36 protein-coding genes and 1 pseudogene (1 of these 37 cut by a window edge) are annotated in these 41,202 nt (G+C 38.3%); 34 read left to right on the forward strand and 3 right to left on the reverse strand.

The features are described 5' to 3' along the window. The 6 genes and pseudogenes from EF384_RS02185 to lepA form a co-directional block, all read left to right on the forward strand. Positions 1-616: pseudogene (locus EF384_RS02185) on the forward strand (DUF554 domain-containing protein); it begins 120 nt to the left of the window's first position. Between the two features lie 237 nt (positions 617-853). Next, entirely contained in the window at positions 854-1,906 is a 1,053-nt protein-coding gene (gene hrcA, locus EF384_RS02190; RefSeq protein ID WP_123779353.1) for a heat-inducible transcriptional repressor HrcA, read from the forward strand. 21 nt (positions 1,907-1,927) lie between these two features. After that, on the forward strand, positions 1,928-2,473 hold the full coding sequence (grpE, locus tag EF384_RS02195) for a nucleotide exchange factor GrpE (protein WP_123779389.1): 546 nt from the start codon (positions 1,928-1,930) through the stop codon (positions 2,471-2,473). A 99-nt stretch (positions 2,474-2,572) separates the two neighbouring features. After that, positions 2,573-4,393: a molecular chaperone DnaK gene (gene dnaK / locus EF384_RS02200; protein WP_123779354.1), complete on the forward strand. Its 1,821-nt coding sequence runs from the start codon at positions 2,573-2,575 to the stop codon at positions 4,391-4,393. Between the two features lie 89 nt (positions 4,394-4,482). Continuing rightward, complete coding sequence (gene dnaJ, locus EF384_RS02205) at positions 4,483-5,646, forward strand: molecular chaperone DnaJ (protein WP_123779355.1); 1,164 nt, start codon at positions 4,483-4,485, stop codon at positions 5,644-5,646. A 174-nt stretch (positions 5,647-5,820) separates the two neighbouring features. Further along, positions 5,821-7,644 carry a translation elongation factor 4 gene (lepA, locus tag EF384_RS02210; RefSeq protein WP_123779356.1) on the forward strand — a complete coding sequence of 608 codons (1,824 nt, stop codon included), beginning with the start codon at positions 5,821-5,823 and terminating at the stop codon, positions 7,642-7,644. Positions 7,645-7,901: 257 nt separating this feature from the next. Here the strand turns inward: lepA and EF384_RS02215 are convergent, their stop codons facing one another. Beyond that, complete coding sequence (locus EF384_RS02215) at positions 7,902-8,501, reverse strand: TMEM175 family protein (protein WP_123779357.1); 600 nt, start codon at positions 8,499-8,501, stop codon at positions 7,902-7,904. 158 nt (positions 8,502-8,659) lie between these two features. Here EF384_RS02215 and EF384_RS02220 point away from each other — a divergent pair, with 158 nt between their 5' ends. From EF384_RS02220 to EF384_RS02270, 11 genes are all read left to right on the forward strand, one after another. Next, positions 8,660-9,694 (forward strand): zinc-dependent alcohol dehydrogenase family protein, encoded by a 1,035-nt coding sequence (locus EF384_RS02220; RefSeq protein WP_123779358.1) that lies wholly within the window; start codon positions 8,660-8,662, stop codon positions 9,692-9,694. Positions 9,695-9,867: 173 nt separating this feature from the next. Beyond that, positions 9,868-10,386 carry a dCTP deaminase gene (dcd, locus tag EF384_RS02225; RefSeq protein WP_123779359.1) on the forward strand — a complete coding sequence of 173 codons (519 nt, stop codon included), beginning with the start codon at positions 9,868-9,870 and terminating at the stop codon, positions 10,384-10,386. A gap of 192 nt (positions 10,387-10,578) precedes the next feature. After that, complete coding sequence (ftsH, locus tag EF384_RS02230; protein WP_123779360.1) at positions 10,579-12,456, forward strand: ATP-dependent zinc metalloprotease FtsH; 1,878 nt, start codon at positions 10,579-10,581, stop codon at positions 12,454-12,456. Between the two features lie 425 nt (positions 12,457-12,881). Continuing rightward, on the forward strand, positions 12,882-14,123 hold the full coding sequence (locus EF384_RS02235; protein WP_233570011.1) for an ABC transporter substrate-binding protein: 1,242 nt from the start codon (positions 12,882-12,884) through the stop codon (positions 14,121-14,123). A gap of 164 nt (positions 14,124-14,287) precedes the next feature. Beyond that, positions 14,288-14,707, forward strand: coding sequence for a MerR family transcriptional regulator (locus tag EF384_RS02240; RefSeq protein WP_123779361.1), 420 nt, complete (start codon positions 14,288-14,290; stop codon positions 14,705-14,707). A 99-nt stretch (positions 14,708-14,806) separates the two neighbouring features. Further along, on the forward strand, positions 14,807-15,661 hold the full coding sequence (locus EF384_RS02245; RefSeq protein WP_123779362.1) for an aldo/keto reductase: 855 nt from the start codon (positions 14,807-14,809) through the stop codon (positions 15,659-15,661). Between the two features lie 36 nt (positions 15,662-15,697). Next, complete coding sequence (locus tag EF384_RS02250) at positions 15,698-16,318, forward strand: NAD(P)H-binding protein (protein WP_123779363.1); 621 nt, start codon at positions 15,698-15,700, stop codon at positions 16,316-16,318. An 85-nt stretch (positions 16,319-16,403) separates the two neighbouring features. After that, positions 16,404-16,934 carry a flavodoxin family protein gene (locus EF384_RS02255; protein WP_123779364.1) on the forward strand — a complete coding sequence of 177 codons (531 nt, stop codon included), beginning with the start codon at positions 16,404-16,406 and terminating at the stop codon, positions 16,932-16,934. Positions 16,935-16,946: 12 nt separating this feature from the next. Further along, positions 16,947-18,248 carry an MFS transporter gene (locus EF384_RS02260; RefSeq protein WP_123779365.1) on the forward strand — a complete coding sequence of 434 codons (1,302 nt, stop codon included), beginning with the start codon at positions 16,947-16,949 and terminating at the stop codon, positions 18,246-18,248. A gap of 35 nt (positions 18,249-18,283) precedes the next feature. After that, positions 18,284-18,697 carry a cupin domain-containing protein gene (locus EF384_RS02265; RefSeq protein WP_123779366.1) on the forward strand — a complete coding sequence of 138 codons (414 nt, stop codon included), beginning with the start codon at positions 18,284-18,286 and terminating at the stop codon, positions 18,695-18,697. 16 nt (positions 18,698-18,713) lie between these two features. Continuing rightward, positions 18,714-19,034 carry a carboxymuconolactone decarboxylase family protein gene (locus EF384_RS02270; protein ID WP_123779367.1) on the forward strand — a complete coding sequence of 107 codons (321 nt, stop codon included), beginning with the start codon at positions 18,714-18,716 and terminating at the stop codon, positions 19,032-19,034. A gap of 68 nt (positions 19,035-19,102) precedes the next feature. On the opposite strand, the gene EF384_RS02275 is transcribed toward EF384_RS02270, so the two are convergent. Beyond that, positions 19,103-19,465, reverse strand: coding sequence for a hypothetical protein (locus EF384_RS02275; RefSeq protein WP_123779368.1), 363 nt, complete (start codon positions 19,463-19,465; stop codon positions 19,103-19,105). Positions 19,466-19,624: 159 nt separating this feature from the next. Between EF384_RS02275 and EF384_RS02280 the strand changes: the two genes are divergently transcribed. The 12 genes from EF384_RS02280 to xerC all read left to right on the forward strand — a co-directional run bounded on the left by EF384_RS02280 (position 19,625) and on the right by xerC (position 32,317). After that, positions 19,625-21,538, forward strand: coding sequence for an ABC-F family ATP-binding cassette domain-containing protein (locus tag EF384_RS02280; protein ID WP_123779369.1), 1,914 nt, complete (start codon positions 19,625-19,627; stop codon positions 21,536-21,538). 38 nt (positions 21,539-21,576) lie between these two features. Further along, positions 21,577-22,527 carry a thymidylate synthase gene (locus EF384_RS02285; RefSeq protein WP_199729702.1) on the forward strand — a complete coding sequence of 317 codons (951 nt, stop codon included), beginning with the start codon at positions 21,577-21,579 and terminating at the stop codon, positions 22,525-22,527. A 50-nt stretch (positions 22,528-22,577) separates the two neighbouring features. After that, positions 22,578-23,081 carry a dihydrofolate reductase gene (locus EF384_RS02290; RefSeq protein ID WP_123779371.1) on the forward strand — a complete coding sequence of 168 codons (504 nt, stop codon included), beginning with the start codon at positions 22,578-22,580 and terminating at the stop codon, positions 23,079-23,081. Between the two features lie 5 nt (positions 23,082-23,086). Further along, on the forward strand, positions 23,087-23,728 hold the full coding sequence (locus EF384_RS02295) for a DUF2140 family protein (protein ID WP_123779372.1): 642 nt from the start codon (positions 23,087-23,089) through the stop codon (positions 23,726-23,728). A gap of 30 nt (positions 23,729-23,758) precedes the next feature. Continuing rightward, a complete protein-coding gene (locus tag EF384_RS02300; protein ID WP_123779391.1) occupies positions 23,759-23,992 on the forward strand; it encodes a YozE family protein in 234 nt (77 codons plus the stop codon). A 63-nt stretch (positions 23,993-24,055) separates the two neighbouring features. Then, a complete protein-coding gene (locus EF384_RS02305; RefSeq protein ID WP_123779373.1) occupies positions 24,056-25,570 on the forward strand; it encodes a S41 family peptidase in 1,515 nt (504 codons plus the stop codon). Between the two features lie 125 nt (positions 25,571-25,695). Next, entirely contained in the window at positions 25,696-26,256 is a 561-nt protein-coding gene (lepB, locus tag EF384_RS02310; protein ID WP_123779374.1) for a signal peptidase I, read from the forward strand. Positions 26,257-26,321: 65 nt separating this feature from the next. Further along, positions 26,322-27,221, forward strand: a complete 900-nt coding sequence (gene ylqF / locus EF384_RS02315; RefSeq protein WP_123779375.1) for a ribosome biogenesis GTPase YlqF — start codon at positions 26,322-26,324, stop codon at positions 27,219-27,221. A 13-nt stretch (positions 27,222-27,234) separates the two neighbouring features. After that, positions 27,235-28,047 (forward strand): ribonuclease HII, encoded by an 813-nt coding sequence (rnhB, locus tag EF384_RS02320; RefSeq protein WP_123779376.1) that lies wholly within the window; start codon positions 27,235-27,237, stop codon positions 28,045-28,047. Between the two features lie 55 nt (positions 28,048-28,102). After that, positions 28,103-29,026 (forward strand): DNA-processing protein DprA, encoded by a 924-nt coding sequence (gene dprA, locus EF384_RS02325; protein WP_123779377.1) that lies wholly within the window; start codon positions 28,103-28,105, stop codon positions 29,024-29,026. Between the two features lie 166 nt (positions 29,027-29,192). Beyond that, positions 29,193-31,271, forward strand: a complete 2,079-nt coding sequence (topA, locus tag EF384_RS02330; protein WP_123779378.1) for a type I DNA topoisomerase — start codon at positions 29,193-29,195, stop codon at positions 31,269-31,271. Positions 31,272-31,384: 113 nt separating this feature from the next. Continuing rightward, positions 31,385-32,317 (forward strand): tyrosine recombinase XerC, encoded by a 933-nt coding sequence (gene xerC, locus EF384_RS02335; protein WP_123779379.1) that lies wholly within the window; start codon positions 31,385-31,387, stop codon positions 32,315-32,317. Between the two features lie 27 nt (positions 32,318-32,344). Here xerC and plsY read toward each other — a convergent pair whose 3' ends face one another. Continuing rightward, the gene (plsY, locus tag EF384_RS02340) at positions 32,345-32,947 is read right to left on the reverse strand and encodes a glycerol-3-phosphate 1-O-acyltransferase PlsY (RefSeq protein ID WP_123779380.1); all 603 of its coding nucleotides are present in this window, start codon (positions 32,945-32,947) and stop codon (positions 32,345-32,347) included. 272 nt (positions 32,948-33,219) lie between these two features. On the opposite strand from plsY, the gene parE reads away from it, so the two are divergent. The 5 genes from parE (at position 33,220) to EF384_RS02365 (ending at position 41,132) form a co-directional block, all read left to right on the forward strand. Then, complete coding sequence (parE, locus tag EF384_RS02345; protein WP_439647004.1) at positions 33,220-35,319, forward strand: DNA topoisomerase IV subunit B; 2,100 nt, start codon at positions 33,220-33,222, stop codon at positions 35,317-35,319. Next, the gene (gene parC, locus EF384_RS02350; protein WP_123779382.1) at positions 35,319-37,781 is read left to right on the forward strand and encodes a DNA topoisomerase IV subunit A; all 2,463 of its coding nucleotides are present in this window, start codon (positions 35,319-35,321) and stop codon (positions 37,779-37,781) included. Before parE ends, parC begins: the two co-directional genes overlap by 1 nt. A 205-nt stretch (positions 37,782-37,986) precedes the next feature. Beyond that, on the forward strand, positions 37,987-39,171 hold the full coding sequence (locus EF384_RS02355) for an acetyl-CoA C-acetyltransferase (RefSeq protein WP_123779383.1): 1,185 nt from the start codon (positions 37,987-37,989) through the stop codon (positions 39,169-39,171). Between the two features lie 75 nt (positions 39,172-39,246). Beyond that, positions 39,247-40,098, forward strand: a complete 852-nt coding sequence (locus EF384_RS02360; RefSeq protein WP_123779384.1) for an aldo/keto reductase — start codon at positions 39,247-39,249, stop codon at positions 40,096-40,098. Positions 40,099-40,202: 104 nt separating this feature from the next. Beyond that, positions 40,203-41,132 carry a manganese-dependent inorganic pyrophosphatase gene (locus tag EF384_RS02365; protein ID WP_123779385.1) on the forward strand — a complete coding sequence of 310 codons (930 nt, stop codon included), beginning with the start codon at positions 40,203-40,205 and terminating at the stop codon, positions 41,130-41,132. The last annotated feature ends 70 nt before the right edge of the window (positions 41,133-41,202 follow it).

The raw sequence follows: 41,202 nt of genomic DNA on the forward strand, positions 1-41,202 counted from the left end.
TGTTCTATGGCCATGGGTATTTATGCGATCGTGCCAATGAAATATGAAATACATGCCTGCTGTTATTTTATCAGTGGTATTGGGTACAGGCTTTGGTATGATTATTCATTTGGGTGATAAAATTAATAAGGGTGCAGTGATGATGCAACGTCAAATCACTAAGATTATTCCAAATGAAAAAGTAGATTTACCTGAAGAAGAATTTGTTTCTACATTAGTAACTGTAATTGTTTTGTTCTGTGCGAGTGGGTCAGGTATTTATGGTAGCTTACATTCTGGTATGACTGGTGACCATTCCGTATTAATTGCAAAATCAATTTTAGACTTCTTTACTGCAGCAATCTTTGCTAGTTCGCTAGGCTATGTTGTGTCAGTTATTGCTATTCCGCAATTTATTGTATTTATGTTAATTTTCCTACTAGCAAATGTCATCAGCCCATTCATTCAACCTGATATGATCCTCGATTTACAAGCAGCTGGTGGTATTTTAATGTTAGCAACTGGTTTTAGAATGATTAAAGTAAAAATGTTCCCAACAGCAGATATGATTCCAGCGATGCTGTTCGTGATGCCAATTTCTTGGGCATGGGGCAACTGGATTTTACCATTAATGTAATCTTATGTAATTTAAAAAATGAATGAAATATGTTCTCCTAAGTTTGTGCCACATGTGCATGGATAAGTTAGGGAACATGTTTTTTTTTTTTTCAAAATTTATAGAAAAGCAGCATAAGGTAAAAAAGGTCAAAAATACGTCAAAAAAAGTTTGACTATTATTGACAAAAGGATAATCAAGTGATATATTATAAATATGTTAGCAGTCATAGTTGTTAAGTGCTAATGAGGTGAAAAGATGTTAACAAAAAGACAAAGTTTAATATTACAGGCAGTGATTGATTACTATGCAAAATATCAGTCGCCAGTCGGTTCCAAGCCTTTATCTCAACATCCTGAAATTAATGCAAGCTCCGCGACCATTCGTAACGAGCTAGCAAGACTAGAAGAATTATCTCTGATTACAAAAACCCATGCTTCATCTGGTCGAATGCCAGCAGAGCAAGGTTATCGTTACTATATCAACCACATCATGCCATATTTTGGTGGATTGATTGATTTAGGTTTAGATGAAGAAGAAGAAGCAATGCTTCAAAATATCTTCAATGATCCTTATAACGATTTGAATCAAGTAATTCGTAAGACAGCTGCTACGTTAGCAAACTTGTCGGAGAATGTCGTAATTTCAATTGGACCGGATATTGCTACGCAACGACTAGCTAAGTTTCGTGTGCTTTCTTTAACGAAAGACCAAGCGATGGTTATTTTGGTGACAGATAAAGGCGTCATCCGCAATCAGGTAGTGAACTTTAATTCAGTTCTTACACCAGATTTGATTGAAGGTATTGCTGAAATCATGAACCAAGAACTTGTTGGTCTTGAGCTTTCGAAAGTAATACAAAGGCTGCAAACACACTATTTAAGTGATATTGATCAAATGAATCATTCTGCTGAAGACAGCAACCATTTGATTCATCGATTAATGAGTCAGTTTAATGGTGACGACATGATCGTAGATGGTCAGAACTATTTATTTTCTGCATTGGCAGAGATGTCAGACGGAGCTAGTATCCCACATCTAAGTCAACTGTTAGAAAACCACGCGGTGATTGCATCGCTAATTAATACGTCTGATCATGGTATTCAAGTTCGTGTAGGTAAAGAGCTCAAAGATCCTTCATTGGAAAAAATGAGTTTAATGTCTGCCAACATGGGTACTGAAAATTCAGGTAACATCATTACTTTTGCTGTGTTAGGTCCAGAGAATATGTCTTATATTCGAATGGCTCAGTTATTCCAAAGCATTTCAAAAGGAATGAGTAAATACCTTGACAATAATTATAAATCTTAGGGGGTCTATCAATTGACAAATATGGATGATAATCAACAAGATTTACATGTTGATGAAGAAGTAAATGAGACAGAGGTTCAGGAAGAAACTGAATCAACGACTGAAACAACTGAAACTAGCGAATTAGAAGCTTTGAAAGCAGAATTAGCTAGCAAAGAAGATCAAATCATTCGTTTATCTGCTGAAATTCAAAATATTAATCGTCGTAACCAAACTGAACGTGAAGCATCTGCAAAATATCGTTCACAAAATCTAGCAAAAGCGATTTTACCTGCTGTGGATAATTTGGAACGCGCATTAGACATCGAAGTTGATGATGATGCATCTAATTCAATTCATAAAGGGATTGAAATGGTTCACGCTAGCTTGTTACAAGCCTTTGCTGAAGAGGGCATCGAAGTAATTGATCCAAAAGGTGAAATTTTTGATCCAAACTTCCACCAATCAGTATCAGCTGTACCAGCTGAAGAAGGTCAACAAGCAGACGAAATCGTTCAAGTTTACCAAAAAGGTTACAAATTGAACGACCGCGTTCTACGACCTGCGATGGTTATTATCGCACAATAGCTGCGATATAATGGATTTGGCTAGTAAAACTACCTAATCCCAAACATTCAATTCATAAAAAATTGATAGATTTCAATAAAAAAAGGAGAAATGAATATTATGGCAAAAATTATCGGTATTGACTTAGGTACAACAAACTCTGCAGTTGCTGTTCTAGAAGGTGGCGAACCAAAAATTATCGCTAACCCAGAAGGTAACCGTACAACACCTTCAGTTGTTTCATTCAAAAATGGTGAACGCCAAGTTGGTGAAGTAGCAAAACGTTCTATGGTAACTAACCCTAATGCAATTGCATCAATCAAACGTCACATGGGTGAAGATGGTTATACAGTAGAAGTAGAAGGTAAAAACTACACACCTCAAGAAATTTCAGCAATGATCTTACAATACTTAAAAGGTTACGCTGAAGACTACTTAGGTGAAAAAGTAACAAATGCAGTAATTACTGTACCTGCTTACTTCAATGATGCACAACGTCAAGCCACTAAAGATGCAGGTAAAATTGCTGGTTTAGAAGTTGACCGTATCGTTAACGAACCAACAGCAGCTGCTTTAGCTTACGGTTTAGATAAAACTGAAGAAGACGAAAAAATCTTAGTATTCGACCTTGGTGGTGGTACATTTGACGTATCTATCCTTGAATTAGGTGACGGTGTCTTTGAAGTACTTTCAACTTCAGGTGACAACAACTTAGGTGGGGATGACTTTGACCACGCTATCGTAGACTTCTTAATCGCTGAATTTAAATCAGAAAACGGTATTGACTTATCTTCTGATAAAATGGCTATGCAACGTCTAAAAGATGCTGCTGAAAAAGCTAAAAAAGACTTATCTGGTGTAACATCAACTCAAATCAGCTTACCATTCATTACTGCTGGTGCTGAAGGTCCATTACACTTGGAAGTAACATTAACTCGTGCAAAATTTGACGAATTAACTTACGACTTAGTTCAACGTACAAAACAACCAGTGAAAAATGCTTTATCTGATGCAGGTTTAACTAAAGCTGACATTGACCAAGTAATCTTAGTTGGTGGTTCAACTCGTATTCCAGCGGTTATCGATATGGTGAAATTAGAAACTGGTAAAGAACCAAACCGTTCTGTAAACCCAGATGAGGTTGTTGCTATGGGTGCTGCAATCCAAGGTGGGGTTATCTCTGGTGACGTTACTGACGTTGTATTACTAGACGTAACACCATTATCATTAGGTATCGAAACTATGGGTGGCGTGTTTACGAAATTAATCGACCGTAACACTACAATCCCAACATCTAAATCTCAAGTATTCTCTACAGCAGCTGATAACCAACCAGCAGTAGATGTTCATGTATTACAAGGTGAACGTCCAATGGCTGCAGATAACAAGACTTTAGGTCGTTTCCAATTAACTGATATCCCAGCTGCACCACGTGGTGTACCTCAAATCGAAGTAACATTTGATATTGATAAAAATGGTATCGTAAACGTTAAAGCAACTGACAAAGGTACTGGTAAAGAACAACAAATTACAATCCAATCTAACTCAGGTTTATCTGATGAAGAAATCGATCGTATGATGAAAGATGCAGAAGCTAATGCTGAAGCAGATAAACAACGTAAAGAAGAAGCAGATCTTAAAAACGAAGTTGACCAATTAATCTTCCAAGTTGAAAAAACAACTGGCGAATTAGAAGGTAAAGTTGATCAAGCTGAAATCGACGAAGCAAATGCATTGAAAGATGAATTGAAAGCTGCTCAAGAAGCTAACGATATCGAAACAATGAAGACTAAGAAAGATGAATTAAATGAAAAAATTCAAGCTTTAACAGTTAAATTGTACGAACAAGCTGCTCAAGCGCAAGAAGCTGACGCAAGTGCTTCAAACGATGATGATAACTCTGTAGACGCTGACTTCGAAGAAGTTGACGACGATAAATAATCTATCACTACTGAACCCTGTCTTCTTTGAGGGCAGGGTTCTTTATGTTATGATTATGGACGAGAAAATCATTCAAGGGGGAGTATATCGTGGCTGAAAAGAGAGACTATTATGAAGTCCTTGGCGTTTCTAAAACGGCAACTAAGGACGAAATAAAAAAAGCCTATCGAAAATTATCAAAAAAATACCATCCAGATATTAATAAAGAAGCGGATGCGGAAGAAAAATTCAAAGAAATTAGTGACGCTTATGAAGTACTAAGTGATGACCAAAAACGTGCTGCTTATGACCAATACGGCCATGCTGCAACAGACGGCGGATTTGGTGGCGGTGGCTTCGGTGGCGGCGGTTACCAATCTTATGGTGGCGGTGGCTTTGAAGACATCTTCGAACAATTCTTTGGTGGCGGTGGTGGCGGATTTGGTGGCTTCGGTGGTTCTAGCCGTACCGCAAATCCAAATGCCCCTCAACAAGGTGATGATCTTCAATACAATATGGATCTAGAATTTGAAGAAGCTATTTTTGGGACTTCAGAAACTATTTCATATCGTCGCGAAGTGGACTGTAATGTCTGTGAAGGGTCAGGTGCTGAGCCTGGTACAGCGGTTCATACCTGTGCAACTTGTTCAGGTACTGGTGTAGAAAAAGTTTACCAACAAACACCACTTGGACGTGTTGTATCTCAAACTGTATGTCATACATGTAATGGTAAAGGTAAAACTTTTGACCAAGCATGTCACCACTGTCATGGTGCTGGTCGTGAAACTGAAACACACAAAGTGAAAGTAAACGTTCCTGCTGGTGTTGAAGATGGCCAAAGCATGCGTTTAAACGGACAAGGTAACGAAGGTAAAAACAAGGGACCTGCTGGACACTTATATGTTGTCTTCCGTGTAAAACGTAGCGAAGTATTCGAACGTAACGGTGCTGAAATTAAGTACGAATTACCAATCAACTTTGCCCAAGCGGCTTTAGGTGATGAAGTAGAAGTACCTACAGTTCATGGTAAAGTAAACATGAAAGTGCCTGCTGGTACACAAACAGGTACAAGTTTCCGCCTAAAAGGTAAGGGTGCACCAAAATTAAATGGTAATACGAATGGTGATCAAACGGTTACTGTACGTGTTGTTACACCAAAACACTTAAATGATGAACAAAAAGCTTCTTTACGTGCTTTTGCACGTGCTTCAAATGCAGAAGTAAGTGAAGAAGACAAAGGTTTCTTCGATAAATTGAAAGATGCCTTCTCTTAATATCATTATTTTATGAAAATGACAAAAGAGTCTGAGAAAAGTATTTTTACTTTTAACTCAGACTCTTTTTTATCAATCAGCATGTCACCGTACCACAGAGGCTTTCTAAATATTGTGGTATGAAGCCTTTTTTGCTATAATGATAATTGCTGAAAAACTAGAGGGGGATGGAAAATGAATATCCAAGAAATGAAAGCAAGACAAGAAAAAATTAGAAATTTTTCCATCATCGCGCACATTGACCATGGTAAATCTACGCTAGCTGACCGTATTTTACAGAATACAGGAACAGTTTCTGAACGTGAGATGCATGCTCAAATGTTAGATTCTATGGATCTTGAACAAGAACGAGGCATTACAATCAAATTGAATGCCATTGAATTAGAATATAAAGCTAATGATGGTGAAACCTATATTTTTCATTTAATCGATACACCGGGACACGTCGACTTCACCTATGAAGTTTCACGTTCTCTTGCGGCCTGTGAAGGGGCTGTCTTAGTCGTTGATGCGGCACAAGGGATTGAGGCACAAACACTTGCCAATGTTTACCTTGCTGTTGAAAATGACCTAGAAATCATTCCAGTTATCAATAAAATCGATTTACCTGCTGCAGACCCAGAAAAAGTCCGCCAAGAAATCGAAGATGTGATTGGTATTGATGCTTCTGAAGCAGTATTAACATCTGCGAAAGCAAATATTGGTATCGATGAATTATTAGAAGAAATCGTAGCCAAAGTACCAGCACCAACTGGTGACCTAGATGCACCTGTACAAGCATTGATTTTTGACTCAGTATACGATGCATACCGTGGGGTTGTATTAAGTGTACGTGTGGAAAATGGGGTGATCCGTTCAGGCGATACGATTCAAATTATGTCTAATGGGAAAAAATTTGAAGTTACCGAATTGGGGATCATGTCACCAAAACCAATTCCTCGTGACTATCTAATGGCTGGTGATGTTGGGTACATTACAGCATCAATCAAAACGATTCAAGATACACGTGTAGGGGATACTGTTACTTTAGCAACAAACCCTGCTAGTGAACCACTAGACGAATACAAAGCAATGAATCCAATGGTTTACTGTGGTCTATATCCAGTAGACTCAGCGGACTACGAAGATCTACGTGAAGCCCTAGAGAAATTGCAATTAAACGATGCTTCTTTAGAGTTTGAAGCGGAATCTTCTCAAGCCTTAGGTTTCGGTTACCGTTGTGGTTTCTTAGGTATGTTACATATGGATGTTATTCAAGAACGTTTAGAACGTGAATTTAACATCGATTTGATTGCAACATCACCGTCCGTAATCTACCACATTTATAAAACAGATGGCACTATGGTTGAAGTAGCTAACCCATCTGAAATGCCAGATCCAACTACAATTGATTACATTGAAGAACCAATTGTGAAAGCAAATATCATGGTGCCTCAAGAATACGTTGGTGCTGTTATGGAACTTGCGCAACGTAAACGTGGTACGTTTATCACAATGGATTATCTAGATGATATTCGTGTGGATGTGAAATACGAATTACCATTGTCTGAAATTGTATTTGATTTCTTTGACCAATTAAAATCATCAACCAAGGGTTATGCATCTCTTGATTATGAATTGGCAGGTTATTCACGTTCAAACTTAGTGAAACTGGACGTTTTATTAAATGGTGACGTTGTTGATGCATTATCAATCATCGTCCACAAAGACTTTGCTGAAAAGCGTGGTCGTGCGTTAGTTATCAAATTGAAAGAAGTTATTCCACGTCAACAATTCGAAGTGCCTATCCAAGCTGCAATTGGTCATAAGATCATTGCGCGTACCAATATCAAAGCCTTACGTAAAGATGTAACGGCCAAGTTATATGGTGGGGATGTTACCCGTCGTCAAAAACTATTGAAGAAACAAAAAGCAGGTAAGAAACGTATGAAAGCCATTGGTTCGGTAGAAGTACCGCAAGAAGCTTTCTTAGCCATCTTAGACATGGACGAAGAATAATTACTCTTATACATAAAAAGAAGAGAACAGTTTTTAAAAGAAACGTTCTCTTCTTTTTTATTTAAAAAATATTACTTACATGAGATTAGAGGACTGGAAGTGTAGTTCCTTAGCCGTGAAAGAGCATGAAATCGAGACCTTGGCTCGATTTCAAAGCGAAAGACCTTGGCTTTCGCTGGTGCCACGGCGAATAGGAACGTACACTATAAGGACGAAAATCGAAGATTTTATGCATTTCCTAGCGTCTTTATTCTGTCTTAGACATCAGGGTTTTGGTGAATATTCTTGCGCACAAAGTTGATTTGATTAGGGATGACTAAACAAACTAGGGTAATAAATAGGGCATACAACATGGCACGAGGCATGATAGTTGCGGACAATATTAATCCTAACACTTTAATGATGATATCTATTATATGCCAAGGCTTCATTCGAAAAGGTTGTTTATGTACGGGTTCTTTATCAGCATTGAATCGTGCAACGGTACTGTGCATCACCATATTTGAAAAAGTTATGGCTAATACAATAATACCGTAGAAAACTTGGGCACTGGCGTTCGACAAATCTTCAGACACAATGGAGGTAGCATAAGGAAATAAGGAGGAGAAAAATAGCATGACTAAGGTTGCCCAAATAGTCCGGTTATTGATCTTACTTACTAAATACCATTCATTATGTAAATTGATCCACATGATACCTAACCAAAAATAAGACAAACAGTAGGCAAAAAAGTTTTCGCGTAAAGCCCAGAAACCTTCAAATGAAACTGGGTCTGGCTTCGCTAACTCAATCACAAGTAGGGTCATGATGATAGCAAGCATAGCATCGATAAAAGCAATTAATCTGTCTTTATTCAAAGTTTTTCCTCCTTTTAAAATATTACTCAAAGTATATCACTTCTTTGATGCAAGATAAAATATAGACTAAGCTTAATTGTCTTTATTTTTAGGATATAATTTGACTTAGAGTGGGCTTCAAGGTATATATTATATAAATATTAAAGGAGTGTGATGAAATGAAAGCAGCTGTTTTCGTTGAACCTGGTCAAATGACCGTTGAAGAGGCGGAGATTCCTAAAATTCAAGCCCCGCATGATGCCATTATTAAAGTGGTCCGTGCCTGTGTATGTGGTTCAGACTTATGGTGGTACCGTGGTATTTCTAAAAAAGCTTCGGGATCATATGTAGGCCATGAAGCGATAGGGATTGTAGAAGAAGTTGGATCTGCAGTGACGCATGTACAAAAAGGTGATTTCGTAATTGTACCTTTTACCAATGGCTGTGGTCATTGTGCAGCATGTAAAGCTGGATTTGATGGTGATTGTACTACTTTTAAAAATGGTGCGGTTGGTTTCCAAGCTGAATATTTACGCTATGTTAGTGGGGATTGGGGTTTAGTGAAAATTCCTGGTCAACCGAGTGATTATTCTGCTGATATGCTCAAATCATTTACGACTTTAGCAGATGTGATGGCGACTGGTTACCATGCGGCTAAATCTGCTGAAGTGAAACCGGGCGATACAGTTGTCATTGTCGGGGATGGTGCTGTTGGCTTATGTGGCGTTATTGGTGCTAAACTGCTTGGTGCAGACCGTATTATTATGATGAGTCGTCATGAAGATCGCCAAAAATTAGCGCTAGAATTTGGTGCGACAGACATCATTGCTGAACGTGGTGAAGAAGGAATTGCTAAAGTACTTGAATTAACCGGTGAAGGTGCGGATGCTGTGCTAGAATGTGTTGGTTCTCAATTATCTGTAGAGACGGCGGTACAATTAGGTCGTGCAGGATCAATTGTGGGGCGTGTTGGTGTACCACATATTGATGAATTGGATACCAATAAATTATTCTGGAAAAATATCGGCCTTCGTGGCGGACGTGCCGCAGTTACAACGCATGACCGTGAAATTTTACTAGAAGCTGTCCTAGATGGTCGTATTAATCCAGGAAAAGTTTTCACTCAATCATTTGACTTGGATCAAGTGCAAGAGGCTTACCAAGCAATGGATGAACGTAAAGCAATTAAATCCTTGCTCGTGATCTCAGATTAAATATTTGTGTTGATGATTCAGAAAATATAAGCAAAATGCCTGTATGTATTTGTTTGCATGCGGGTATTTTTGTGTGCATTGTCCTTTTGCCAAAAAGTAAATGAAAAAGAGTACTATTGAATTTGGGAATATATGCGTATAATAGAGGAAAATAGTTAGTAAAGGGTGATTGCATGATTTTATCAGGTAAAAAAATTGCTGAAGAACAAGGCAAGGGGATTAATATTACGCCTTTCAATGAAGCTCAGGTGAATCCGAACTCATATAATTTACGTTTATCGAATGAGTTGGCGTATTATGAAGATGATGTGCTGGATATGAAAAAATTGCCTACTTTAAAACAGATTGAAATTCCTGAAGAGGGGTATTTATTAGAGCCGGGTAAATTGTATTTAGGGCGTACGGTTGAATATACGGAAACGAGTAAGTATGTACCTATGCTTGAAGGTCGTTCTTCGATTGGTCGTTTAGGTCTGTACATTCATGTGACGGCAGGTTTCGGGGATGTTGGTTTTTCTGGGTATTGGACATTAGAGATGCATTGTTTACAGCCAATTATTATCTACCCAAATGTTGAAATTTGCCAAATTTACTACCATACAATTAATGGGGAGTATGACTTGTATACTTCTGGTAAATATGCCAATAACAAAGGGATTCAAGCTTCACACTTATATTTAGATTTCCAATAAGATAAACGCCACAAAAGTATGAAGATTTTGTGAAGAAAAGCCTTAAAATAGGTTTTTATGTGAAATCAGACTTGGTTTGACCAAATTTGACATTGCTTAGTATATAATATATATGTAGTTGAAATAAAGCTAATTTTTTGGCTAATAAAGAACTCGTGTTGTTTAAAATATTAAATGATCAGGAGTGTATATATGAGCAAATCACAAAAAAATAAAGACAAGAAAAAACGGTCTGGGATCGGGAAATTTGGCGATAATTTTAATTTCTTCAATTCCATGTGGCTGATTTTGATTATCATTTTCGGTTTAAACTTGCTGATACCTGCCGTTACCAATATGCAGGTAAAAGAAGTGCCTTATTCAACTTTTGTCAGTCAAGTTGATGCAGGTAGTGTAACAAATGTAGATATTAATACATACGATGTGACATGGACAACCGAAGAGGATGGCAAAACCCAAGCTTACACGGCGGGTAAAGTGGATGATCCACAATTAGTGGAACGTCTAGAAGAAAATAATGTTACTTATTCGACAGAAATTTACCGTCCTACATCACCAATCGTGTCCTTCTTATTGAGTTTCATCTTACCATTCGCCATTATTTACTGGTTAATGGGTAAATTGATGCGCCGTTTAACAGGTGGTAATGATGGAAAAATCGACTTATCTGGTGGTGGCGGATTCGGTGGGATGAACTTTGGTAAATCAGATGCTAAGATTTATGTGAAGTCAGATAATTCAAGAACTTTCACAGATGTGGCTGGTCAAGATGAAGCGAAGGAATCCTTAGAAGAAGTTGTTGATTACCTGAAAAATCCTAAGAAATATAAAGCCATTGGTGCCCAAGCGCCTCGTGGTGTCTTATTAGTGGGACCTCCAGGGACTGGTAAAACCTTGATGGCACAAGCCGTTGCGGGTGAAGCCAATGTGCCGTTCTTCTCAATCGCTGGTTCTGAATTCGTTGAAATGTTTGTTGGTCGTGGTGCTGCGAAAGTACGTGACTTATTCAAACAAGCCAATGAAAAAGCCCCATGTATTGTTTTCATCGATGAGATTGATACAATCGGTAAATCTCGTGAAAATAACATGTCAACTAACGATGAACGAGAACAAACCTTAAACCAATTACTAACTGAAATGGATGGGTTCGAAGGTGACAAGGGTGTTATTATTCTTGCTGCTACTAACCGTCCTGAATCATTAGATAAAGCCTTGTTACGTCCAGGTCGTTTTGACCGTCAAATTTCTATGGAATTGCCTGACTTAAAAGGCCGTGAAGAAATTTTACGTGTCCACGCCAAAGACTACAAAATGGGTGCCAACATCGATTACCGTTACATCGCTCGCGCAACAGCAGGTGCATCCGGTGCCGATTTAGCAAACATTATTAACGAAGCAGGTTTACGCGCTGTTCGTAACAACCACACTGAAATCTCGCAAATTGATTTGGATGAATCAGTGGATGTTGTCTTGGCAGGTCAAATCAAGAAAAATGATATTTTATCTGCTGAAGAACGCCGTATCGTTTCATACCACGAAATCGGTCATGCCTTGGTTGCAGCAAAACAATCTGGCTCCGCACCAGTGGAGAAAATTACGATTATCCCACGTACATCCGGTGCTTTAGGTTACACCATGCAAGTGGAAAGTGGCGAGAAGTCATTATATACTAAGCAAGAATTGTATAACCAATTAATGACCTTGGCTGGTGGTCGTGCGGCAGAAGAAGTCGTCTTCGGTCAAATCACAACCGGTGCGTCAAATGATATTCAAAAAATGACGAAAATTGCCCGTGCTATGGTAACCCAATACGGTATGTCAGACACCTTCGGCATGATGCAATTGGAAACGCAAACCAATAGATACCTTTCTGACAACACGCAACTTCAAATATCTGGCGGTACAGCAGAAAAAGCTGACCAAGAAGTCATTTCCTTGATCAAACGTGCCCACCAAGAAGCTGGTGAAATCTTAATGAATAGCCGTGAAAAACTAGATGAATTAGCGGAATACTTAATTCAAGAAGAAACCATTACTGGTGAACAATTCATGAAGATCTTAAATAAATAATCTGTTTCAAGCAAGCTGGCCTAGTGATAGGTCAGCTTTTTGATTAGCTTTTGTCCTAACCGTTTTTCAAAAGTCATTTAATAAAAATGAGTAAATTTTAATCTTTCTATTGTTTTTCTCATAGAATTCTGATATATTGAATGTGTTGAAAGAAAACAAGTGGATTTGATAGATATTGAGGAGGAAAGTGTAATGAATCATCTAAATAACATTCAGGCATTTTCTGAATCAGTGCAACATCAAGCCTTATTATTATTATTAGCTAGGTAGGATTCTGTGTAAGTGAACAGGGTCCTCTTCTTCATGAGAAGATACGGGCCCTAGCTAAGGCGGTGGCCCAGGTGGTCACCGCTTTTTTGTTGGTCACTTTTAGGGAAAGACACTTGTTGTTGTTTGGTTGTGGCATTGAATTTTGGAGGTATATAATGGGAAAAATGACAGTAATTGGACAAATGATGGCAGCACACACAGGTAAAATCACCAAATTGATGGGTATCGGTGCTACAGGGTTATTGTTAGCGGCTTGTTCCGGTGTGACATCAGCGACAACGACAGCTGACGCTACGAATGCGGCTAATAGTGATGTGGTCAACATTGGTGGTCTATGGGCTTTAACAGGGGATACATCTGCCTATGGGGTAGCGCAGGATAATGCAGTCCAATTAGCTGTTGAACAACGAAATGCTGAAGGTGGTATTGATGGTCGTGAGGTTGTCTATTGTAATTTTGACAATAAAGGTGAGCCAGCTGAATCTTCTGTGGGCATGTCTTACTTGGTGGAACAGGTAGGTGCGTCTGTTGTCGTTGGTCCAGATACTGCTGGGAATACCTTTGCAGCACAACCGATTGCAGAAAGTAAAGGCGTAACATTGGTCTCAGCATCCACTACCATTGATGGTGCAACCATTAATCCAGAGACGGATGAAGTGTATGATTACTTCTTTAGAACCAATATCGATGCAACAACACAAGGATCGGCGATAGCTACTTTTTCCAACCAACAAGGGTATGAAACTGCAGCTATTTTGAAAGATAATGCGACGGATTATGGGCAAAATTTGGCGACCGTTTATCATGAGGTCTTTGAGGGCGATGTGGTGATTGATGTGTCATATGTATCGGGTGATGCAGATTTCACGTCAATCTTGACGAATGTGAAGGCGGCGGACGTGGATGTTATTTTCATTGCTGGTTTCTACCAAGAAGCGGGAACTATTATTAAGCAAGCACGTGAAATGGGTATTGATACAGTGATTGTTGGACCAAATGGTTTTGCCAATGATAATCTAACGCAACTTGCTGGTGAAGCCAATATGGATGATGTGTATTATGTTGCTAACTTTGTTTTCTCAGACGACGCTGACCAAGATGTCAAAGATTTTGAGCAAGCATATACAGATAAATTTGGGGTTAAACCAGATATGTATTCTGCGCTAGCTTTTGATGCGGTAAATATGATTATGGATGCTATTGATCGTGCAGATACCACTGATCCAGCAGCTATTCGCGATGCGATTGAAGCAACAGATGCTTTTGATGGGATTGCTTACCCAATTTCATTTGATGAAGACCACAATATTGTCGATGCGCCTGTCTTTATCCAAGAATTCCAAGATGGTCAAATGACAGATAATACAACCATTATTGATACAAGTGATTTTGATTAGTTTTATATTTATGTAAAAAATATAATGCCACATGCAAAGGAGAGAAATCTCTGATTGCGTGTGGTTTTTTCTTTTTTACAAATATTTTATCGATATTGCTTGCTATGGAGTCCACTTCAAGGTTTATGATAGGGTCATAGCAATAGAGGAAGGAGGTCATCCGGATGAATATCAAAAAAGCTGCTGAACTTTTTGATTTAACGACAGATACACTAAGATACTATGAACGTGTGGGGGTTATTCCGCCGGTAACACGAAATGAAAGTGGTTATCGTGAGTATACAACACGGGATCTAAACTGGGTTTATTTGGCCAAAAGTTTGCGAAACGCAGGTTTGTCCATTGAATCATTAATTGAATTTGCGCAATTGTCTCAATTAAGAGAAACGCAAAATGTTGAAGATGCACAAAAACAAATTCTAGCTGACCAATTAGAAGAGTTGGATGCGAAGATGGCAGAAATTAAAGATGTCAGGGAATTATTGATCTATAAAATAGAAACCTATGACCAACATATTGCCCAATTTAAAGAAGGTAATATGACACCTGATAAAATTGAAAAATTATGGGAACGAAAAAAATAATATTTTAATGATTCTTAAGGCTTGCCTTGGAGTCCACTTCAAGGTTTATGCTATATATAGCTAATTGAAACTCAAGCACACGAAAAGGAGCAATTTAAAATGCAAAATATTACCTTAAACAACGGTGTTGTAATGCCACAATTAGGTTTTGGTGTCTACCAAATCCCTGCGGAAGAAACAGCTGAAGCAGTATATCAAGCGATTAAAGCAGGCTATCGTTCTATCGATACAGCTTTATTGTATCGAAATGAAAAAGAAACTGGTGAAGGTATCAAACGTGCTATTGATGAAGGTTTGGTTACCCGTGAAGAATTATTTGTGACTTCAAAATTATTCATCGGACAAACACCTGAGGATATCGCAGCAGCGACTATTCAACAGTCTTTAGATGTCATGGGCTTAGATTACTTAGATTTATATTTGATTCACCAACCATACGGAGATAGCTATGGTGCTTGGCGTGCTTTAACCTCAGCGCAAAAATCTGGTAAATTACGCGCTATCGGTGTTTCTAACTTCTCTTCAGCCAAAATGATTGAGTTTGCAAGTTTAAATGATGTAAAACCACAAATCAACCAAATCGAAGTGAACCCATGGTACCAACGTGAAGAAGACCAAGAATGGCATGAAAAATATGGTGTACAAGTCGAAGCATGGGCACCATTTGCAGAAGGTCGTCATGATTTATTTACAAATCCTGTATTGGCTGAAGTAGGCCAACAATATGGTAAAACAGTAGGACAAGTTGTTTTACGTTGGTTAATTCAACGAGGTATTGTCGTTTTAGCAAAATCAGTCCGTCCAGAACGTATGGCAGAAAATATTGATATCTTTGACTTTGAGTTATCAGAAAAAGATATGGAAACAATCAAAGGTCTTGATATGGATGAATCAGCCTTCTTTGATCATGCAGCACCGGCACAAGTTGAATGGTTCATGGGCTATACTAAATAATTTAATTTTACCCTTTTTAAGATACAGGGAGGACATATGACAAATATATTAATTATTGGCGCAGGGGGGCAAATCCCTCGTTACCTGATTCCTTTATTGCAAAAAGAAACGGATGCACATCTCACTTTATTTGGTCGTCGGGCAGCACAATTGCCTTACGAAAATGTCACAAAAATTTCAGGTGATGCCAGCAACCTATCTGACCTAGTGAACGCGATGGAAGGTCAAGATATCGTCTATATGAACTTTGATGATAAAGCTGTGACCGATCAAGTGATTAAAGCAATGAACCAAACAGGTATTAAACGTATCATTCAAGCCGGTGTGTTAGCCGTTTACGGAGAAGTAGCAGAACCCTTTGCCACATGGAACGCTCGCATGCTAGGTAGTCGAATCGCTAAAGGACGTGGTAACGAGAGTCTTGAAGCGAGTGACTTAGATTATCTCTATATGCGCATGACTTGGTTATACAACGGTGACCGGACAGATTACGTCGCTAGCCCTAAAGGCGAAGACTTCTTAGGCGCGCAAATCACCCGTCAAGCTATCGCACAATTCGTATTAGACAACATCACAGGCAAGCGTAATGACACTCGTGCCAGCATTGGTCTATGGGAACCAGGTTCCGAATACAAAGCAAAACCTGACTTCTATTAAGCCTCTTGATGAAAAAGTATGGTGCCAAGCAAGTCTTGGTACCGTATTTTTTTAAGAAAAATTCGCATTGAAAGGAGTGCTCATTTTGTCCAACTCAAAAGACCTCATCATTTATTACAGTCGTTCAGGAAACACACAAGCTGTGGCTGAACTCATTCAAGAAAAGGTTGCTGGTCGTTTGGTGAAGCTAGAAACGGCACAAGCAAGACCAAGCAATTATCGTGCTGAAGTGAACCAACATGTCGCCGAACAAAATGGGCATATATTACCTGCCTTCAACATTGAGTTGCCAGATTTAAGGGGTGTCGACCGTATTTTTCTAGGCACACCGACTTGGAATATGGCTTTACCACAAGTCATCATCAGTTTTCTAAGGGCAAATGATTTTTCGGGTAAAACAATCATTCCATTTAATACTAATGCCGGATATGGACCAGGGTCTACTTTTCGCCAGATTGCAAGTGAAGCTAAGGGTGCAAATGTAGTAGAGGGTTTCACGACACAAGGTGGTCAAGAAGGCAAGGGTATTATGTTAGCAATTCAAGGTGAGCGGAAAGATGCAGTAGTGAAAGAGTTGGCAGTATTTTTATCAAAACTTGAAAAAAATAAATTTTAAAGGTGTGACGATATGTCGAAACAAAAATTTGGTGTAATTTTACCGATTACGCTTCTATCGTATTTCCTTATATTAATGGATAATTCTATTATTTTTACTTCCTCTGTTCAAATTGGCCAAAGTTTAGGGCTATCTGCAGGGCAATTATCCTGGATTTCTAGTGCTTATACCTTAACTTTCGGAGGATTCTTACTCTTAAGTGGACGATTATCCGATTTGCTAGGTCGTAAACGTATTTTCTTAATTGGGCTAACCATATTTGGTCTTAGTTCTCTAATCATAGGTATTTCAACATCACCAATCGTTGTTATCTTAATGCGTGCGGTTCAAGGGATTGGATCTTCTATTATTGCCCCAACAACGCTCGCACTAATTATGGATGCCTATAAGGGTGACATGCGACAACGGGCGATTTCATACTATGGTGCGACCGCAGGAATTGGTTCTAGTGTCGGATTATTAGTAGGTGGTGGCTTAACCAGTTTGATTTCTTGGCGGGCCGGTTTCCTGATTAATGTGCCTTTTACAATTGTATTAATCTACTTAACATGGAAACATGTGAAAGAAACGGAAGGCAAATCAATGCGAATCGATTACCTTGGCAGTTTGCTTTCAATTCTTGGACTAGTTGGCTTGATTTATGGATTGACTGAAGAAAATTGGCTTATCTTATTGGCAGGTTTAGTTATTTTAGTCCTATTTGTCTTTTGGGAAAAACGGATTTCCTATCCTATATTACCTTTGGTTCTATTCAAAAATAAAACCAGTGCTGGTGCATACTTAGGGCGCTTATTATTCATGATGACTATGTTACCTTTCTGGTTCTTTTTACCACAAATGATGCAGACCACATATGGCTTTTCTGCCTTAGCATCCGGTATGGCCTTCTTACCCCTAACTATCGTAAACTTTATTGTTGCTATGCAATTGCCCCGTTATATCGGTAAATTTGGGAACAAACGCGTACTATTGGCTGGAGAAATTATACTCGCTATTGGGTTGATTTTGATGGCACTTTCAGATACGAGCAAAGGATACTGGGTGGCAATTTTTCTGCCTATGATCATTTTAGGTATCGGGCAAGGGTTAATTCTAGCACCTATCACTTCGGCCGGTGTTCACGGTGCTAGTGATGACTTAGCAGGTGTCGCTAGCGGGTTAACGAATACCATGCACCAAATTGGGGGACCGATTGGTTTGTCCATTATCGTCGCCTTATCATCTAGCTTTAATGCAGCATTATGGTTCATGGCAGCCTTTACGCTTATCGGCTTAGTCATCGTCGCAACAGTCATTGAACCTGATCGTAAGTAAATTTGTAGTCATATTTTAAATTCGGAGGTATTCAGATGGTTAAACATGAGCATGTACAAAAAGGTGTCATTTTTCCTGTTGGTGAAAAAAATACAGCTTTTGCGCAATATTTTATTGGTCAAAGCTACTTACAAGGTTTAGTAGCAGATTCAGATATTAACGTTGGGGTCGCTAACGTCACCTTCGAACCCGGATGCCGCAACAATTGGCACATCCACCACGACGGCTTTCAATTATTATTGGTTACTGGCGGCGAAGGATGGTATCAAGAAGACGGCAAAGCAGCACAATTTTTGAAAGCTGGAGATGTCATTGTCACACATGATGGCGTTAAACATTGGCACGGTGCTACAAAAGACAGTTGGTTTGAACATATCGCAATTACTGCGGGTACACCTGAATGGCTAGAAGATGTAAATGACAACTGGTATAGTGCACTTGACGCGTAAGAAAGAAGGCTTTCACATGAAAAAACAAACAGCTGGTCGCGACAACTTAGGTAATTTTGCCCCACAATTTGCGGCTTTGAATGACGATGTCTTATTCGGTGAGGTTTGGGCTAAAGAAGATGAACTATCCGCCCATGACCGTAGTTTAATCACATGCTCGGCTTTACTAGCTATGGGTGCACCCCAATTAGAGGCACATATGCATGTAGCGAAAGAAAATAGTGTAACGCAAATAGAAATGGTTGCTTTAATCACACATTTAGCCTTTTACGCAGGTTGGCCTAAGGCTTGGACGGCATTTAATTTGGCAAAAGAAATTTTTCAAGATGAAAAATAAGCAAAAAAAAAAGACACGTTTGTGAAAAATCACAAGCGTGTTTTTTTTCGCATAACCTATAGATACCATTAACTATAGTAAAGCAAGAATAGGGCGAAGACTAAACCTAAAGTTGCAAGCATGATGCGGCGCTTTAAAAGATCCAATTGTGCATAATCTGGTTCATCAATTGGAATCAGTACACCATCCTCATCTTGTATAAATTGACCAGATTCAGACGCATTATTTTGTTTGTGCCACAACCAGATATAATAAATAGATCGAACCAAAACGATGATTGAACCAATTAATAGCAGTGTTGGGAATATTTGTAAGAATAAACGGGTGAAAAAACTAAATAAAAAGAACAAAATAATTAGGCCAAAGATAAGACCAAGGCAGCCAAAGCTTGATTGTGTGTTATATACATATACGCGATTACGTTTACTCATGATGATTTTCCTCCACTTTTACGATGGGTCTATTATACCTAATAAGTCCATGATTCCGCTTATGAAAAGTATTCTAGATTAAGAATTACTTTGCCATGAGTTATCCGCCTCGGGTATGGTAAAATAAATAGGAATGAATTGAGAGGATAGGGATTATACATGAAAGATTACAAAGCCCTTAATTGGTCGAAAACCTATGGCATGAAACAGTTACTTGAGGATGTTTCCTTTTTAATTAGAGAAGGACAACACGTTGGTTTAGTAGGTGCCAACGGATCAGGTAAAACAACTTTATTAAACATTATTGCAGGCAAGTCTAGTTTAGATAAAGGGACCATTGAACATCCTAAGGAATTTAATATTGGATTAGTCACACAAGACCCAGGTTTGGATGAAGAACAAACCATTTTTGAGGCCGTTTATACCTCTGAAAGTGCCATCGTACAGCTCGTTGGTCGTTATGAGGAAATCACACTTGATTTGCAGTTAGACCCTGAAAATGTCCAACTACAAAACAAATTTACCCAAATTGAACAAGAAATGAATGCGCAAAATGCTTGGACTTTGGATACCACTATTCAAACTATTTTGTCTAAATTAGGCATTCATGACTTAACTCAAAAAATTAAAGTCCTTTCAGGGGGTCAACGTAAACGTGTTGGTTTAGCGAAAGTCTTAATTGAAGAACCAGATTTACTTTTAATGGACGAACCGACCAACCATTTGGATTTTGAAATGGTTGAATGGTTGGAAAATTACATTGCTAACTATAAGAAATCTGTCTTAGTTGTTACCCATGACCGTTATTTCTTGGATCAAATTACAACGCATATTTTTGCCTTAGATCGTGGTAGCTTGACCCAATATGAAGGTAATTACCAAACATACTTGGAAAAACGTCAATCTGAACATGAGATTGAAGAAGCAACGATGGCAAAACAAAAGAAATTATTCAAGAGTGAGTTAGCCTGGATGCGTAAAGGTGCAAAAGCACGTACCACTAAACAACAAGCGCGTATCCATCGCTTTGAAAACTTGAAAGAAAAAGTACATCAAACGACAGATGATTCAGAATTAACAGTTGATCTTGATTCTCAACGTCTAGGAAATAAAGTATTGGAGTTCTCAGACTTAACTGTTGGTTACCCCAACAAACCATTGATTACGGACATCAACTTGATATTACAAAATAAGGAACGCATCGGTATCATCGGGGATAATGGGGCAGGTAAAACGACCTTCTTGAATACCATTGCTGGACTTCAACCACCACTTTCAGGTGAAGTGAAGACTGGTGAAACGGTGAAAATTGCTTACTTCCAACAAATTCCGTCTGACTTACCAGATGACAAACGTGTGATTAACTACGTGCAAGAAATCGCCTCAGAATATACCTATGCTGATGGCAACAAAGTCTCAGCTACACAAATGCTAGAGCAATTCCTTTTCCCAAGAGAATCACATGGTATGTTAATTGGTACACTTTCCGGTGGTGAACGTAAACGTTTATACCTATTGCGTATCTTAATGACAAGACCAAATGTACTGCTTCTAGATGAACCGACAAACGATTTGGATATCGATACCCTAACTGTGCTAGAAGATTATTTAGAGACTTTCCAAGGTGCAGTTATTACCGTATCCCATGACCGTTATTTCTTGGATAAGGTCGTTGAAAAGCTAATCATTGTTGATAGCGATTTAAATACAGTACAATTATTCTATGGTAATTATCACGATTACCGTGATGCTGTAAAAGAAGCTAAAGATGCTGAAGCTGAGCAAAAATCAGCGCAAAAAAATAAAGCGTCAACCGCGACAGCAACAAGCGATAAATCAGAAACAAAGGCACCAGCCAAACGTATGTCTTATCAAGAGAAAAAAGACTGGGCTGTCATTGAAGACGAAATCGCCGCGCTCGAAGAAGAAATAGAAGCATTAGAACAAGCTATGTACGACAACGGAAATGATTACGGCAAATTAAATGAATTGCAAGAAAAGAAAGATAGCAAAGAAAATGATTTGCTTGAAAAAATGACCTACTGGGAATATCTTTCATCTTTTGACGTTTAATACCGGTTATAAAATATAAATACTATTAGGAGGCAGCGATATTGGCTAAACTATATTTAGATATGTTGAATCATATTTTAGAAAATGGACAAGATAAAAGTGACCGTACGGGTGTAGGTACGCGATCAGTATTTGGTTACCAAATGCGTTTTGATTTAAACGAAGGCTTCCCATTATTGACGACAAAAAAAGTACCTTTTTCTTTGATTAAAAGTGAACTACTTTGGTTCCTTAAAGGGGATACAAATATCCGCTACCTGTTAGAGAATAATAATCATATTTGGGATGAATGGGCATTTAAACGCTGGGTTGAAAGTGATGAATATCAAGGACCAGATATGACTGATTTTGGTTTACGTGCTAATGAGGACCCTGAGTTTAACGCATTATATCAAGCTGAAAAACAAGCCTTTTGTGAACGTATCTTAAACGATGATGCCTTTGCAGCAGAATATGGTGAATTAGGTGACGTTTACGGTAAACAATGGCGGAATTGGGAAACACGTGATGGCGGCTCTATCGACCAAATTGCGAACATCTTAGATCAATTAAGAAATACGCCTGATTCTAGACGAATTATGTTGTCAGCCTGGAATCCCGAAGATGTACCAAATATGGCGTTACCACCTTGCCACACTATGAGTCAATTTTATGTGCAAGATGGTAAATTATCTTGTCAACTATACCAACGTTCAGGTGATGCCTTTCTAGGTGTGCCATTTAACATCGCATCTTATGCCCTATTAACACATTTACTAGCACGTGAAGTTGGGTTAGAAGTTGGTGATTTTGTCCATACATTTGGTGATGCGCATATTTACAACAACCATTTTGACCAAGTGCGTGAACAATTAAGTCGCGAACCTCGTCCTTTACCAACTTTATGGATTGGTGGCGAAGGTAAATCAATTTTCGAATTAGAAAAAGATGATATTAAAGTAAAAAATTATCATCCATATGATGCTATTAAGGCACCAGTAGCAGTATAATAGATACAAGCATTTTCCCTATAGGATTATAAGCTAAGGAGGAAAGTAATATGTTAATTGCAATTTGGGCTCAAGATTTAAATCACTTAATCGGTAAAGAGGGCGTATTACCTTGGCATTTGCCAAATGACTTAAAATTTTTCAAGGAGCAAACGCTTGGAAAAACAGTGGTAATGGGTCGTAAAACCTATGCAGGTTTAAACTATAAACCACTGCCAAACCGTCGCAATATTGTTATTACACGTCAAACACATCCTTTCCAATCAGAATTTGATCAAATAAATGTTGAATTAACAGACAACATTGAAGAAATTGTTCGCTTAGGTGAAACAGAAGATGTCATCATCATGGGTGGTTATTCAATTTACCGTCTATTTTGGCCATTCATCCAAGAATTACGTGTGACAACTATTTACAACGAATTCGAAGGTGATGTTCATTTCAATCCAGACTTAAGTGATTTCGAAGCTTATGAAGTAATCGAAGGGGAAGTGGATGATAAAAATATTTATCCGCATAAATTTGTATTCTATCGCAGAAATGACGAGGTGTAAGTTTTTTGAATTCGCCAACTAAGACAAAAAGAAATCCGTGGAAATGGGCTTTTCTTGCCTTATTGGCACTTATTCTAGTGCCAATCATTGCTTTATATGTGTATTTACAAGTAGCGAGTGCTAATCTACCATCAACTGCCGATGAAAGTGGCTCAACGACTAGTCAAAGTGATGAAACGATTGTTGCGGAGGCTAACTTAACGACCATGTCATTTAACCGACTTGTTGAAGCTGTGATTGGTGGGGACACTGTTCCATATCAATTAACCGTTGATGACCAAGTGACTTTTTCCGGGCAAATCGATTTTTTAGGTACCCAAGTGCCGTATACGATGGAAGGCCAACCTAGTGTCACAGAAGACGGTAATATCTTAATTGATGTCACAAGCATTGAATTAGCAGATATTGATTTGCCTACTGAGACCGTGTTAACCTTGTTCCAACTTACTATACCAACTGATTTGCCCCTACAAGTCCTTGCCAGTAATCAACAATTGTTGATACGTTTAGATGAAATTTCTGCAGATATGGCATTTAGTATTCGCGCGAAAGAAATCGATTTGGCAAATGACACGATTCAAATTTACTTGGATGTGCCGATTTCATATCTAGAAGAGCAAATTGAGGCCAATCAGGCAGCGGAGTAGCAACTAGCAATCAAACCGGAAAGTAGAGTGATGATTACGCAATCTTTTTACCATTACGTTCAGATATATAGAAATGCCGATTTATTAGAAAAAGACCAGCAAGCGCAGTTTGCTGAGCTGGTCTTTTTAGATGGAGATTTTCCGAAAGCAGCCAGTGATTTTGCAACACTGAGTAATTATATTGAATTAAATCAACGCTATTCGGATTATGTCGCCACTTTTGATGACATTTGGCAATCATATAGTGATAAGTATTTAAGCTAAGTGCAAATATTGGGTAAATATTTGTTGGACTGTCAAAAGTATTTCAAGAAAGTAGTGAAGACGATGCAAGAAGATCAAAATGTAACTGATAAGCAAACAACACTTGATGAAAATGAAGTAAATCAACAAAATGAACCGCAAAAGCCTAAAAAACGCGGGGTATCATGGTGGGTATATTTATTATCTATTATCCTTGTATTTGCTATTACCTTCACCGGTACCACCTATGTGACTACTGGCAGTTTGCCAGGTCAAAGTTTGATTACAGGTTCAAACACGAAATTATCAACGCAAGAAATTCAAAAGATACAAGCTGCCTTTTCAACCATTATGGGTGATTATGTAGGTGATGTGGACCGGGAAACCTTAGTTGATGGTGCAATCACTGGTATGGCAGAGGTATTAGAAGATCCGTATTCTCAATATTTAACAGACCAATCTGCCCAACAACTGGATGAAACAATAGATGGCTCATTTGAAGGTATCGGTGCTGAAATTATCGAAGCTGAAAATTATATTCAAATTGTGAGCCCAATTAAAGGTTCACCAGCTGAAAAAGCCGGCTTATTAGCAAATGATATCATTACAGCCGTTGATGGCGAATCTATTCAAGGTTACACAGCCCAAGAAGCTGTTGAATTAATCCGTGGGGAAGCTGGTACAGATGTTGTCTTAACGATTCAACGTGGCGAAGACACCTTCGACGTTACCGTTACGCGTGACACAGTACCAATTCAAACTGTTTACTATAATTTAGTAGAAGATAATCCAACCATCGGCTACATTCAAATCACTAGCTTCTCAACACCAACTTATGATGAGTTAGTAGCTGCTGTTGAAGATTTACGTAGCCAAGGGGCTGAGAAATTTGTCTTGGATGTGCGTGGTAATCCAGGTGGTTTATTAACGTCAGCATTACAAATTGCCAATATGTTCCTAGAAGATGGCGATGTCATTATGCAAGTTGAAGAAAAAGATAGTGAGCCTGTTGTTTACACAGCATCAGATGCTGATTACGGCGACTTCCAAGTAACGGAAGATGTTGTGTTATTAGCGGACCAAGGTTCAGCATCAGCTTCTGAGATTTTAGCAGCCGCGCTTCAAGAATCTGCGGGTGTTCAAGTCGTTGGTAGCCAAACTTTTGGTAAGGGTACTGTTCAAAGTATTTTTGATTTAGATGCGGATGCCGAATTGAAAATTACGATAGCTAAATGGTTAACACCAAGTGGTACATGGATTCATGAAAAAGGTGTTACGCCGGATGTAGCTGTAGCTTTACCAGATTATGCATCACTAACATTGATTGATACGAGTCAAACATATAAAGAAGGCGACTCTTCAGATGCTATCAAGAATATTGAATCTGTTTTAGTAGCGCTTGGATACCAAACGTCAGATGCAGATACAGTCTTTGAAGCTGATACAACTGAAGCAGTAATTGCACTGCAAGCAGCAAATGATCTTAGCCAAACGGGTGTAATTGATGCAGAAACTGCTACTGCAATGATGGTTGAAATGCAGGCATTGATTGCTGAAAATGATACACAATTGGATAAAGCTGTAGAAATTCTGGAATAATCGAACTTTTAAGGATAAAATAAGATTAATCATTACAACTAGGCTATAGGCATAGTTTATGATAGGATTGTCTACGGATTATGAAGAGATTAAGGGCATTTGGCCCAATGTAAAGGATTGACCATATGAAAAGGTTTTTTGAAGAAGTATTTTCCATCGTCATATCGGTCGTAATTGCCCTTGTAATTTTTTGGGTGGTGCGTACCTATTTATTCTACCCATTTAAGGTAGATGGCGATTCTATGAAAAATACCATGCTTGACGGCGAACGATTCATCTTAAATTTAAGAGATTCGATTGATCAATCAGATATTGTTGTTTTTCCAGCACCTGATGGATCTGGTGATGAATACGTGAAAAGAATTATCGGGGTTCCTGGTGATACAGTTGAGTATAAAGATGATATTTTATACATTAACGGTGAAGCCATTGATGAACCATACTTAGATTCAATTAAGGCTGATTATTTTGCCCGCTTCCCTGAAGATACTACCTTCACGGATGATTTCACATTAGAAGAAATTACAGGCCAAACAACCGTACCAGAAGGTTCATATTTCGTCTTAGGCGATAACCGTGAAGTATCACACGATTCACGTTACTTTGGTTTCATTGATGCGGATACAGTTGAAGGAACAACTCACTTCAGATACTGGCCACTAGATAAAATCGGTAGCGTACAATAAGTTAAAAATGTTATACGAAAAGTTGGCTCTAAACCGCCAACTTTTTTACATGAAAGGAGTCAAACATGGCACACATACAATGGTATCCTGGCCATATGGCTAAGGCAAAAAAAGAAGTACAGAGTCAATTAAATGCGGTAGACATCGTGTTAGAAATTCGTGATGCCCGTATTCCAATGGCTAGTAAAAACCCTATGTTGGATGAGATTATAAAGAATAAACGTCACATGATTGTCTTGAATAAAAAAGATTTGGCAGATCCCGTTCAAACGAAAGCGTGGGTAGAAGCATTAAGTAATGAAAATACCCAAGCCATTGCCATTGATAGTAAAAAATTATCTGATATGAAAATCTTCCGTCAAGCCTTGAAGGATTTCACGCAAGATATTCAAGATAAGTGGCAAAAAAAGGGCTTACTACATAAGTCGATTCGTATTATGGTCATTGGAATTCCAAATGTTGGTAAATCTACATTTATTAACCAATTTACCAAACATAAAAAAGCCCAAGTTGGTAACAAACCAGGGGTAACCAAAGGACAACAATGGATTAAAATTGACAAGGATTTTGAATTGTTAGATACCCCAGGTATTTTATGGCCTAAATTTGATGATCAAGAAGTCGGAGACAAATTGGCACTAACTGGTGGGATTAAAGATACCCATTATTATAAAGATGATATCGCCTTATTTGGTCTAGAATTGATGCTACACTATTATCCGGATGCAATTGCCAAGAATTATCCGATTGCAGCTGAGGAAGTTACACCTCCTTATCCAGAATTATTAATGAAATTAACGAAAAACATGGGCTTATTAGAAGACTATGATCGTGCAGCTGACCGTATTATCCGTGATTTCAGAGAGGGTAAATTGGGCCGTATGACCTTAGACCGTATTGAAGAATTATCTTTATATACGGATGATGATGCGAAAACGAATGCTACCGTAACAAAAGACAAATAAGAAAGAGATACATATGACTGATCAAGACCAATTACTGATTACAAGTGCCACAGATATTCATACTTTAAAAATTAGTCAGGTAAAAGCATATTTGGCGCAACCGCATCCGGATGCCACTATCGTTGCTCAAATGCGCTTAGACGAACGTAAAGGGGTACAGGCTGCTTTAAACAAGTTTGATAAGGCACGAGTGAAACAAGAAGCTATTCAGGCTAAAATCGCAGATTTACGCTCGTTAGAGGCAGACCTTCGTAGCCAAGGCTATCAATATATCGCTGGCGTGGATGAAGTTGGACGTGGTCCTTTGGCTGGTCCTGTTGTGACAGGGGCCGTTATTCTTCCAGCAGATATGCCGGCAGTATACTTTAATGACTCGAAACAATTGTCACATGCAAAAAGAAAGGCACTTGTGGCCGATATTGAAAAATATGCCATTTCTTACACGATTGGTATTCAAACAGCCGAGGAAATTGATGCAAGCAATATTTTGCTTGCTACGAAAAATGCTATGGTGCAGGCATTGGATAAATTAACGCCTAATCCAGATTACGTATTAATCGATGCCGTTAAATTAGATCAATATACGAAAGCACCTCAAATGTCGATTATAAAAGGTGATGCCAAGGTTTATGCCATTGCAGCAGCGTCTATTTATGCCAAAGAATATCGTGATCGTCTAATGGCTGAATATGCTGATTTGTACCCAGGCTACGGCTTTGAAGTAAATGCAGGTTATGGTACCAAACAACATCTCGAAGGCTTAGAAAAATTGGGTCCGAGTCCTATTCACCGTAAAACATTTGCACCTGTAAAAAATTATTTATAAGCAAGATAGAATGCACCACTTCCTACGTATATAAGAGTAGAGAGGTGGTTTTTTTATGTTATTTGAACTTGAAAATCCGTTTGCATCAACAATAATAAAATTATGCGAAGAAGAACGTAGAATGGTTGAACGTATGTTGATCTATGCCCATGAAGCGGGTATTTTTACCTATGAAGAATTGTCGTTTATCATCATAGAGCAAATTAAAAATGTGCGAGACCTAGATTATTTCTGGGCAGAACGAGATGATGAAAGAAAATTACTTGCATGGATTAAATTTAGGCAAAAGTATTCACTTGCTTATTTTGAATCTTTGTACCATAAAAATCACATCCAAGTAGTGACAATTATGAACGAAGAAGTTTATCCCAAAAATTTAATCAATACCTATCAACCCAATTTAGTTTTATACTGTCAGGGAAACACTGCTTTAATGAAGGAAACGAGTCTGGCTGTTGTTGGATCGCGGAATATGACCACTTATGGTAAAGGTGTCATAGAACATTTATTACCCAAGCTTGCCAATGAACTAGTGATTGTATCGGGTTTAGCCCGTGGCGTGGATACGTATGCGCATCAATTGACGATGCAAACAGGTAAAACTATTGCTGTGATTGGTACGGGATTGTTGACAGCATATCCGTATGAAAATCAGCAGCTTCAAGCAGAGATAGCCAAAAATCATCTGGTGATTTCACCTTTGCCGAGTTTTACTAAGGTACAAAGATGGCAGTTTCCTTATCGTAATTTACTGATAGCTGGTTTAAGTGATGCTTTACTTGTTGTCGAAGCGGCAGATAAAAGTGGTTCATTAATAACGGCGAATTATGCACTACAAGAGAATAGAGCTGTGTTCGCGGTCCCAGGATCCGTCTTGTCTGCTTTATCTAAGGGCACTAATACCTTAATTCGATACGGGGCCAGTCCTGTACTGGAAGCTGATGATATTTTAACGGAGTTGAAAATGTACTTGTCATAAGGGATTTGGCACATATTTTTCACATAAATAAAATAAAACACTTGCTTATTTGCCATATAAGTTATATATTCTTCGGTAACAAATCATTTACATATTTGACAAATGCCATATTGGTAGCATAATATGTAAAGCGATTTAGAAATGGAAATAAGAAAGGAGCTTATCGTTGGCATATAAATATTTAGTAATTGTAGAATCTCCGACGAAAGCCAAAACGATAGATAAATATTTAGGTAGAAATTACAAGGTTGTAGCTAGTAAAGGACATTTGCGTGATTTACCAAAATCGCGTATGGCTATCGACATTGAAAATGATTATGCGCCTGATTATATTAATATCCGTGGTAAAGGTGATTTAATTAAGGAATTGCGTCGTGACGCGAAAAAAGCTGAAAAAGTCTTTCTTGCGAGTGACCCGGACCGTGAAGGGGAAGCAATTGCTTTCCATTTAGCTCATATTCTTGGTTTAGATGTAAATGACAATATTCGTGTAACTTATAATGAGGTAACAAAAGAAGCTGTAACTGAAGCGATTAAGCATCCAAGACCGATTGATATGGATCTTGTAGATGCCCAACAAGCGCGTCGTGTCTTAGACCGTCTTGTAGGTTACAATTTATCGCCTATGTTATGGAAGAAAGTGAAAAAAGGATTATCTGCTGGACGTGTGCAATCTGTTGCTTTGCATATGATTATTTCACGTGAAAATGAAATCCGCGCTTTCAAACCTGAAGAATACTGGACAGTTGACGGTACCTTCATTAAAAACCGTAAAACATTCAAGGCCAACGCATCGAAATTTAAAGGTAAGAAATTAGACCTGAAAAATGAAGATGATATGAAAGCCTTCATGGCGGAAATTACTAGCCAAGATTTCACAGTTGAAAATGTAACTGAGAAAGAAAGAAAGCGTAATCCGCAAAAACCGTTCACAACTTCATCTATGCAACAAGAAGCTGCGAAAAAATTGAATTTCCGTACGCGTAAAACAATGATGGTTGCCCAACAACTATATGAAGGAATCAAATTGGGTACAGGTGCGCCTGTTGGTTTAATTACCTATATGCGTACTGACTCAACACGTATTTCTGATACAGCAAAAGCCGGAGCAAAAGACTATATCGTCAAAAACTTTGGGAAGGAGTACCTAGGCTACCAAGCTGCTAGCAAAAAAGCGCAAGGTGCTCAAGATGCCCATGAGGCAATCCGTCCATCTTCTGCTGACCGTACACCACAAGCAGTTGAGCAATATCTATCTAGAGATCAATTCAGATTATATTCATTAATTTGGTCACGTTTTATGGCTAGCCAAATGGCGCCTGCTATTTATGACACGGTATCTGCTGATTTAGTTCAAAATCAAGCAACTTTCCGTGCTAACGGATCTAAAATTAAATTTGAAGGTTACCAAAAGGTATATACGGAAGCCAACAATAAGGATAATATCTTGCCAGAATTGATTAATGGCGAAACAGTGAAATCTAAAGATTTGGAACCAAATCAACATTTCACACAACCACCTGCACGTTATACAGAAGCTTCTTTGATCAAAAAATTAGAAGAAGATGGTGTTGGTCGTCCATCAACCTATTCACCAACAATTGAAACCTTATTACGTCGTTACTACGTTAAGTTGGAAGCGAAACGTTTTGAACCAACTGAATTAGGTGAAATTGTAGATTCATTGATCTCTGACTACTTCCCAGAAATCGTAGATACATCATTTACGGCTGAATTGGAGCAAGAATTAGATGATATCGAATCTGATAAGAAAGAATGGGTTGAGGTAATCGATAATTTCTATAAACCATTTAGTAAAGAGCTTGAAAAAGCTGAAGTGGAAATGGAAAAAATTGAAATTAAAGATGAACCAGCCGGCTTTAAGTGCCCAGTTGATGGTGGCGAGATGGTAATTAAGATGGGTCGTTTTGGTAAGTTCTATGCTTGTGCCAACTTCCCTGAATGTCGTCATACAGAAGCCATTGTAAAAGAAATTGGTGTACCCTGTCCGAAATGTCATGAAGGTCAAATTGTGGAACGTAAATCGAAGAAAAATCGTATCTTCTACGGTTGCTCTCGTTACCCTGATTGTGACTTCACTGATTGGAACAAACCAATTGCTCGTAACTGTCCAGTCTGTGACCACTACTTAGTAGAGAAAAAAGGTCGCGGCGGTAAACAAGTTGTATGTCCTAACGGCGATTATGCTGAAGATGTACAAAAAGGTGATGTGGTCGAAGCTTAACCCTCAGTTTAATGATTATTTGGCTTGACCCAATTGACCTATTTTAACGAAAATTTGAAAACACGCTTTCTATTGTGGTACATTAGTGCCATTGATAGAGAGGGTGTTTTTTGATGTCACCAGAAAGTTTTAAACAAATATTTAGCGACTATTTACAACACGAAAAACAATATTCTGATGAAACCATTAAAGCCTATATGTCGGACTTTAATGCTTTTGAGCGCTTTATGCAGGAGGCAGGCATTGAAAGTTTTGAGCAAGTGACGTATCGTGACATCCGGATTTACTTAGGTCAATTGCAAAGAGATGGCCTATCTAGAAAATCGATTTCGCGTTATTTGTCATCTTTGCGTACGGCTTTTAATATTCTTTTGGACCGTGGACAAATTGAAGAGAATCCTTTTAACTATGTTCAGACGGCAAAAGTAGGTTTAAAATTACCAGATTTCTTTTATGAATCTGAGATGCAAGCTATTTTTGACTCAGTGAAAGGGACAGACCCAATTGCTTTAAGAAATAGCGCCTTATTAGAAGTGCTGTACGGTACGGGTGCGCGTGTGAGTGAGGTACGTGACCTAACGATACAACAACTAGATTTGAATGCTGGTATGGTTTTATTACATGGTAAGGGGAACAAAGACCGCTATGTACCAATGGGGTCCTTCTGTCGTGATGCGCTAGTGGCCTATTTTGATCAGGGGCGACCAGGTTTGATGGCAAAGACCGATGCGCAACATGATTATGTTTTTGTGAATTACAAGGGAGAACAACTGACTAGCCAAGGCATTGAATATATTTTAGATCAAATTGTGAAAAAATCAGCCACCACCTTGTCGATTCATCCACATAAGCTGCGCCATTCATTTGCAACACATCTATTGAATAATGGTGCGGATATTCGTACCGTACAGGAGCTTCTAGGGCATTCTAGCCTGTCTACGACTCAAATCTATACACACATGTCTAAAGAGCATCTGAGAGATAATTATTTACAATTTCATCCCCATGCCAAAAAAGACACGAAAAAACCTTCTCAAGATGGCTAAGTACCACTTGAGAAGGTTTTATTGTCGCTATTTCTTTTGTGATTTACGTAAACCAAATGGGACACGCGATTCTGTACCTTGGCGAATACGTTTGATATTGTCTTTATGACGGACAACGATTAAGATGAATACCAATAATGTAACAAAGGTAAGCACCCAATCTTGGTAAAACAATGACAAAGCCAATGCAAAAGCCACGGCAAAGATGCTTGAGAAGCTCACCATACTTGTAATATATAGTGAAATGAAGAAGGATGCGATGGCAATCAAAGCAAAGATTGGATGATAGGCAAGGACTACACCAAATGAAGTGGCCACTGCTTTACCACCTTTAAACTTAAGAAAGATGGGGAAAGAGTGTCCTAGGATGGCCATACCACCAAATAAAAGTGGATGCCAAGATACATCTAAGTAGCTTGCTAGCAATACGGGAATCATCCCTTTTAGCATGTCACAGACAAATACTAAAGTACCACCGGCTTTACCAAAAGCACGGAAGGCATTTGTCGTACCGATATTACCAGAACCAAATTGTCGAATATCTTTTTTGTAAATCAATTTACCAATGACTAACCCAAAAGGAATTGATCCGATGAGATAGGCAAATATAAGTAAGGTAAAAATGAGCATGATGTCATTCCTTTCAATAAATCCATAGATTGTCTTTATTATACCATGATTTAAAATCACTGAGTTAAAATGCCTTGGATTTCTGTTGTGAAAATAAATTATGCTTGTTTTCATAACTAGTAGCTGGCAAAATGGTTGTTGCATCATTTTATCGAAAAATGGGCTATAATAGATAGGTTGCGTATGAAACTGTATGAAGAAGTTTCACTTTGCATTTGGCAAATCAACGTTTTTAATATATTATGAAAAAGATTGAAAGTGGGGTAGACGATTTGGCCAAACCAACAAATAACAATAATAATGAAGCAGTATATGATGAAAGTTCCATCCAAGTACTAGAAGGGTTAGAAGCTGTTAGAAAGCGCCCAGGGATGTATATTGGATCTACAGATGCACGCGGTTTGCATCATTTAATCTATGAAATAGTGGATAACTCTATTGATGAGGCTTTAAGTGGTTATGCAGACCATATCACTGTAACACTAGCTAAAGATGGTTCAGTGATTGTCGTTGATAATGGTCGTGGTATGCCTATTGGTAAACATACAAGTGGTAAACCAACAGTAGAAGTCATCTTAACAGTATTACATGCTGGTGGTAAATTTGGTGGCTCAGGCTATAAAACTTCTGGGGGGCTACACGGTGTAGGTTCTTCTGTAGTAAATGCTTTGTCTAGTCGCTTTATTGCTACCATCCATCGTGACGGTAAGGAGTACCACCAGGAGTTTACGAACGGTGGGAAACCTGGCAAACCGAAAACTGTTGCCTTTAAAGGTAAAACAACGGGTACGAAGATTCAATTTTACCCGGATGCAGAGATTTTTGGTAACATCAAATTTGATGCTAGTACTGTCCGTGAACATTTAAGAGAATCGGCTTTCTTATTGAAGAATTTGCGTATCGATTTTATCGATGAAGTAAATGAGACTGAAGAAACATTCCATTATGAAGATGGGATCAAAGCCTTTGTAGCCTATTTAAATGAAGATAAGGATAGTTTACACGATATTGTCTACTTCCAAGGTGAAGAGAATGGTATCGAAATCGAACTAGCTTTCCAATACAATGATGGTTATTCTGAAACAGTTCTATCGTTTGTAAATAATGTCCGTACGTCTGATGGTGGTAGCCACGAAGCAGGGATGCGTACTGGTTTAACGAAGTCGTTTAATGAGTATGCACGTAAGGTGGAATTACTAAAAGCAAAAGAAAAGAACCTAGAGGGAACAGATGTTCGTGAAGGGTATACAGCGGTATTATCTCTTCGTATTCCAGAAGAAATTCTACAATTTGAAGGTCAAACCAAATCTAAATTGGGGACACCACAAGCACGTTCAGCAACTGATAAAATGGTTTCTGACAACTTAGGTGTGTACTTGATTGAAAATGGGGAAACCGCCCAAATGCTTGTACGTAAAGCCTTGAAAGCTCGTGAGGCCCGTGATGCTGCGCGTAAAGCTCGTGATGCGACACGTGGTGCCAAAGGAAAACGTAAAGAAGTATTATTGTCTGGTAAATTAACACCAGCCCAAGGACGTAATGCGAAGAAAAATGAACTATTCTTAGTCGAAGGGGACTCTGCCGGTGGTTCTGCTAAACAAGGGCGTGACCGTAAATTCCAAGCTATCTTGCCATTACGTGGTAAGGTATTGAATACCGAAAAAGCGAGTATCCAGGATATTCTAAAAAATGAAGAATTAAATACGATTATCTACACTATTGGTGCAGGTGTTGGTGCGGAATTTGAAGTAGAAGATTCTAACTACGATAAAGTCATTATCATGACCGATGCCGATACCGATGGTGCGCATATCCAGGTACTATTATTAACCTTCTTCTATCGCTATATGCGTCCATTAATTGAAGCAGGTAAGATTTACCTAGCGATGCCACCTTTGTATAAGGTTTCTAAAGGTAAAGGTAAAAATGAAGTCATTGAGTATGCATGGACAGATGATGAACTAAAAGCAGTTACTCAAAGAGTAGGTAAAGGATATATCCTTCAACGTTACAAAGGTTTAGGGGAAATGAATGCAGACCAATTATGGGAAACAACCATGGATCCAGAGACCCGTACTTTAGTGCGTGTAACGATTGATGATTTATCATTAGCTGAAAAACGTGTATCCGTCTTAATGGGTAATAAAGTCGAACCGCGTCGTAAATGGATTGAAGAAAATGTTGCTTTCACCATGGACGAAGACGATACTTTATTGAAAAATGCAGGCGATAAAGATACCGAGCTAAACGATGATGTAACTGAAATTATTGAAGTGCAAAACAAAGTGAGTGGTAACAAAGATGCGCTTGAAGAAGAGCCAGATTTAGACCAACTCCAAATAAATTTATTTGATGAAAATGGTGATTATTAATGGTTGATATTCAAAAATTAACTTTGGAAGAGGTTATGGGCGACCGTTTTGGACGATATTCTAAATATATTATTCAAGACCGTGCATTACCAGACATCCGTGATGGATTAAAACCAGTACAACGCCGGATTTTGTTTGCCATGTTCCAAGAAGGAAATACATCGACATCAAACTTCCGTAAATCAGCTAAAACAGTTGGTAATGTTATTGGTAATTACCATCCACATGGGGACTCTTCTGTATATGAAGCGATGGTCCGGATGTCACAAGACTGGAAAAACCGTGAAGTTTTAGTTGAAATGCACGGTAACAATGGTTCGATGGATGGTGACTCAGCCGCAGCCATGCGTTATACCGAAGCACGTTTATCTAAAATCGCTGATGAATTGTTACGTGACTTAGATAAAGATACAGTTGAAATGATTCTAAACTTCGATGATACAGCCGAAGAACCAACTGTATTGCCTGCAGGTTATCCAAACTTATTAGTGAATGGTGCGACAGGTATTTCTGCCGGTTATGCAACGGAAATTCCACCACATAACTTAGGTGAAATTATCGATGCGACGGCATACTTAATTGACCATCCCAATGCTAGTGTAGGTAAATTGATGGACTTTGTCCCAGGACCAGATTTCCCAACAGGTGCGATTATCCAAGGGAAAGATGAACTGAAGAAAGCTTATACGAGTGGTCGCGGTAAAGTTGTTGTACGTTCTAAACATCATATTGAAACTGACCGTTCTGGCAAAGAAAAAATTGTCATTACTGAAATTCCTTATGAAGTGAACAAAGCCAACTTAGTGCGCCGGATGGATGAATTGCGCTTGAACCGTTCAATTGATGGTATTCAAGAAGTGCGTGATGAATCAGACCGTAATGGTTTGCAAATTGTGATTGAGTTGAAAAAAGATGCAAGTTCTGATGCGATTCTAAATTATTTTTACAAGAATTCGGACTTACAAATTAACTACAACTTCAATATGGTTGCGATTAACCACCAACGTCCTGAGCAAATCGGCTTAAAAGAAGCTTTATTAGCTTACATTGAACACCGTTATGTGATTATTCGTCGTCGTACGACATTTGATTTAAACAAAGCACAACGTCGTTTACATATCGTTGATGGTTTAGTTAAAGCAATGTCGATTTTGGACGAAGTCATCGCAGTTATTCGAAACTCAAAAAACAAATCGGATTCGAAACAAAACCTGATTCGTGAATTTGATTTTTCAGAAACGCAAGCAGAAGCAATTGTTAGCTTACAACTATACCGTCTAACCAATACCGATGTGACTGCTTTACAAAATGAACGTCTACAATTAAACGAAGAGATTGCTTCATATCAAGCGATCTTGAATGATGACAAATTATTGTATGCACGTATGAAGACAGAATTGAAGGCGATTAAAAAAGCTTATGCTTCTGATCGTCGTACGGAAATTCAAGATGAAATTGAAGAAGTTATCGTGAAGAAACAATTATTGATTTCAGAAGAAGATGCTATCGTGGTTGTTACACGTGGTGGCTATATCAAACGTTCAACTTTACGTTCATTCAAAGCATCTGGCGTTGAAGAAGTCGGTTTACGTGAAGGGGACCATGTCTTGTATATGGCCAAACATACCACCCTTGATCAGCTTGTATTCATCACAAGTAAAGGAAATTACATTTTCCAACCTGTATATGAACTACAAGACATTCGATGGAAAGATTTAGGTGAACACATTTCGCAAAGAATTGCATTTGCCAATGATGAATCTATTATCGGAGTGTTCCCATATAGTGAAAACAGCAAAGATAATTTATTGCTAGCAACTGCTCAAGGTATGATTAAACAAACTGCTTTAAGTGAATTTAAAGAGTTCCGTGGTTATAAGAACAAGGCTGGTGTCGCAATGAACTTATCTAGTGATAGCGACCAAGTGATTAGTGTCTACCAAGTGCCAGCAGCTACTGATCAAACACAAGCACAAGTGATTTTAACAACACATTTTGGTTTCACATTACGCTACCCAATCGAAGAAATTTCGATTATTGGTGCACGTGCCAAAGGGGTAAAATCAATTAACTTGAAACAAGATGATTATGTCATTAGTGCAGTATTTGCAGCTGAACCAAATGATAATCTTCAAATCATGATGGTGACGCAACGTGGCCATATGAAACGAATGAAATGGGCTGAGATTAATGTGTTAGGTCGTGCCAAACGTGGTCTAGTCGCATTGAAAGAGCTAAAAGCAAATCCACATCGTATTGTGGCTGCTTTCTCAGTAGAGGATACAAATCAAATGTTTGAAGTCATTTCTAGCCAAGGTAAGATTAATGTCTTGCGTGCAGGGGATATCCCTATTGCCAACCGTTATTCTAATGGTTCTATGCTTGTAGATGAAAAAGATAGTGGTCAAATTACGTCTGTAACGCCCATTATTGATTATCAAAACTTTGATATTGAAAACTAAATTTTCGTAAAATTCAACACCTACCAAGTTTTTTATATTGTCTTGGTAGGTGTTTTGTTATATTGTAGAAGAAGTTCATAATTATATTATTTAGTATTCATAACTAGAAATAAAAATTACAAAGTGTTTTAACGAAAGTAAATAGAGCGGTGTTTATTAAATAGCGTTGGAATATGCCTTTTAATAAACGATGAAGGAGAAATATATGCAAGAAGTAGTGATTGTAGCTGCAAAAAGATCAGCTATTGGTAAATTTGGTGGTCAATATAAAAACATATCAGCAGTTGACCTAGGCGTTCAAGTATTAAAACAAACAATGGCGTCAATTAATTTGGACCCACAAATCGTTGAGCAAGTAATTATCGGCAATGTGTTAAGTGCTGGATTAGGCCAAAATGTCGCACGCCAAGTAGCCTTGAAATCAGGCTTATCTGTAGAATCAACTGCGGTTACCATTAACCAAGTTTGTGGTTCGGGGCTTCGTTCAGTGATGATGGCTGCGCAAGCTATCATGCTAGGCGATGCAGAGGTAGTTGTAGCCGGCGGAACGGAGAATATGACTCTAGCACCTTATGTTATCCAATCAGCTCGCTGGGGCCAACGTATGGGCCCCGGTGAAATGATTGATACTATGCAACATGATGGTTTAACTGATGCTTTCTCACATGAATCAATGGGGATTACAGCTGAAAATATTGCAGACCAATATGGTATTTCTCGTTTGGCACAAGATGAATTTGCTGCAGCAAGCCAACAAAAAGCAATGGCAGCTATTGAAGCAAATCGTTTTGCTGAAGAAATAGTTCCAATTGAAATTTCAGGAAAAAATGGCAGTCAAATCATTACCACGGATGAAAGCCCTCGAGCTGGTATCACAGCTAAGCGACTAGGTAAATTAGCACCTGTTTTTAAAGAAGAAGGAACAGTAACAGCTGGGAATTCATCAGGTATTAATGATGGGGCGGCAATGCTTGTACTAATGTCAAAAGAAAAAGCTGAAGCACTTGGCATAAAAGAAATGGTGTCTATCGCTTCATATGCTACTGGTGGCGTTGATCCTTCTATTATGGGTACTGGTCCAATTCCTACAACTAGAAAAGCCTTATCAAAAGCGGGTATTACGGCAGCGGATTTAGATTTAGTTGAAGCAAATGAAGCTTTTGCTTCCCAAGCATTATGTGTTTCTGATGCCTTAGGTTTAGACATGGATAAAGTGAATGTGAACGGTGGTGCCATTGCTTTAGGACATCCTATTGGCGCTTCTGGAGCACGTGTCTTGGTTACATTAGTTCATGAAATGCAAAAAAGACAGTCCGTTCATGGTCTAGCAACGCTATGCGTTGGTGGTGGCCAAGGAGTGTCAGTTATCGTGAAACAAAATATCTTATAATGCATATTATTTGGATATTCATGTCAGCATGCTACAATGAAATTAAGTTAAACATTCAAAAAGGGGCGTACGCATATGACAATTCCTACTTATACTGCACATGATGGTACTGAAATTCCACAAATTGGTTTTGGTACCTATAAATTAAAAGGATATACAGGTGTTGATTCAATTCAATCAGCCTTAGAAGTCGGTTATCGTTATTTAGATACAGCGTATAACTACGAAAATGAAGCTACTGTCGGTGAGGCTATTCGTCGTTCAGGTATTGCGCGTGAAAATATCCAAGTTGCATCTAAATTACCAGGTCGTTACCATCATTTTGATGATGCACTCGTAACGATTCAAGAATCATTATTACGAGCAAACCTAGATTACTATGATTTTTACTTAATTCATTGGCCAAATCCCAAAGAAGACCACTATGTTGAAGCGTGGGAAGCCTTAATCGAAGCGCAAAAACGTGGTTATGTGAAACATCTTGGGGTAAGTAACTTCTTACCAGAATATATTGATCGTATTGAAAAAGAGACTGGTGTATTACCCGTACTAAATCAAGTTGAAATGCACCCATACTTCCATCAAAAAGAACAACGGGCTTATGATGCATCTAAGGGAATTATTACCCAATCGTGGTCACCATTTGTTCGTGCAAAAGAAAAAATTTCTGAGTCTGTTTTAGATAACGAAGACTTAATTGCATTGGGTGAAAAATATGGTAAAACTGCTGGTCAAGCAATCTTGCGTTGGCAATTACAAATGGGGGCAATGCCTATCCCTAAATCTGCAAAACGTGAACGTCAAATTGAAAATTTAGATGTATTTGATTTCACTTTAACTGACGAAGATTTACAAGTATTTGAAAAGTTAAATAAACCTGATGGACGCGCGGCAAACCAAGATCCGTCCTTCTATCAAGAATTTTAGTTTTTCGCAAAAAAGGAATTTTTCTCTCAATCAGAAAAGTTCCTTTTTCTGTGTGGAATTATGGTAATATAGGAATATAAACATTTATAAAAAGGGGCTTAAACATGGATAAAATTTTAGTTTTTGGACATCAAAATCCAGATACTGATGCTATTACATCAGCTATTTCATACGCATACTTATTAAATCAAAAAGGCTTGGAAGCAGAAGCCGTTGCCTTGGGCGAATTTGGTGACGAAACTGCCTTTGCACTAAAATCATTTGATCAAGAACCATTACGTGTGATTGAAACTGCAGCTTCAGAAACAACTACTATCGCTTTAGTGGACCACAATGAATCACAACAATCTGTTGCTGATTTGAAAGACTTAGAAGTGTACTCTGTAGTAGACCACCACAAAATTGGTGATTTCACTTCTCCAGCGCCACTTTCTTTCTTAACAAAACCATATGGTTGTACGCAAACAATTCTTTTTGAATTATTCCAACAAGAAGGTATTGAAATTCCTAAAAATATCGCTGGTTTAATGTTATCTGCAATCATTTCAGATACATTATTATTCAAATCTCCAACAACTACAGAACAAGATAAAATTGTTGGTGAAAAACTGGCTGCAATCGCCGAAGTTGATATCGAAACTTACGGTTTAGACTTATTGAAATCTGGTACAAATGTTGATGCAAAATCTGCAACTGAAATTGCGGAAGGTGATGCCAAATCATTTGAAATGGGTGGTAAACCTGTTCGTATCGGTCAAATCAATGTGGTTGATGTTGACGATGTATTGAAACGTAAAGAAGAAGTATTGTCTACAATGCAAGATTTAGTAACTGACAATGACTACTCAGCATTCTTCTTAGTAGTAACAAACATTTTAACAAGTGACTCTGAAGGGTTAGTTGTTGGTTCTGAAGACTTTATCCAACATGCTGAACAAGCATTTGCAGGTAAAGTAACTGATAACCAAATTGCCTTACCAGGTGTTGTATCACGTAAAAAACAAGTTGTACCTCCATTAGAAAAAACATTCTAATCGTAATTTGAGAAAGGATTGGCCAAGTAATTGGTCAGTCTTTTTTATTTGGCTCTTCGACATTTAATGT

Origin of the sequence: Aerococcus agrisoli, assembly GCF_003797145.1 — a bacterium.
GTDB lineage: Bacteria > Bacillota > Bacilli > Lactobacillales > Aerococcaceae > Aerococcus > Aerococcus agrisoli.

What these genes read in the sequence shown, in the direction of transcription:
- hrcA (WP_123779353.1), top strand. Translation starts at nt 854, where the DNA reads ATGTTAACAAAAAGACAAAGTTTAATATTACAGGCAGTGATTGATTAC.
- grpE (WP_123779389.1), top strand. Translation starts at nt 1,928, where the DNA reads ATGGATGATAATCAACAAGATTTACATGTTGATGAAGAAGTAAATGAG.
- dnaK (WP_123779354.1), top strand. Translation starts at nt 2,573, where the DNA reads ATGGCAAAAATTATCGGTATTGACTTAGGTACAACAAACTCTGCAGTT.
- lepA (WP_123779356.1), top strand. Translation starts at nt 5,821, where the DNA reads ATGAATATCCAAGAAATGAAAGCAAGACAAGAAAAAATTAGAAATTTT.
- EF384_RS02220 (WP_123779358.1), top strand. Translation starts at nt 8,660, where the DNA reads ATGAAAGCAGCTGTTTTCGTTGAACCTGGTCAAATGACCGTTGAAGAG.
- dcd (WP_123779359.1), top strand. Translation starts at nt 9,868, where the DNA reads ATGATTTTATCAGGTAAAAAAATTGCTGAAGAACAAGGCAAGGGGATT.
- ftsH (WP_123779360.1), top strand. Translation starts at nt 10,579, where the DNA reads ATGAGCAAATCACAAAAAAATAAAGACAAGAAAAAACGGTCTGGGATC.
- EF384_RS02235 (WP_233570011.1), top strand. Translation starts at nt 12,882, where the DNA reads ATGGGAAAAATGACAGTAATTGGACAAATGATGGCAGCACACACAGGT.
- EF384_RS02240 (WP_123779361.1), top strand. Translation starts at nt 14,288, where the DNA reads ATGAATATCAAAAAAGCTGCTGAACTTTTTGATTTAACGACAGATACA.
- EF384_RS02245 (WP_123779362.1), top strand. Translation starts at nt 14,807, where the DNA reads ATGCAAAATATTACCTTAAACAACGGTGTTGTAATGCCACAATTAGGT.
- EF384_RS02250 (WP_123779363.1), top strand. Translation starts at nt 15,698, where the DNA reads ATGACAAATATATTAATTATTGGCGCAGGGGGGCAAATCCCTCGTTAC.
- EF384_RS02260 (WP_123779365.1), top strand. Translation starts at nt 16,947, where the DNA reads ATGTCGAAACAAAAATTTGGTGTAATTTTACCGATTACGCTTCTATCG.
- EF384_RS02265 (WP_123779366.1), top strand. Translation starts at nt 18,284, where the DNA reads ATGGTTAAACATGAGCATGTACAAAAAGGTGTCATTTTTCCTGTTGGT.
- EF384_RS02270 (WP_123779367.1), top strand. Translation starts at nt 18,714, where the DNA reads ATGAAAAAACAAACAGCTGGTCGCGACAACTTAGGTAATTTTGCCCCA.
- EF384_RS02275 (WP_123779368.1), bottom strand. Translation starts at nt 19,465, where the DNA reads ATGAGTAAACGTAATCGCGTATATGTATATAACACACAATCAAGCTTT.
- EF384_RS02280 (WP_123779369.1), top strand. Translation starts at nt 19,625, where the DNA reads ATGAAAGATTACAAAGCCCTTAATTGGTCGAAAACCTATGGCATGAAA.
- EF384_RS02290 (WP_123779371.1), top strand. Translation starts at nt 22,578, where the DNA reads ATGTTAATTGCAATTTGGGCTCAAGATTTAAATCACTTAATCGGTAAA.
- EF384_RS02300 (WP_123779391.1), top strand. Translation starts at nt 23,759, where the DNA reads ATGATTACGCAATCTTTTTACCATTACGTTCAGATATATAGAAATGCC.
- EF384_RS02305 (WP_123779373.1), top strand. Translation starts at nt 24,056, where the DNA reads ATGCAAGAAGATCAAAATGTAACTGATAAGCAAACAACACTTGATGAA.
- lepB (WP_123779374.1), top strand. Translation starts at nt 25,696, where the DNA reads ATGAAAAGGTTTTTTGAAGAAGTATTTTCCATCGTCATATCGGTCGTA.
- ylqF (WP_123779375.1), top strand. Translation starts at nt 26,322, where the DNA reads ATGGCACACATACAATGGTATCCTGGCCATATGGCTAAGGCAAAAAAA.
- rnhB (WP_123779376.1), top strand. Translation starts at nt 27,235, where the DNA reads ATGACTGATCAAGACCAATTACTGATTACAAGTGCCACAGATATTCAT.
- dprA (WP_123779377.1), top strand. Translation starts at nt 28,103, where the DNA reads ATGTTATTTGAACTTGAAAATCCGTTTGCATCAACAATAATAAAATTA.
- xerC (WP_123779379.1), top strand. Translation starts at nt 31,385, where the DNA reads ATGTCACCAGAAAGTTTTAAACAAATATTTAGCGACTATTTACAACAC.
- plsY (WP_123779380.1), bottom strand. Translation starts at nt 32,947, where the DNA reads ATGCTCATTTTTACCTTACTTATATTTGCCTATCTCATCGGATCAATT.
- parC (WP_123779382.1), top strand. Translation starts at nt 35,319, where the DNA reads ATGGTTGATATTCAAAAATTAACTTTGGAAGAGGTTATGGGCGACCGT.
- EF384_RS02355 (WP_123779383.1), top strand. Translation starts at nt 37,987, where the DNA reads ATGCAAGAAGTAGTGATTGTAGCTGCAAAAAGATCAGCTATTGGTAAA.
- EF384_RS02360 (WP_123779384.1), top strand. Translation starts at nt 39,247, where the DNA reads ATGACAATTCCTACTTATACTGCACATGATGGTACTGAAATTCCACAA.
- EF384_RS02365 (WP_123779385.1), top strand. Translation starts at nt 40,203, where the DNA reads ATGGATAAAATTTTAGTTTTTGGACATCAAAATCCAGATACTGATGCT.